Raw genomic sequence first — 57,511 nt, 5'->3', positions numbered from 1 at the left:
CTGGTGCGCTTTGGCGGACGCGGGTTTCAGGTGCGCTCGGTCAGCCTCGATGATATTGCCGGGGCGGTCGAAGTCCGGGGTGTACTTGAAGGTCTTGCCGCGCGTCAGGCCGCCGAGCGCGGACTATCTGAGCAGGCCCGCACGACCCTTGAGCAGTGCCTGATGGAGGGCGATCAACTGTTCGACAAGGGGTATGTGAGCATCGAGGATCTGGAGGTCTATCACGACCTCAACATGCGTTTTCATGAGGTGATCGTAGCAAGCAGCCACAACCCGGCGATAGCCGATGCCCTGGCGCGCAACGATCATCTGCCCTTCGCTTCGGTGACCGCGCTGGCGGTGGATCGCAACGATATGGTCCGGGAATACCGCCGCTTCAACTATGCCCACATGCAGCACCATTCGGTGTTCGATGCGATGGTCAATCGTCAGGGCGCCCGTGCCGAAGCGATCATGCGCGAACACGCCAATGCCACCCTGCGTTACGCCGAGATCTTCGGCTCGGCGGCAGCCGACGAGCGGATGAAGGTCATTCTCCGCTCGGAGTAAGTGCGGCCAATCAGATATCCAGCACCAGCAGCGGCGTCTTCGAGCGCGAGCAGCAAGGAGTGAACTGGTCGTTACAGGCCTGTTCATCCTCGGTGAGGAACAGGTCGCGATGTTCCGGCACGCCCTCCAGTACCCGAGTCAGGCAGGTGCCGCAAATACCTTGTTCGCAGGAAATGGCAATCTCGATGCCCTGGCTTTGCAATACCTGAACCACGCTCTTGTCGGCTGGCACCTCGAAGACCTGGCCGCTGCTGGCGACCTTGATCGAGAAACTGTCAGCGGCCTGCGAGTCGACGGGGGCTGCGGCGAAGTACTCGCGATGCAGGCATTGTTCCTGCCAGCCTTCGGCCCTGGCGGTATCCAGCACATGTTGCATGAAACCGCCGGGACCACACACGTACAAGTGGACGTCGCTCTGGGGCGTGGCCAGGACCCTGGCGGTATCCAGGGCCGTATCGGGCTCCTGATCGAAATGCAGAAACACACTATGGGCAAAGGGCGAGTTTTGCAGGCGTTCGACAAAGCCCGCGCGCTCCCGCGAGCGGGCACAGTAATGCAGCTCGAAATCCGCACCGCTGTGAGCCAGTTGCTCGGCCATGCACAGGATGGGAGTGATGCCGATACCGCCCGCAAACAGCAGGCTGCGCCGGGCTTCACTGGCCAATGGAAACAGGTTGCGCGGTTCGCTGATCTGCAGGCGCATGCCGACCTGGATCTGCTCATGCATGGCCCGCGAGCCGCCTCTAGATGTCGGGTCCTTGAGGACGCCGATCAGGTAGCGATGGCGTTCTTCAGGGTGATTGCACAAGGAGTATTGCCGGATCAAACCGCCGGGCAGGTGCACATCGATATGGGCGCCGGCGCTGAAGGCGGGCAGGGGATTGCCATCAGCACTGGCCAGCTCGTAACTGCAAATATCCAGGGCTTCGTCAGTGCGTGATTTCACCAGCACTTCGATCATGGCCTTGCCTCCTGCGAGGCGTTTTCCTGAGCAATCAGGCGTTCCAGAACGCGGCGTGACTGTACGCCGCCAGCGTCGATATTGAGTTTGAGCAAGTTGCGCTGGGGATGATCGAGCAGGTTCTGTTGCTGGCGTTCGAGCATCTCCAGATCTTCGCTGAAAATCTTCCCCTGGCCCTCGCGAATGCTTGCGGTAAGGGCTGCATCCTGCGGGTTGAAATTGCGCGCCATACCCCAGAAGTACCAGATCGACGTCTCGGTTTGCGGAGTGATGAAGTCGACGACGATGCTCGATGCCTTGAATTGCGGATCGGCGTTATAGCCGCCGTTGCCGGCATGGGCCACACCGACTTCGATCAATACATGGCTGGGCGGGGTGAAGCGGCAGATCTGCCAGCGGTCCACCGGTACATCGTCGGCCAGGTTGTTGCCGCGCAGGGCCATGCGCCAGAACGGCGGTGCCATGATGTTTTCCATGTGCCTGGCAGTTACCACTTCGTCGCCCTGGACGGTGGTCACCGGCGGCGCTTCATCAATTTCCTTCTGGCCGATGCTGGAGGCGTGAACATAGGTTTCGTGAGTCAGGTCCATCAGGTTGTCGATCATCAGGCGATAGTCGCACTGGATGTGGAACAGCCCGCCGCCGTAAGCCCATTCATCGCTGACCGCCCATTCCAGATGGTGGATCAGGGTTGCGTCGGCCAAGGCCTGATCGCCGGGCCAGACCCAGATGAATCCATAACGCTCGACCACGGCGAACGTCTTGTTGCAGGGAAAGCCGCGAACCCGTTGGCCGGGCATTTCCACTGTCTTGCCGTCGCAGCCCATTACCAGGCCGTGATAGCCGCATACCAGGTTGCCATTTTCCACATAGCCCAAGGACAGCGGTGCGCCGCGATGGGGGCAGAAGTCCTCGACGGCTGCCACCTTGCCTTCGTGTCCACGGTAAAAAACCATCTTTTCACCACAAATCTGACGGCCCAGTGGCTTGTCAGCGATCTCATCAGGTGTACAGGCGACATACCAGGTGTTCTTGGGGTACATGGAGATGCTCCAAGGAGGTTTTGTTATTAGTGGATCCATTAGAATTTGTTTTAGCGGTTTTCGTCAAATTAAATCGCTAATAAATAATTTAATGGATCCATTAACAGCCATTGCTCTCCTGGCTTGCACCGATCAGTAGCGGATCATTACCGATTTCAGCTCGGTGTAATCGTCGATGAAGGCGCTGCCGAACTCACGGCCGATACCCGAAGACTTGATGCCGCCGAATGGCACGGCCGGGTCGAGCATGGTGTGCATGTTGACCCACACCGTGCCGGCCTGAATGGCGGGCACCATACGCAAGGCCTTGCTCAGGTCATTGGTCCACAGGCTGGCGCTCAGGCCATAGGGCGTGTTGTTCATCAATTCCAGCAGCTCTTCCTCGGTGTCATAGGGCAGGAAGGTGGCGACAGGCCCGAAGGTTTCTTCGTTGAGCAGCGTGTCGTTCAGCGTGTTGGCGAGGATCACCGTCGGTTCGACATAACAGCCGGGGCGGTCGATCAGATTGCCGCCGTGAATGATCGTGTTGTTTTCCGCCCGCGCCTTGTCGAACAGCGCGCCGAGCTTGAGCTGATGTTGGCGGTTGGTAACCGGACCGAATTCGGTGCTCTCATCCAGAGGCGAACCGATGTTCAGCGCACTCAAGCGTTGTGACAGCTTGTTCATGACCGGTTCGATCTGCGAACGGTGGACGAAGAAGCGCTCGGCCGCGGCGCAGATTTGTCCGGAATGCAGGAAGCCGGCCTCGATGATGCCATTGACCGCCTTGTCCAGATCGACGTCGCGCAGGAATCCCGCAGAGTTCTTGCCACCCAGTTCCAGGGTCGCGCGCGTCAGCCCGGCATCCATGGCGCTACGCCCGACGGCGATGCCGGTAGGCACTGAACCGGTGAACGAAACCTTGTCGGTCCCCGGGTGTTCGATCAGCCCTTTGCCCACCTGGCCGCCACCGGTCAAGACGTTCAGCGCACCGGCAGGCAGCCCGGCCTCGATAGCCAGTTCGGCGATCCGCAGGATGGTCAGCGGCGTGAACTCGCTGGGTTTGATGATGATGCTGCAGCCGGTCACCAGCGCCGAGGCGAGTTTCCAGATGGCGATCATGGTGGAGAAATTCCACGGCACGATGCCCACTACCACGCCGACCGGTTCGCGCAGGGTGAACGCGGTGTACCGTTCGCCGGCAAAAGAGGGCAGCGACGGGGTGAGGGTCTGGCCGCTGATCTTGGTGGCCCAGCCGGCGTAATAGCGCAGGAAGTGTGCGGCCTGGTCGACTTCAAAAGCGCGTGAAATCTGGATGATCTTGCCCGACTGGCAGGTTTCGATTTGCGCCAGTTCTTCGCGGTTCTGTTCCAGCAGGTCGGCCAGTTTTAGCAGAACGTTGCCCCTGATCGCCGGTGCAACCTGGGACCAGTTTCTGAAGCCGCGCCTGGACGATTCCACTGCGGCGTCCAGATCGGCGGAATCGGCGTCCGCAACCTGAGCAATGACCTTGCCGGTGGCAGGGTTGATCACTTCCAGTGTCTGGCTGGAATGGCTCTGGACGTAGCCACCGTCGATAAACAATGCATGGCTTCTACTGAGGAAGGCTTCAACTTGAGGCAGCAGGGCAATATCGCTCATGGTTTTTTCCTGATCGTGAACAAGAGAAAAGCCCGAGGGTAATCAATGGTGGTTGTGTCGGCTTGACTGTGGCTGCCGGGTTGCATGTCTGTGGCTGCCAGATTGCTTGCAGGCTTTGCTCCGCGCTTGAGGCCTGGCTATGAAAAGTACAATCTTGGCTCTGGAAGGTGCATTTTTCAGCGTGATCGCTCGTCGCATACTGGCCCTGCATCCGGTGCAGCCTCTCGGTTCAACAGAGCCCCCGGACATCCAATAATAAGCAGGGCCGTCCATGAAAAAGCCAAACCCGCTCCTCGAAGATCTCAAGTCCATTCTGCCGACCATCGCTGCCAATGCCTTCCAGGCCGAGCAGGACCGCAAGGTGCCGGATGAGAACATTGCACTGCTCAAAGGCATCGGCATGCACCGAGCCTTCCAGCCGAAGAAATTCGGCGGCATGGAAATATCGCTGCCGCAGTTTGCCGACTGCATTGCCTTGCTCGCCGGCTCCTGTGCCAGCACGGCGTGGGCGATGAGCCTGCTGTGCACGCACAGCCATCAACTGGCACTGTTCCCGGCCAGACTGCAGCAGGAAGTCTGGGGTAATGATCCGGATGCCACGGCGAGCAGCAGCATCGCGCCGTTTGGCCGTACCGAAGAGACTGAAGGCGGTGTGCTGTTCAGCGGGGAAATGGGCTGGAGCAGCGGCTGCGATCATGCCGAATGGGCGATTGTCGGTTTCCGTCGCAAAAACGCTGAGGGCGGTCAGGACTATTGCTTCGCGGTACTGCCACGCAGCGACTATCAGATCCGTGATGACTGGTTCGCGGCGGGCATGAAGGGCAGTGGCACCAAGACCCTGATCATCGACAATGTACTGGTGCCTGAACACCGGATCCAGAAAGCCAGGGACATGATGGAAGGCAAGTCCGCAGGCTTCGGCCTGTATCCGGACAGCAAGATTTTCTACTCGCCGTATCGTCCTTATTTTGCCAGCGGTTTCTCCACTGTCAGCCTCGGGGTGGCGGAGAGAATGCTGGAGGTGTTCCGCGAAAAGACCAAAAACCGCGTGCGAGCGTATACCGGTGCAGCGGTCGGCGCGGCGACTCCGGCGTTGATGCGTCTGGCCGAGTCGACTCATCAGGTTGCTGCCGCCCGAGCGTTTCTTGAAAAGACCTGGCAGGAGCATGCCGAACACAGTGAGCAGCAGCGCTACCCAAGCCGCGAAACCCTGGCGTTCTGGCGTACCAATCAGGCGTACGCCACCAAGATGTGCATTCAGGCCGTGGACCGTCTGTTCGAGGCCGCCGGTGGCAACGCCTGGTTCGAGCACAACGAGATGCAGCGCCTGTTCCGCGACTCGCACATGACCGGTGCGCATGCCTACACCGACTACGACGTTTGTGCGCAGATCCTCGGTCGCGAGCTGATGGGCCTGGAACCCGATCCGAGCATGATCTGAGTCGCACCGTCACAAAGCCCCGATAACAACAATCAGGACTGCTCCTGCAGGCAGTCCGGGAGTCTTGCATGTCTGAGAACAGCGCTTGCGCAGCCACTGAAACGACCTTCGATCCACGGGCCTTTCGCCGGGCACTGGGCAATTTTGCCACCGGCGTCACGGTAGTAACCGCCACCGACAGTTCCGGGCGCAAGGTCGGCGTCACGGCCAACAGCTTTAATTCGGTGTCGCTTGACCCGCCGCTGGTGCTCTGGAGCATCGACAAGCGCTCCAGCAGTTACGAGGTGTTCGAGCAGGCCAGTCATTTTGCGGTCAATGTGCTGGCAGCGGATCAGATCGACCTGTCCAACAATTTCGCCCGCTCCAGGGATGATCGCTTCGCCGGGATCGAGTTCGAGACGGGCGAGGGCGGCTCACCGGTATTTGCCAATTGTTCGGCGCGTTTTCACTGTGAAAACCATCAGCAGGTGGACGGTGGCGATCACTGGATCATGATCGGCAAGGTCGTGGCCTTCGACGATTTCGGGCGCTCACCGCTGCTCTATCATCAGGGCGCCTATTCCATGGTCCTGCCGCACACCCGTATGACCCGACGCGACGAAAGTCAGCCGGGCAGCCATTTCCAGGGGCGTCTGAGCCACAACCTGTATTACCTGATGACCCAGGCGGTGCGTGCTTACCAATCCGCTTATCAGCCTCGGCAATTGTCCACCGGGCTGCGCACCAGCGAGGCGCGGATGTTGATGGTGCTGGAGAGTGACGCTGGCCTGAGCGTGAACGAACTGTTGCGGGAAGTGGCGATGCCGGTCCGGGAAATCGATGAGGCGGTGGCCAATCTCAAACGCAAGGGGCTGGTCGATGCCGATGACAGTCGGGTACGCCTGACCCCAGCCGGCATCGAACAGACCGAAGACTTGTGGACCATTGCCCGCGAGCAGCAGGACAAGGTATTCGCCGGTTTCAGCGAAGAGCAGGTCGAAACGTTCAAGACGGTATTGAAGCGACTGATCGAGGATTGCTGAGCGCCCAGCAATTGACCGTCTTCAGGAGCTGCCCGGGCAGCTCCTGAAAAACATTCAGAAAGGCACGGCCACGGTCAATTGACTGTAAACGTTGGTGCCGTTACCACCCACCTGATTGCCGCCCGTGTTTTCATCCTTGTCCGGCTTATACAGGCCCACCAGCGGTGTGATGATCAGGTGTTCGTTCACCGCCCACTCGGCATACAGATCCAGCTCACGACCATCGAGGTTCAGCGCGTCATTCCTGTGCAGGGTCTTGTAGTCGAAGAACAGCACGCCGACGGTCACCGGCTCCAGCGGCTTGAGCTTGAGCGCAACATGCTGGATCGCGCTGTTGCTGTTGAACGGGCCTGAATAGTTGCCGCTCACTTCTCCCTGGAACCAGGTGCCATAGCCACGGTTGACGCCATTGAACATCGAATCCCAGTCTTTCGAGTAGCGGCTGTAGCGATAGGTCAGGTCCGGTGACCAGGGCAGGTCGGCAAAGGTATAGCCTGCCTCGGTGTACCAGGCTTTTTGTGCGCCGGCGTCCTTGTCCTGCCAGGCATATTCAAAGGAAAAGTGGGCGTTCTCTATTCCTGCATTGCCCGCGCCCCGCAGGCTGTAGATGTTCATGCCCTGGCGTTGCTTCTGGAAGTCGCTGGCATACTGGTCGTCAACGTCAATGCCATGGATATAGGTCAGCCCCAGGGTTCCGGGCACTGCGGTGTATTCCAGCGTGCCGGCGGCCATTTCGGTACTGGCCTGGGCGCGGTTGTCCGACTTGATCCACATCAGGCTGCCGTGCACACCGTCCTTGCCGCCAAGACGCAGCACGGCCGTTTCGTCGAAGGCGTGGCGCGCGGCGAGATAGTAGGCGCCGCCGCGATTGAACTCACCGTCCGCTACGCCATTGCCCAGGTTCAGACCGTCATCGTTGATGATGAAACCATCGCCCAGAGTAATGATCTGGCGGCCGAACGATATATCCACGCCATCCTTGCCGAGTACCGGGAAAAGATCGCCGGAACGCCAGCCAGCGAAGGCTTCATCAAACTTTGTGGTGCGTTCCGTGCCGTCGGTAATGCCCGCGGCATCGCCATCGCCCCAGGTGCCGGAACTGACCAGATTGGCGGTGCCGTAGACACTACCCAGATCGCCCATGGTCTGATCGACGCTCAAGCCATATTTGATGAAGCCTTCGCGCCAGCTGGAACCACCGCTGGTGCCGTCGTAGTTCTTGCGACTGTTGAACATCCCGTAGACCGCAAGAAAGTTGCCGGTGACCCGAGTGTCGTTGTCGGCATACAGTTCATGGGCCTGGGCCGATGAGCCTGCGATCAACAACGCGATACCCAGGCCCACGGCCTCATACGGTGATCGTGTTTTCAGTGTGTGCTCCATGAATTTTCCCCGGTTTTTATTGGACAGCCCGATGGCTTGAGTGCGCATTAGGGCGATCAGCGCCGGAGGAAGTCTTTCATCTGCGTGCCAGGGAATTGATCCTGCCAGACACGCATCAAGCGCTGGCAGGCAGCAACAAGAGTGGCGGCAGACACAGGCAAGACGATGCGTATCTCTGGGGCGCAAAGTGATTCTGCATAGGGGCACCGTTTCGATCAGGGCCTTGCTGGTTCCTTGAGCAGCTCGCGGTATCCACACTAAAAATCCGCTTTCGAGTATCTGCACTATGTCGATCAATGACAGGCTCACTGAACATTTGAACCGGGGTACGGTTGGTTTTCCCACTGCGCTTGCCAGCACCATCGGCCTGATCATGGCCAGCCCGGTGATTCTCACTGCGACCATGGGGTTTGGCATCGGCGGTAGCGCCTTCGCGCTGGCCATGCTGATTGCGGTGGTGATGATGCTGGCCCAGGCGACAACCTTCGCTGAAGCCGCGTCGATCCTGCCGACTACCGGCTCGGTCTACGACTACATCAATTGTGGCATGGGCCGTTTTTTCGCGATCACTGGCACGTTGTCGGCCTATCTGATTGTCCATGTGTTTGCCGGCACAGCAGAAACCATTCTTTCCGGGGTCATGGCGCTGGTGAACTTCGAGCACCTGAACACCCTGGCCGAATCGGCTGGCGGCTCGTGGCTGCTTGGGGTGGGATTTGTCATCGTGTTCGGGGTTCTCAATATCTTCGGCGTCAGTGCGTTCGGCCGGGCCGAAATCATCCTGACCTTCGGGATGTGGACGACCCTGATGGTGTTCGGCGTACTGGGGCTGATCGCAGCACCGGCGGTAGAACTACAGGGCTGGTTCGGTGAGTCGCTGGTCGGCACCGACCTGATTACGATTCTGTCGCTGGTGGGCATGGCGATGTTCATGTTCGTCGGCTGTGAGTTCGTTACACCTCTGGCCCCGGATCTGCGCCAATCGGCGAAGGTCATGCCCAGGGCGATGATTCTGGGTTTGCTGGGCGTGATGACCTGCATGTTCATCTATGGCGCAGCAATGAAGCGCCAGGTGGAAAACGTCTTGTTGGACGCTGCCAGTGGTGTGCATCTGCTGGATACACCCATGGCGATTCCACGGTTTGCCGAGCAGGTCATGGGCGATATCGGTCCGATATGGCTGGGGATCGGTTTCCTGTTCGCCGGCGCGGCGACCATCAATACGCTGATGGCGGGAGTGCCGCGTATTCTCTATGGCATGGCAGTCGACGGCGCGTTGCCGAAGTTCTTCACGTATCTGCACCCGCGCTTCAAGACGCCGCTGCTGTGCATTCTGGTCGTGATGCTGATTCCCTGCCTGCATGCGCTGTATCTGGGCGGCAACGCCGACAACATCATTCCTCTGGTGCTGGCGGCCGTATGTGCCTGGAGTTTTTCCTATCTGCTGGTGACGCTGTCAGTGGTGATCCTGCGGATCCGTCGCCCCGACCTGCCGCGTGCCTATCGCTCGCCATTTTTCCCGCTGCCGCAGATTCTTTCCAGCGCCGGCATCCTGCTGGGCATGTGGTTCATCACGCCGCCCGGTATGAATCCGGCAGATATCTACATTCCTTTCGGCGTGATGCTCGGCTGCACCGCAGCCTATGCGCTGTTCTGGGCACTGGTGGTACAGAAAGTCCATCCATTCAAGCCAGCGTCGGTGGAGTCCGTGCTGACCAAGGAGTTTGCCAATGAGCCGGGTCACCTTCACAGCGCATCTGTCGAGCATGCTGCAAAAGCTGTCTGAGCTGTTCAGTGCCAGCCGCGCCCCGACCGGTTATCGACCGGGGGTGACCCTTGAGCACTTGCGCTGCAACCTGGGCCTGGCCAGTTTCGAGCAGACCGGGCCGATAACTGCCCGGCTGTCTGTGAACGATGACAGCCTGCAACTGGAGCTTGTCGAGCGCACCGAGTCTCAGTTGTTGATGCACCTGGTCATGACCGAGTTCGTGCTTTTTGTACCTGCTTCACGGCAGGGCACGGCACGTTTCGAGGTGCACCATGGCGGGACTTTTCGCCGCACCGGGATTCGCTGTCGGCAACGTCACGGAGACGCTGCACTGCTGGCCGCTTTGCAAGCCGGGTTGCAGACAGACAGCGTGCTGTATCAAGCGCTGATGCCGCTGGACTTCAAACGCTTGCGCATTGATCTGCAAGGACAGCAGTGGTGCGTACGGCTGGAGCATATGGGCGGTAGCGAGGTGGTCAACCGGATGCCGGCCTTTCGGCGTTACATTGCGTTGAGCCGCGATCAGCGTACCTGTCTGTTCGAGGCGTTGTCTGGATTGCAGCGGGTGCTGCGCATGCTCTGATCGGTGATTCTGGCATCATTAATGCTATCCACTTTGGCATCTACGTACTTGTTGCGCGCATATAGATAACATGTTAACTATTGCGCAACAAAAACAAAAAGCCAAGGTGGAGGCAACCATGAGCATTCAACAGAGTGTGCAAGACGGGCTGGAAAACTGGAGCCGGGATCTGCGCGCCGTTTGCGGCCACTTCGACACTGAACTGGCCTTCAATCGCTCGCTGTTCATCGGCAATGTTTCCAAGTTTTCCCGCGGTGGTTTGCCCCTGGCCAACCTGCGCACCAATGCCGGCGTGATCAAGCGCCCCGAAGCCAATGCCGACCACGATAACGACCAGCATTGCTTCCTCGTCAGCCAGCGCAGCGGCTATTGCCAGATCTCGCAGAACGGTCAGAGCATTCAACTGGCGCCGGGCGAGTTGCTGCTGATGGACTCGGTGGGCTCCATCGAAATCACCCCGTTCGGCCTTATCGAACATGCGTCGCTGTCCTTGTCCCGCGAAGAAGTGTGCAAGCAGTTTGGTGGTCATCCCAGGACTTTCGGCAAGATTTCCTCAAGCAAGGCCTGCGGCCGGATGCTGCATGTGCTGATGGACCAATTGTGCAAGGATGAGCTGGACGGCGAGGGCTTCCTTGGAGAAGGCCAGGCATTGCAGTGTGCATTCATATCGCTGCTCGGTTCGGCGTTTGAGCAGGACGGTGATGCGCGTGACGACAGCGCATCGTTGCAGGGCAGCAACCTGCGCAGTTATGTCCAGAAAGTCATTGATGAATCGCTGACCCAGCCCGGCCTGAGTCCGGTAGGGCTGGCCAATCGGCTGAATATCTCGGTGCGGCACTTGTACCGCTTGTTTGAAGAGCAGGACGACAGCGTCTGCCGCTACATTCAACGGGCACGCCTCAAACGTAGCGCCGATGACCTGACCAACCCGTTCTTGCGCAGCGAATCGATCACCTCGATTGCCTACAAATGGGGCTTCACTGATTCGGCGCATTTCAGCCGTTCGTTCAAGAAACAGTTCGAGCTGTCACCCAAGGATTTCCGTTCCAGCCATTTGCAGCAGGCGGTTGGCGCAGCTTGATTTCCATGCCCAAGCGGGGCCTGGAAAAGCCCCGCTTGGGCATGTGAAAAACGCCGTATCAAACCTCCGGCAAGGTCGAGCCACCGTCGACCACCAGCGTCTGGCCGGTGACATAAGCCGCCAGATCCGAGGCCAGAAACAGCATGGCCCCGGCAATATCCGCGGCCTTGCCAAGCCGTCCCAGTGGCACCCGACTGGCGATGTCCCTGTTCAACTGGTCGTCCCCCAGATTGCCCATCGCCGGTGTGGCGATCATGCCTGGCTCGACGCCATTGACCCGCACGTTGTAGCTGGCCAGCTCCAGTGCGGCATTGCGGATGAAGCCGTTGACTCCGGCCTTGGACGCCGCATAGTGGCTCAGTCCTGGATAGGCTACCCGCGGCCCGGTGACAGATGACGTCACCAGTACGCAGCCCTGGCCTTGGCGACGGAACATCGGCAGCGCTGCCTGAGTCAGCCAGAACAGCGCCGAAAGGTTGACCGCCAGGGTTCTGTCGAGAATCGAAGGGGTAATTTGCGCGAACGGCGTGAGAGGAAAGTAACCGGCGTTGTGCACCAGAATGTCCAGTCGTCCCAAGCGTTGTTCGAGCCCCTGAACCAGTGCAAACACCGCCGTGGATTCGGCCAGGTCAACGGCCACGGCTTCTACCTGACAGTCCTGCGCGGACAACTCGGCAGTCAGTGCCTGGGCCTTTTCCAGATCAAGGTCGGCGATTATCACGTGTGCGCCGCGTGATGCGAAGGCTTCGACGATCGCCCGGCCAATGCCTTGCGCCCCACCGGTGACCAGAGCGGTTTTGCCGCTGAAATCAAGATCAGACATGAGCCTGCTCCATGTGCACATAAGCCAGCGTCGGCACATCGACAATGCTCGAACCACCGTCGGCCACGATGGTGGCGCCGGTGATGATCGACGCATCGCTGGAGGCCAGGAAACGACAGACCTGGGCGATTTCCTCGGCGCTGGCGGGCCGCCGCAGCGGCACATCGGCGCTGACGCGGTCATAGGCTTGCTGCAGCGTCTCGCCATAGAACTCCATCAGCGGCTGCATTTCCTGATCGGCCATCGGCGTGCGAACCCAACCGGGGCATACGGCATTCACTCGCACGCCGCGTGGCCCGTAATCCCTGGCCAGCGAGCGATTCAGGCCGAGCAGCGCATGCTTGGCCGTGGTGTAGCCGCAGACTTCAGGCCCCGCCGCGAGTGACGCAATCGAGCCGATCAGGACAATATTGCCGGTATTTTCCAGTAGCAGCGGCAAACAGGCGCGGGCACTGTAGAAAGCGCTGTCCAGGTTGCTCCGCAATGCGGCCTCCCAGGTTTGCGGGCTGGTATCGGTGGCGCTGCCCAGGCCATGGCCGCCGGCACAGGCCAGCAATACATCGAGTCGGCCATAGCGTTGGCGAATCTGTGCCACGAACGTGTCCCAGGTGTCTGGACAGGCCGCATCGCCGACCAGAACCAGCCCGCCGGTTTCGCGGGCAACCTGTTCCAGTGGCTCGCGGCGGCGGCCGATCAGCACCAGATTTGCGCCTTCGGCGGCGTACAGTCGCGCGCAGGCGGCACCGATGCCAGTCCCGGCACCGGTGATTGCAATAGTGCGTGGCTCAGGCATCGGGATATTCCGTCTGGTTGAGAACCTGGCAGTAGGAACTGACCGGGAAGTTCGACAGCTCATCGAAAGACGACTGCGCATAACCGAAGATCTTGCCGTCGCTGCGGTGCTGCTGCAGATCGATCAGCACCACACCGAGGGTCGGAATGATCTTTTCGCGCCAGACGAACAGGTACAACTGGTCGGCAATCTTGTAGTAATGGCAGCGATCGGTATCGCATAAACCCTTTTCAACGCCCTCAAGGCACTGCCAGGAATAGAACTGCGAGTTGAGGTAGATGTGTTCGTAGACTTCACTCGGGCTGTAGCGATACAGGTTGCGCAGGCCGGTCAGCTCGCTGGTCGGTGCGTGCGGGCATTGTCCTTCCTGCCACGGACGATCAAGGCTGCCATGCAGGAACTCCACTTCGACCGAGGTCAGGTTCTTGCCGGCCAGTGCCCGGCTGTAAAGGCCTTCACGGGTCTGTTCCTGAGTCGGCATGCGGCCGATGACGGCGGTGAAAGACGCACTGGTGGTATCGAGCACCAGGCTGATCGACCAGGCCTGTCCGGCCTCGTGTTTGATGAAATCCACCAGATACAGGCCGGGGCGTACCGAGGTGGCCCGGTAGTTTGCCGTGCCTGTGGAGTGGCCATCGGCAGCGCTCCAGGACACGCTTTGTTGTTCGAAACGATGCTCGATCTTCCAGCCATTGGCGAAGTTCAATGTGAAGAACCTGCCGTTCAGGTCGGCCAGGCTTGGCAGGATGAATGCTTCGGGGGCGAAACCGTCGGCCAGGGCGCCAACAGTGATCCAGTCGGATGAGGTCGTCATTGCAATGCTCCGGTTGTATGAAATAACAACCTGAGCATGCGGGGCGCAGAGGTGCCTGCCTATCAACCGGATGGTTGAGTCGGGTCAGAGAAACAGCGTCCCGACCAGTTCCGTACGGCTGCTCACTCCGGTCTTGCGAAACAGGTTGATCAAGTGGGTCTTGACGGTTGGCAGACCGATATCCAGTTCCCTGGCCAGTTGCTTGTTGCTGGCGCCCTGGCGCAACAGCAAGGCGATCTGGCGCTCCTTGGACGTCAGGCCTGCCAGCGGATCTTCACATGACTGCATGTTGGCGACAGCCAGTTGCAGCAAGGTCTGCAAGGCCGCGAGCCGGGTCAGTTGGTCGCTGGTGAAGGCGCCTTGTTCGGCGGTGCGCAGCAGCGAGATGGCGGCCTGAGGCTGGCCGGCGCGGTGGGCAAGGATCTCCACCACGTCAACGACGCCATAGCGCTGCAGGAAATCCTGATAATGCTGGCTGTCCTGCCTCGGTTGCCGGGCCATGGCCAGGCCCAGAGGCACGACGCTGAGTCCGCTGGACATGCAGTTAAGCGGTCGCAGCGGGTCGAACTGGCGGTAGTTGTCCAGGTAATCGCGATGCATTTCACCGCTCATGCCGTACAACTGGAAATCACGCGCCTGCAGTTGGCGGTCGACACAGTAAAACGCAGCCTGGCTTACCGGGACAAGCTGAGTGAAAGCCTGCAGGCAATGGCCGGCGACTTCCCGGGCAGGGATTGCGTTCATGAGGGTTCACCTCGCCAAGGTGCTGCCGGTGGGTTCCGGCAGCCAACTGTATCAGGCGACAGCGAAATAGTGTTTGACGAAGCTTTCACTGACGATTTCCCAAAGCACTGGAGTGCCTTTGGTCACGAACCAGCTGTCACCTGCCTTGTAATGAGTGCGTTGGCCAGTGCTTTCGTCGGTCAGGATTACCTCGCCGGTGACTACTGTGGCTTGTTCGGCGAACGGATAGGTCATGCGGAACTTGCCTTTGGTCGTGCCGAAGTAGGCGCTACTGACCGGATCGGTTGGCGCGCCGAAGGTCATTTTGCCAAAGGCTTTGACTTCACCTTCGAGAATTTCCGAGCCAAGGTCGGCGACGGTGCCCCAGGCGTCGAGTTCTGACAGCTGGATATCTTTTTTGAGTGTGACGAGGGTCATGGCTGTTGCTCCTGATGAGTAAGAAGAAAAGATGAATGAGGTTTGCGAGGCGTCAACGACGCCCGTTCCAGTAACCCGAGGCCTGGTGCCAGGACTTGCCGGCCGTCAGTAACAGCGGACGAAGCAGGTCTTTGCCAATGATGGTCGGGCGCCTGATCGAACTGACCAGGTCATAGCGCGCCGAGCCTTCGCTCATGCCCTCGGCCAGCACCTTGCAGATGATGTGGCTTGGGGTTACGCCAAAGCCCGAGTAGCCCTGGACGAAGAAGGCGTTGCTGCGACCGGGCAGGGTGCCGATCTGCGGGAAAAGGTTCGGGCTGCAGGCCATCGGTCCGCCCCAGGCCAGATCGATTTTCACGTCCTTGAGGTACGGGAATATCTTCAGCATCAGGTTGCGGTTCCAGGCTTTCAGGTCCTGGGGTATATGCTCGACCAGCGGTGTGGCTGCGCCGAACAGCAAGCGGTTTTCGTTGGTGACGCGGTAATAGTCGATCACCGGACGAATGTCGCTATAGGCACCGCGGATCGGACTGATGCGCTGGATCAGCTCATCCGACAGTGGTTCGGTGACCATCTGGAAGGCGTAGGTGTTGATGGTCGAGCGGTGCAGTTCGGGTTCCAGTCTGTTGAGGAAACTGTCGCAGGCCCACAACAGCTTGCTGGCCTTGACCGAACCGCGTCCCGTCCGCACGGTAATCCGCTCGCCGTAGCTGACTTCCAGTGCCGGGCTGTTCTCGAAAATCCGCACGCCATGGCTGACCAGCGCCGTGGCTTCACCGAGCAGCAGGTTCAAGGAATGCACATGGCCGCCGCCCATGTGCAGCAAGGCGCTGCTGTATGCGTTGGAACCGATGATTTGCCTGACGTCCGAGCCGCCGAGAAAACGAATCTCGTGCTTGCTGTTGATCGACTTGAAGTCTTTTTCCCAGGCGCGCAGGGTCTTTTCCTGACGGGCGTTGAAACCCATGTAGCCATAGCCGTGGCAGAAGTCTGCATCGATGTTGTACTTGGCGATACGGTCCTTGATGATGTCCGCGCCCAGGTCGCTGATCTCGAAAACCTGGCGCAGGCCATCTTCACCCACGTCCTTCTTGATCTTCTCAAGGTCGTGACCGATACCGGCCATGATCTGCCCGCCATTGCGCCCGGTGCCACCGAAACCCAGATAGCGTGCCTCCAGCACGACGATATTGGTGATGCCTTTTTCGGCCAGTTCCAGCGCGGTATTGATGCCGGAGAAACCGCCGCCAATCACCACAACGTCAGCTTCCACATCCTGTTCCAGGGTCGGGAAAGCGAGATTGTATTTTTTGGTGGCCGTGTAATAGGTGGGCGTTTCGATATTGATCATGACGCAACCTGAAAAAGTGAAGGAATACGCTACGGCAGGGCTTCAAGAAGCTCTGTCCTGAATGATGCTTATTAAAGGGGCTGGCCGTCTGCAAGTCTTGATTCTCTGTGCCGGAGTTTTTGATTCAGCGCGCCAGTTGCGCAAGTCATAGCGTGTCCTGGCCGGGACAGTGGTAAAGTTTTGTTAAACTGTTAACTAACTCAACCGTGATCCCGAATCCAATGCTCAAACCCCGGCAATCCCTGACCTTGACTCTTCTGCAAGCCCGCGAAGCGGCGATGAGTTTCTTTCGTCCCTCGCTCAACCAGCACGGCCTGACTGAACAGCAATGGCGGGTCATCCGTATCCTCAGCCAGCATGGCGAGCTGGAGGTTTACCAATTGGCGGAACTCGCCTGCATTCTCAAGCCGAGCATGACCGGTGTGCTGGTGCGCATGGAGGTGGCCGGGTTGATCTGTCGGCGCAAGGCCGAGCAGGACCAGCGACGTGTGCTGGTAACCCTGGCAGAAAAGGGCGAGGCCTGTTTTGAATCCATGAGCCAATGCATGGAAGAGAACTATCAGCGCATACAAGAGCAACTGGGAGAGGAGAAGCTGAGGACCTTGCTCGGGCTGCTCGATGAGCTGAAGACCATCAAGCGCTGAGTGTCTCGATCGACTGTCGCGAGCGACTTGCCTCGCGACAGCGAATGGCGTGTGGTCAGTACACGCTGACGGAGCTGTTGGGTGGCGGGGCGTCCTTGAATCTGGCGGCGAGGGTTTGCAAGCCGCGCATCAGCACCGTGGTGTCGACACCGACGGCAACGAACGCGGCGCCCAGCTCGATATAGCGCCGGGCAAGTTTTTCGTCTGCGCTGAGAATGCCAGCGGCCTTGCCGGCCTTTTGAATCCGCACAATGGCGTCTTCGATGGCCGTCTGGACTTCGGGAGCGCCCGGATTGCCGCGATAGCCCATGGATGCACTCAAATCCGCCGGACCTATGAATACCCCGTCGACCCCTTCGACTGCGGCAATTGCATCCAGGTTGGCCAGGCCTTCGAGACTTTCGATCTGTACCAGCAGGCACATCTGTGCATCGGCCTGATCCAGGTAGCCGGGAATGCTGTTCCAGCGCGACGCACGGGCCAGGGCGCTACCGACTCCACGTTTTCCCTGTGGCGGATAGTGAATGGCGCGTACCAGTTCCTGTGCCTGCGCGGCACTTTCGACCATCGGCACCAGCAGCGTCTGGGCACCAATATCCAGTACCTGTTTGATCAGTGCGCTATCGCCGATCACCGGGCGGATAATCGCCTGGCTGGCGTAGGGCGCGACGGCTTGCAACTGGCTGAGCATGCCGCGCAAATCATTGGGCGCATGTTCACCGTCGATCAGCAGCCAGTCGAAGCCGGCATTTGCCGCCAGTTCCGCACAGTAGGCGTCGGCCAGTCCCAGCCAGAGGCCGATCTGTGCGTCGCCACTCTTCAGGCGCTGTTTGAACGTGTTGATGGGCATGTCCATGGAACAATCCTCCAGGAGTCAGACAAAGCGGCAGGAAATGGAACCCAGCATGTCGTAGTCGACATGAAAGGTATCGCCGGGGTTGGCCGCCACCGGGCGAGTAAAGGATCCGCCGAGAATGATTTGCCCCGCTTGCAGGGTGACGTCATAAGGCGCCAGTTTGTTCGCCAGCCAGGCGACACCCTTGGCCGGATGGTTCAGCACGGCGGCGGAGACGCCTGACTCTTCGATTACGCCGTTGCGGTAGAGCACGGCCGGCACCTTGCGCAGATCGATCTCGCCAGGCCGCACGGCGCGACCGCCCATGACCACGCCGGCATTGGCAGCGTTGTCGGAAATGGTGTCGAACACCTTGCGGGTGGCTTTGCTTTGCGGGTCGATCTGTTGAATCCGTGCGTCGATGATTTCCAGGGCCGGGATTACCCATTCAGTGGCGTCGAGCACGTCGAAAATCGTGCAGTTCGGGCCTTTGAGCGGCTTGCCGAGAATGAATGCCAGTTCCACTTCCACTCGCGGCACGATAAAGCGCTCGAACGGAATGTCGGTGCCTTCGTCGAAGAACATGTCGTCGAGCAGGGCGCCGTAATCCGGCTCGCTGATGTTCGAGGACACTTGCATGGCCCGCGAGGTCAGCCCGATCTTGTGCCCGACCAGCTTGCGTCCGTCCTTGATTTTCTGCGCGACCCAGGCGCGCTGGATGGCATAGGCGTCTTCGATGGTGATCGCCGGATGGTCGAGAGAGAATTGGCGCACCTGCTCTCTGGTGCGTTCTGCCCGGTCCAGTTGTGCGGCGGCTTGCAGGATGTGCTGTTGATCGAGCATGACGAAGATCTCTTACTGTGGATTGACGATGGCAGCGTGGGTACGCAGGACCAGAAAGGCGCCAAGGGCGATGAACAGCGCCAGCACATACAGGGCGAGGCTGGCGCTCTGGGTGGTGTCGCGCATCCAGCCGATCAGGTAGGGCGCGAGAAACGATGCGATGCTGCCGAACGAGCTGATCAGCGCGATGCCGGCGGCCTGGGTGCCGTTGGACAGAAAGGCCGGCGGCAGTTGCCAGAACATCGGCAATGCGGCGCTGGCGCCCATCCCGGCGACGATCAGGCCTGCCAGAACCGGCAGCGGATTGCCCGGTGCCATGCCCGCCACGGCGATACCGGCGGCAGCCATCAGCAGCGGAATGCACAAGTGCCAGCGGCGCTCACGGTGGCGGTCCGATGAGCGTCCGCAACCAATCATGAAGAAGCAGCCAGCCAGATAGGGCAAGGCACTGAGCAGGCCGACCTGGCTGTCGCGGTCGATGCCGGCGCCGTGAATCAGGGTCGGCATCCAGAACGCCAGGGTGTTGACCGCCAGCATCACCGCAAAATAGATTGCCACCAGCAGCCACACCTGCGGATTACGTACGATGCCGCCGAGCGAGGTGATGGATTTGCGTTGCTCTTCACTGCTCAACTGCACACGCAATTGTTGTTTCTGCGTCGGGTCGAGCCATTTCACGGTTTCAAAGCTGTCCGGCAGGTACTTGAGTACCACCAGGCCCAGAATGACCACCGGCGCTCCTTCGATCAGGAACATCCACTGCCAGCCGCGCATGCCGCCCAGCTCGTGGAAGTTTTCCAGAATCGCACCGGACAACGGTCCGCCGATGACGCCGGCCATGGGCACGGCAATGGCAAACAAGGCGGTGACCTGGGCCCGGCGCCGGGCCGGGTACCAGCGGTTGAGATATACCAGGATTCCCGGAAAGAAACCGGCTTCGGCCATGCCCAGCAGGAAGCGCAGGGTATAGAAACCGCTGGCGCTTTCGACCCAGAGCATGCCGGTGGAAAGCATGCCCCAGACCACCATCAGGCTGGCGATCCAGCGTCGTGGCCCGACCCGGTCCAGTGCCATATTGCTTGGAACACCGAACAGTGCGTAGGCGATGAAGAACAGTCCGGCACCCAGGCCGTATACCGTGTCGCTGAAGTGCAGGTCGGCACTCATCTGCATCTTGGCAAAGCCGATATTGATCCTGTCCAGATGAGCGAACAGGTAACAGATCAGCAGTAATGGCATCAGTCGCCAGGTCACGATGCCGTGAGTGCGATCGTGTTCGGCCTGTGAGGGACTGTCGGCGGTATTGGCTGTGCTCATATTGTTGTACTTTTTGTTTGAGTGGCCGTTGGCGGAAGGCTGATGTCGATCAGCCCGCCTGTTTGTTCAGGAACGCATGTACGTTGTTCTGCTTGAAATTGAGTTCGGGGTGCAGCTCGATCATCTCGAACGAAAGCGCCAGCAGGCGTTGCGACTGTAATTCGGCGAAGTGCCCGGTGATCACCATGAACAGCGTTTCGGCGACGGCCTGGCGGGTAGGCAGATCCCGTCCGTGACCGACTTTCAGGGTCATGTGGACGAAGGCGTAATCGTGCTTGCCGTCGGCCATGCGCCAGGTGTCCAGGCGTACCCCGCGGCTGCGAATGCCGCCCAGGGGAAACACGCCGCTGTCTCCCAGGACGGTGTGAACCTTTGCGAACAGCGCGGGCAAATCGGCTTGCTGTTCGATGTTGTCGGTGTACTCGGCGATGAAATGCGGCATATGCGCTCCCGGCCGCGAGCAGCCGAAGGCTGCCCGCGAACCCATGTCAGAGGGGGAAAATGGCGTTGATCTGGCCGGTGCCGGAGCTGCCGAACGGCGGCGTGAGGATCTCGGCAGGTTTGTCGTATTCAGGTCCGCCGAGCAGTCCGAGGAGCATGGCGGTGTCGTGCATCTTGCCTTCACCGAAGCAATGCTCGGCGTAGTCCGGGAGCATCGCGCAGAACTCCTTGAAGCGGCCTTGCTTCCACATCTCGACCACGTGCAGGTCCATTTGCTTGTCGAATTCACGGGTCCAGTTGTGGATGTTGGCTTCGGCCTGGCGGTCATCCGAGAAACGGTGGGACAGTGAGCCGGAAGCCAGCACCAGCACCTTGCGATCACTCTTCTCGATGGCCCGGCGCACGGCCGCGCCAAAGGCAAAGCTGTCTTCCAGACGGTGCCAGGCACACCAGGCTGCAATGGAAATCACGCTGAGCTTTTTCTCGTCCGGGACGCCCATGTGCATGTAGCGCATCGGCACCAGCGTGCCGTATTCCAGCTCCAGGCTCGGGATGTTGTGAGCCATGCTGCGGACCCCGGCAAGATTGGCTTCGGCCGCGATCAGTTCGCCCAGTTCCGGGCAGCCGGGGTATTCGTACTCCATGTTCTTGATGAAGTGCGGCAGTTCGTTACTGGTGTAAGTACCCTTGAAATGCTCGCCACAATTGACGTGGTAACCGCTGTTGACCAGCCAGTGCACGTCGAATACCACAGCGGTATCGGCACCGAGCTCAAAGGCGCGACGGCCGATTTCCTTGTGTCCGGCAATCGCTGCCTCGCGACAACCGTGATGTTTGCCGGGCATCTCGGACAGATACATCGAGGGGACGTGGCAGATCTTCGCGGCCAGAACGACTTCGCCCATTATGACTCTCCTGTAATTGTTGTTTGATCAAGTCTGCCTGAGGTTCAGATGCCCCAGCGCGGAATATGATGACTGCCCATGGAAATGCAGACGTTCTTGATTTCGGCGAAGACTTCAAAACTGTATTGGCCGCCTTCGCGCCCGGTGCCGGAACCTTTCACGCCACCAAACGGCTGACGCAGGTCTCGCACGTTCTGGCTGTTGATGAATACCATGCCGGCTTCGATGCCGTAGGCCAGGCGATGTGCCTTGCCGATATCCTGGGTCCAGATATAGGACGCCAGCCCGTATTCGGTATCGTTGGCGAGTTGCAGAGCCTCGGCTTCATCCTTGAACGGGATCAGGCACACCACCGGGCCGAAGATTTCCTCCTGGGCGATACGCATCTTGTTGTTCACGTCGGCAAATACTGTGGGCTGGATGAACTGCCCGCGGCTCAGGTGTTGCGGCAGGTTGGCAGGGCGTTCCAGGCCCCCGGCGAGGAGGGTGGCGCCTTCTTCGAGGCCGATCCTGATGTAGCCGGTGACCTTGTCGTAATGGGCCTGGGTGATCATCGAACCGACCTGGGTTTTCGGGTCTTGCGGGTCACCGACGATCAGGCGTTTGGCGCGAGCGGCAAACTCGGCGACAAACTGCGGGTAGACGCTTTCCTGAATGAAAATCCGGCTGCCGGCGGTGCAACGCTCGCCGTTGAGCGAGAAGATGGTGAACAGTGCCGCATCGAGTGCGCGCTCCAGGTCGGCGTCTTCAAAGATCAGCACCGGCGACTTGCCGCCTAGCTCCATGGAGTACTTTTTCAGGCCGGCGGTCTGCATGATTTTCTTGCCGGTGGCGGTGCCGCCGGTGAAGGAAATCGCGCGCACGTCGGGGTGGCGAACCAGTGCGTCACCCGCGCTGGCACCGTAGCCCTGGATGACGTTCAACACGCCTTCTGGAATACCGGCCTCGACCGCCAGACGCCCCAGTTCATTGGCCGTCAACGGTGACAGCTCGGACATTTTCAATACCGCAGTGTTGCCCAGTGCCAGGCAGGGCGCGGTCTTCCAGGTCGCGGTCATGAACGGTACGTTCCATGGCGATACCAGCGCACAGACACCCACCGGCTGGTAAAGGGTGTAGTTGAGCATCTGGTCGTCGACCGGATAGCTGTGGCCGTCCATGCGGGTGCAGACTTCAGCGAAGAAGTCGAAGTTGTGCGATGCGCGGGGAATCAATACATTTTTGGTCTGATGGATCGGCAGGCCCGTGTCCAGGGTTTCCAGTTCTGCCAGGCGCGGAACGTTCTGTTCGATCAGTTCGCCGAGCTTGCGCATCAGGCGGGCGCGCTCTTTGGCCGGGGTATTGGCCCACTTCGGAAAGGCTTCCCTGGCCGCATCCACGGCCTGGGCGACTTCTTCGGCACCGCCGCTGGCGACTTCGCCGATGGCTTCGCCGGTGGCCGGGTTGTAATTGACGAAGGTGTCTTTGCTTTCGACCTCGCGGCCATTGATCCAGTGTTTGATCATGTTGCTCAAGCCTCTTTACGCGCGGAGAAGAATTCCGCTTCGCTGACAATTCTGTTGACCAGGCGACCTACGCCTTCCACTTCCACAATCACCTCATCGCCTGGCACCACATCGGCCAGACCTTCCGGCGTGCCGGTGGCGATCATGTCGCCCGGCTGCAGCGTCATGAAGCTGGACAGGTATTCGATCAGATAAGGAATGTCGAAAATCATGTCTTTGGTGCTGCCTTCCTGACGCAGCTCACCGTTGATCCAGGTGCGCAGTTTCAGGTCGCTTGCATCCGGCACATCGGCGACGTCGATGATCCACGGGCCGACTGGGGTCGTGGCGTCACGGTTTTTTACCCGCAGGTTGGGCCGGTAATAATTTTCCAGGTAGTCACGGATCGCGTAGTCGTTGCACACCGTGTAGCCAGCCAGGTATTCCAGAGCGTTTTCACGTTTGACGTTGCGCGCCGGCTTGCCGATGACGGCTACCAGTTCGCACTCGTAATGCATGTAGGCGACGTTATCCGGACGCCATGTGGCCTGGTTATGGCCGGTGTAGGTGCCGGGGGACTTGATGAATGCCAGCGGTTCGGTGGGTGGTGTGAAAGCCAGTTCAGCGGCGTGGTCGGCATAGTTCAGGCCCAGGGCGAACATGTTGCCGGTGGCCGGTGGCAGCCATTGCACCAGGTCTTCGGCCAGCAGGCGGCCGTCGGCCAGACGCACGGCGTTCTGTTCTTCGACCTGGACGCGGTGGACTTCGCCTTCAAAGCGGATTCGGGCGTGTTTCATGGGAGCTCCTGTTACTCGGCCACGATGTGGTTGACGAGGCGGCCCAGGCCGCTGATTTCGACTTCGACGGTGTCGCCGGGCTGCACATCGACGCGGCCTTCCGGAGTACCGGTAATCAGCACGTCGCCCTCATGCAGGGTCATGAACTCACTGATTTCGGCGAGCAGTCGGGGAATATTGCGTACGAAGTTGGCCGTGGAGTTTTGCTGGCGCAATTCACCGTTGACGAACAGTTTCAGACTGAGCTGATGCGGATTGGCGATCTGATCGCGGGCCACCAGTTCCGGGCCGAGCGAGCAGAAGCCGTCGCGGCACTTGGCTTTTACAGCCGGGCGGTAATAGGTGTCTTCCGGCAGGCTGAATTCATTGACGATGGTGTAGCCCGCCACATGTTCCAGGGCGTTTTCGATGCTGACCCGGCTGGCGCTCTTACCGATCACCACGCCCAGTGCCGGGCCCGGTTGCAGGCGCTCTCCCTGCGGATGAACCACGGCGCCGTCATGGCTGTTACGAGTGTTGGGCGTCTTGATGAACAGCACCGGCTTGATCGGTGGCTTCTGGTAAGGCGCTTGCTCGAATTCGGCGATACGTTGGTTCAGCAACCCCTGATAGTTCAGCGCAACGCCGAACAGGGTGCCGCTCGCAACATCATGCAGGGCACGGCTCATGCTTTTCTCCTGGCAGGGACGGGGCAGGGACTGCTCCGTGGAATATTCGTTAATGTGTTAATGTTATAATTAATATGTTAACTATCGTCAAGCGTGGCAAAATCCTCGGTAGTAGCCAGTCGCCGCAAACCGGTGCAGGATGAAAAACGGTGTACGGCCAATACCCTGAACAGGAAAACAATAAGAGAACGCCGCGATGATCGATCGTCAGCCGATCCCCAATATCAACATCGGTCAGGTCTACGACCAGCGCTACAGCGACGCCGAAGTGCATTACGACAAGCTCGGCAACCTGGCGGAGTTCTTCGGCCGCAACATGCCGGTGCATCGACACGACCGGTTTTTCCAGGTGCATTACGTGAAGAGCGGTGCGGTGCGTGTTTATCTGGACGATCAGCAGTACCTCGAATCGGGACCGATGTTTTTTTTCACGCCACCCACGGTGGCCCATTCCTTTGTGACTGAAGCGGATGCAGACGGCCATGTGCTGACAGTGCGCCAGCAACTGGTCTGGCAATTGATTGATGCCGATCCGAGCCTGGCTCGCGGTTCGCAGTTACCGGCAGCCTGTGTCGCGCTGGCACGGCTGGACCCGCAATTTCACCCGGAGATTCGCAGGCTCGAATTTCTCTTCGAGGAACTGTGCAGCGAGATCAATGCCGATGGATCTGGACGCGGTTCGGCACTCGACAGCCTGACGCGGCTGATCATGGTCAGCCTGCTCAGGCTCTGCATCAATTCTGTGGACGCGCGCCCGGCACGCCACGAAGACCTGCGAATCTTCCATCGCTTCAACGAACTGATCGAAGCGCACTACCTGCAACACTGGCCGCTACCGCGTTACGCCGACGGGATCGGGGTCACCGAAGCGCGGCTCAACGATGTCTGTCGGCGGATTGCCGACCTGCCCTCGAAGAGGTTGATCCTTGAAAGAATGATGCAGGAGGCCAAGCGCCTGTTGCTGTTCACCGGAAGCTCGGCCAACGAGATCTGCTATCAGTTGGGTTTCAAGGATCCGGCCTATTTCAGTCGGTTCTTTCAACGTTATGCGCAGATGACGCCAGGAGAATATCGCCAGCGAAAATCGGGTCTGCGTTGAGGCACTGAACCTCTCTGGAAGCGTCGATTGTCTGTGGGGTGAGCATGGTCGTATCCGCTGCCCTGAAAAATGCCTTTTAAAGCGAAAAGATTGCACTTTTCATCCCGTCCAGCGGCTAAAGACTGCAAGCTGGTGCCGATACAGTTGTTAACCTTCCTCGGATACACATAATGTTCAATTCCCATTTGAAAAAAGCCAATAAGGCACTGGAACTTCGTCTCGCCATGCTGGAGCAGGCAGGCAAGGTTCTGGATCTGGAAACTGTTGCCGCTGTTCTGGATAGCCGAGGGAAGGTGCAATCCATTAACGCTCTGTTCGAGACCGAACTTGGCTATTCGCCAAGCGAGATCGTCGGGCGCAGTCTTTTTGAGTTCAGCCCGTCAGAGCTGGGCAATGACACCCATCAGAAGCGCGCGCTTGCAGCGATTCGGGAAGGAAAGCATTTCAGCGGGACGCTGCGGCTGAACCATAAACAGGGCAGCAGGGTCTGGCTCAGGACGATTGTCGTACCCCTGAAGAATGAAACCGGTGGTATCGAGCAGGTGACGCTGTATTCGAGCGTTTTGACCCGCACGATCGAAGCGTCGCGGGAAAACGAGGCGCTGGTCAATGCGCTGCATCGTTCTACAGCGGTGATCGATTTTACCCTTGAGGGGAATGTGATCGGCGCCAATGAAAACTTTCTCAAATCCATGGGCTATGAACTGGCCCAGATCAAGGGCAAGCATCACAGTATCTTTTGCCTGCCCGAAGAGTCCGGTTCAGACGCCTATAAGAGCTTCTGGGAACGACTGCGCCGGGGCGAGTTCATCGTTGACCGTTTCCGACGGGTCGACAAGTACGGTCGCGATGTATGGCTTGAGGCTTCGTATAACCCGATTACCGATGCGAATGGCAAACTTTACAAGATTGCCAAATTCGCCACCGTCATCACCGATCAGGTCGAACGTGAAAAAGCGGTGACCGATGCTTCGGATATGGCCTATCGGACTTCTGTCCAGACGGACAGCACGGCTCAGCAGGGGCGGGAAGTTATCAAGAGTACGGTCGAAGTGCTGGACCGGTTGACCCGGTCCATGCAGGAAGCCACTCAAGGCATCGAAGCGCTGGACTCTCAGAGCCAGGCTATCGGCACCATCGTAAAAACGATCAGCAGCATTGCCGAGCAGACGAACCTGCTCGCGCTCAACGCTGCCATCGAGGCGGCCCGCGCGGGTGAGCAGGGCCGTGGTTTTGCCGTAGTGGCCGATGAAGTGCGGCAACTGGCTTCCCGCACCAGCAAGGCAACCGAAGAAATCATCAATGTGGTGAAGGAAAACCAGAACCTGGCGTCGGGTGCTGTGGGCGTGATCGTGCGCAGTACCGAACAGGCCACTGAGGCGCTGACACTCGCCAACGATGCCGACCGGGTGATCCAGGAAATTCAGGAAGGGGCGAATTCTGTGGTGCGTGCGGTCAGCAGTTTTGTGAATCACAACGCCAACTGAAATCTGTTGAAGGACTGAAAACCCTGGACTCTCGCATTGGCATTGCAGGAGTCCAGGCCTGGTTCTACACCCGTACTGCAGTGTAGAGCGCCTTGATCAGATCCGACTGGGTGATGATGCCCACCAGATGGCGCTGCTCGTCGATGATGGGCACGTGCCGATGGCCATTCTCCGAAAACACCGGCACCAGGTCGGTCAGCAGCCGGTCGGCGCTGGCGACGCGCACCTTGCGGGTCATGATTTCGCCGACGATGCTCGCCGGTTGCTTGCTGCGCGCCTGACGCAACAGTGCCCGCAGATGCCAGCTCACGCCGTCGTGGGCGTCCAGGTCGATCTGCTTCATGAAGTCCGCGACGGTGACGATACCCATCAGATGGCGCTGTCGGTCAATCACCGGCAAAGCCTTGATCCTGTGCCGACGCATCAAGGCCCACGCTTCGCGCAGGCTCATTTCCTGGCGCGCGACAATCGGCGTGGTGCTCATCACATCTGCGCAACGGATCTCGCCCATCTTTCGCTGATAGGCGGAAGCCTCCGCACGTTCCAGCAGCGCATGCAGGTCATCGCGGCTGACATCCAGTACCTGATTGTAATGGGTCAGGGCGGCGTCCAGATCCGCGTCACTGAAACGGCTGGCGGACGAGTCGCTTTTCACCTGTTGCACATGCGGCCAGGGGCGGCGGGTCAGATTGTTGTAGATCACACCGGCCAGTACCAGCAGCAATGAGTCGAGCATCACCGGGTTCAGCGCGTACTCGAATCGATCACAGCCGGTCACGACCATCAACAGCGCCGCCGCGCCTCCTGGCGGGTGCAGGCAGCGGGTCGCCAGCATGGCGGCAATCGCCAGGCTGACCGCCAGCGCCGCGGCCAGTGTTGCATCGGGAATCCATTTGGCGCAGGCAATGCCCACCAGCGCGGCAATCGTATTGCCGCCCACCACCGACCAGGGCTGCGCCAGCGGGCTCGATGGCACCGCGAACACCAATACTGCGCTGGCGCCGATGGGCGCAATTATGGCCATGGCCAGAAGACCGGGCTGCATGGCGATTGCCCCTTGCAGCCAGAGAGCCGCCAACGCGGCGACCAACAGAATGCCCAGCGCCGCACCGACACTGGCGCGTAATTTCTCCCGGGCATCGATGGCATGCGCAGCCGGCCACAGCGAACGCAAACGCGCAGTCAGGGAAGGGTGTTCGGGTGGCGGGGATGCAGGCATGACTTACTCCTGCTCGAAAGGCACGCGAAACCGCTTGCCAGCCGACTTGAGTTCTTCGCGGTGCAGAAAAGCCAGTTGCGCCAGCACCTCATTGCCTTTACCGGTCAGACTGACTTGCACTTCACGTCGATCCGCGCTGCTGCGTTGCGTCTGCACCAGCCCCAGAACGTCACAGCGCTTGACCAGCGCCGCCGCACCATGAGGCACGATCTGCAAACGTTCCGCCAACTCTCCCACAGTCGCCCAGTCGCGCCCGCTGAACCCTTGAGTGTGCAACATGAGCAGATATTGCTGAGGCGTCACGCCACAGGCCTGCACGGCCTCTTCGGAAAAACGCAGAAAACGCCGCAACTGGTAGCGGAATTCGGAGAGGGTTTCAAAATCCTGCTTGGGTAGGGCATCAGCCATTGGGCGCGGCATCTCTTCGGTTGAGGGAAGGGCGGCGTTTATATCATGACGTGATGTATTTTGGCGATGCCGAGTATTTCGGTCCGGGACCATTCATCGCCTGTCAGGCACTCTGTCCCTATTACCTCCTCTGAACTGAAAGCGCAGATTTCCTGCGCTCCAGCACGGAGAGTGGTCATGGATATTGACGAAAATGCACCGGGCAATATTTCCCAGAGCCCGGCTACCCGGCCGACCGATAATGAAACCGGGGTTGAGCCGGATGCTGATCCAGCAGTGGATTCGATCAGGAACGATCAGAGCGATGACCCTGACTTGCCGGTAAATCCACCGGTAGACGAGGATGAAGAGCCATCGCCGGGCAGCAGCGCCTGAGTTCACATGGCTTCGGTAGACACCGTCTCGTTTGTCCCGGGCAAGCCTCCTCCCAAAGGCCATGTTCAATCTGTGGGAGGGGCCTTGGCCGTGACGGCGGTGTTACAGATATCGTGCCCGTTCAACTCCAGGCAATCCCCAGCAACACCCAGCCCGCGCCACTAATGGCTACTGCCAGACGCATCGCATACGGCAGCAACAATACGAGCGCCAGGCCAGCCACCGATATCAGTCCAAGCCAGCCCACCGGCGCCATTGCCCAGCCCCAGAACTGGACACTGGCGAACAGGCTGCCTGCCAACGCCAGCCAGCCGCTGATGCGTAACATCTGTCGCAACCTGGTCGAAGGCAGGCGTTGGGTGAGTTGTTTGTAGTGCCGCTCCAGTCCCAGGCACAAACTCAGCATGCCGCTGTAGGCCAGAAGCAGGCTGGTGATCAAGGCGATGCTCATTCAATTGGCCTGCGCGATGGTGGTTTTGGTGAGGCGTTGTTTGTGCGGTTGGCCGATTTTCCAGCAGGTCCAGCCCAGCAGGAGCCCGAGGATCACACTGGTTATTTCCAGCGCACCATGTTCGCCGCGACTCGGGGTTGTCAGTGCCAGCAGCGGCAGGCCAATGCAGAGCAGGGCGCTCAGGCCCAGTTGTTCGCGCCAGGCCGATAGCCACGGACGAGCAATGGCGTGGCCGAGGCTCAGTAGCCAGACCAGGAAGAACACCCGTACTTCCCAATTGCCGCGCTGGGCCAGTTCGGTCGGCAGCAGGCGGTTGGCCCACATGAAGGCGATGCAGGCCAGTGCCAAGCCCGCCACGACAGTGACATTGAGGCGTTCGGCGGCGTGGTACAGCAAGGCACCAATGGCTCCTTCGCTGTCGTGGCGGCGACGCCGTTTGACGGTGAACAGCACCAGGCCTGTGGCAATCATGGCGCAACTGGCCAGGCCGCAGATGAAGTACAGCCAGCGCATCGGGTAGCCGCCGAACTGGGCGAAGTGCAGGCCAGCCATGACTTTCTGGGTCAGCAGGCTTGGGCGGCTTTCGCCGGGTTGGCGCAGGACTTTGCCGGTCACGCCGTCGAACAGCATGCTCTGGCCCTTGGTCAGTTCAATGCGGTTGCCCAGCACGGGGCGGACTTCGATTCTTGCCGCGCTGCTGCCGGGGTCGCGGATGGAGAAACCGGCCAGTGGTCCCATCCGTTGTTCGGCCTCGGCCAGTACTGGGCCCAATGCCGTCAGTGGTGCGGCGGTGACAGGTGCTTTTGCTGTCGCGCCACGTTCACCCGGGCCTGCACGTTGCGCCTGCTGCTCGATTGGCGGTGCGCCACGCATCGCACGGCTCATCGCTTCGCGGTCGCCATCGAACAGCGCATCCAGTGCCGCTGGCATATAGATCATGTAGAAAATCACCAGTCCCGTGTAGGTGATCATCAGGTGAAACGGCAATACCAGTACGGCTGTCGCGTTATGGCCGTCCAGCCATGAGCGTTGTCCCTTGGCGGGGCGGAAAGTGAAGAACTCCTTGAAGAATTTCTTGTGGATGACGATGCCGCTGATCAACGCTGCAAGCATGGCCATGGCAGCCAGGCCTACGATCCAGATGCCGATATTGCGGGGCAGGTTGAGGGTGAAGTGAAACAGGAAAAAGAACCCGCCGCCGGCCGTGGCGCGCACGTCCAGCGGTTCGCCGTTGTACGGGTCCAGGTAAGTGCCGGCGCCGCGTCGCGGTTCTCCGGCGTAGGCAGTCAAGGCGGATGAGCGCTCATTGGGCAGGCCGATGTTCCAGGCGCTGGCATCGGGGTGATGGGCTTGCAGGTAGTCGACTGCCCGTTGCGTCAGTTGCGCCTGATCGAGTCTGTGCGCAGGGATTTCCGGACGCATCCAGCCATCGATTTCCTTGTCGAACATTGCCAGCGTACCGGTGAGGAAGATTGCAAACAGCAGCCAGCCAAAGATCAGGCCGCTCCAGGTGTGCATCCAGGACAGCGATTGGGTGATGGTCTTGGCTTTCATGCCAGTTGCTCCAGCAATTGCGGCCAGAAACCGATGACCGCCAGCGGCAATGCCAGTGTCAGCCCGGCCCAGACTCTCCAGGCGCTGCGACCTGTGAAGGCCCAGAGGATGACGAGGGTGTACACCGCAAAGGACAGCAGGGTAGCGATGATCAGGGCATCGACCTCGTCCAGTGGCAGCAGGCGAGCCAGTGCGGCAGTGAAGGCATAGGTGAACAGATAGCCGCCAGGCAGTGCGGCGACGATCCTGGAGACGGTGGACCAGGCAAGGGATCTTGTTTTCATCTGTGATACTCATCAGGCAGTTGCGGGCCGCCGCATGAATGGACGACCCGCGCTGCTGGCATGCGCCAGCCCGACCCGGCATTGCCGAAAGCTCAGGCCGTACGCTTGTCGCTTCAGAACGAAGTGGTTATGGACGCATAGATCGAGCGCCCCGGCTCGTTGTAAGTGCTTGCGCCAGCGCTGGTACCGGCACCTTCCCGATAGATCCGCTTGTCGAACAGGTTGTTGAGGCCGGCACCAACCGACAGGTTCCTGTTGATTTCGTAAGTCCCGCCAATTCCCCAGATATGGTACGGATCGAGGGTCTGCATCTCGTTTTCTGCGGTGACCGCGACACCGCGCAGCGGGTTGGTGACGCGCGGTTCCTGCTTGCCGTAGTAAGTGCCGGTCAGGCTCAGGGACAGCGCTTCGGTGGCCTGCCAGTCCAGCATGGTGTTGACCGTGTATTCAGGCACCACCGACAGCGGGTTACCGTCATCGTCTTCGTTGGACTGCATGTAGGTGAGGTTGGTGTTCCAGCTCAGGATGTCGCCGTTCTGGCCCAGCAGCGGAATGCCGACATTGCCTTCCCAACCCTTGACCACGGCATCTTCGGCATTGTCCCAGCGCAGGATGGCTTCGTTGCTTGCCGTCCTGCCGACCAGATCGTTGGACGAGACGATCTTGTTCTCGTAGTCGTTACGGAAATAGGTAAGGCCAGCGCTCCAGCCATCTCTGGCAAAACTGATACCCAGCTCCTTGTTGATGCTGATTTCCGGGTCGAGGTTTTCATTGCCCAGTACATAGCAACCGGTCGAGTTCAGGCTTGGCGCACAGCCATTGCCGTTACTGCGATACAGATAGTTCGGGTTGGACTGGTACAGGTTGGGTGCCTTGAAGGCTCGGGCTACACCGCCCTTGAGGGTGATGTCCTCAGTCAGCTTGTAGGAAGAGTTGAGGCTCGGGCTCCAGTTGGCGCCGAACTGGTCGTGATGGTCGAGACGCAGGCCGGGAGTCAGGAACCACTTTGGTGTCAGCTCGATATTGTCCTCAAGGAACAGGGCCATGATGGTTGCATCCATGTCGGTCGGACGCGAGCCGGCTGCCGAGTTCGGCAGTGTGCTGCCGATGGAGCGGTCCATGGTGCTGGGATCGTCCAGCTCCTGGCGATTCCATTCCGCGCCGACAGTCAGCGTCTGCGGGCGCAGGAACTCCAGAGGAATGTCCAGTTGCCCTTGCAGCAGGTAGCTGTCATAGGTGCTGGTGCTCTTGTCCGCATTGGCGCTGATATCGCCATCGACGCTGCCGGTCTGTCCTTCCAGCAGCCGGTTGTTTCGGGTTTTTTCGTACTGGGCCAGCAGGCGTGAAGTACCGAATGCCCAGTCACCGTGATGAGTGACCGAGAAATTCTGCCGGTACATGGTGTTGGTTTCCCGACCCAGCCAGTTATTGACGGTGCTGCCATCGATCAGGGCTTCAGTGCCGCCAGTGCCGACATCACCGGTGTAGATATTGCCCTGGCGGCTGTAGCCGGCTTCAAAGTCGATGGTCTGGTTGGCATCCAGCGCCCAGCTCAGCAGGCCATTGATGTCCTTGTTGCGCACACCTTCACGGCCGGCAGCCAGCGAGGCTCCGGAAGCGGTATCGGTGTGAGCCTGGTTGATATCTGCATCGTCCGCATCGGTCTTGTTGAGATTGCCGTAGACGCGGAAGGTCAGGGCGTCGGTCAGCGGGCCGGCGAGACTGAAGGTGGTGCGTTTGGTCATGCCTTCCGCATCGTCTTCAGGCAGGTTGGTGTAGGCGGTGACGGAACCGCTGAGTGCTTCGGTCGGGCGCTTGGTGATGATGTTCACTACACCGCCCATGGAGCCGGAGCCATAACGGGCCGCTGCCGGACCGCGCAGCACTTCGATGCTTTCGACTTCGTTGGCCGGCACCCAGTTGCTGTCGCCACGGGTATCGCGTTCGCCGGAACGGGTGTAGCGCACCGAGTTGCGCGAGGTGACGGGCTTGCCGTCGATCAGGATCAGGGTGTTTTCCGGGCCCATGCCGCGCAGGTCGATCTGCCGGTTGTTGCCGCGTGCACCGCTGGCGCTGTTGCCGGTCAGGTTGACGCCCGGCATCTTGCGCACGATGTCGGAGAGGTCATTGACGGGAGGGCGTTTCTTGATGTCATCGGCGCTGATCAGCGATACACCGGATGCCTGTTTCAGCTCTTGCTCGGCCGTGGCCACCACATGGGTATCGGCCAGTTGTACGGAGTCATCGGTGTTCTCGGTCCGGGCTGCCCCCGCCGTATCGGCCAGCACCATCGACGGGCAGGCGGCCAGCAAGGCCAGGCAAAGGTGGCTGAGTTTGAATCGCGGATGCATCTGCAACACTCCTGTGACATTCATGCATGGCATGCGGAGAGGAGCGTTGCGGTGGCAAATGAGCGCTACTCAGCCCTCTCCGGGGCCGGGATGGGTGCAGATGATATTTATTCTCATATGTGAGTAAATCTTTTTTACACTTTATACACTTCTCAGGCGCAGATGCAGGCGCAGGCCGGGCGTAGCGTTCTCGGCCCAGATTTGACCACCTTGCAATTCCACCACGCTGCGGGCGATTGAAAGCCCGAGGCCGAATCCTTCACCGCCCGGTCGCGCAGCATTGAGGCGAGTGAATGGCTGGAAAATGTGCTCCAGCTTGTCGGGGTCGATGCCAGGCCCCTGATCTTCGAGACACAGGTGCCAGCAAGACCCTTCGCGGCAGCCAGTCAGGCGCACAATGCCATGCTCGGGGGAGTGGCGAATGGCGTTGCGCAGGAGGTTTTCCAGAACCTGCGCCAGGCCATTGAGGTTGCCATGCACGTAGCAATCGGCAGGCAAGTCGCAGGGCAGTCGCTCGGCGGGCCAGTTGGTTTCAAAGCAGACATCTTCACACAGCAGGTTCCACAGCTCGCGCATTTCCACGGTTTCCAGTGGCAGTGCAGGGCGCTCGGTATCCAGCCAGACCAGTTCCAGGGTGTCGCTGATCAGCTTTTCCATGATCCGCACTTCGCGCTCCTGACGCTGACGCATGGCATCGATATCCAGCTCGCGCTCGCCAGCGGCATGCAGGCGACTCAGCGGGGTGCGCAGTTCATGGGACAGCGTGCGTAACAGGTTACGCTGGAAGACCACGGTGTTTTCCAGGCGCCCGGCCATGTGATTGAAGGCACGGGCCAGTTCACCCAGTTCGTCGCGGCGCTGCGCTACCTTGGGTTCAACTCGTGCGGTCAGGTCGCCGGTGCTCAAGATGTTTGCCTGGCGATGCAGGGTCACGATGGGTGAGATCAGGATGCGATAGAGCAGGACGGCCAGGAGCAGCGCCAGGCTGGCGGGAAGAACTTTTTGCAGCAACAGGTCCCATAGATCATTGTTCTGGCGAGGATGAAAACGGCCGGGCAATTCCAGTACCAGGCGTGCTTCGATGTCTGTGAATGGCACATAGAAGGTTGGCAGGCTGCCGGGGCGGCCGACCATGCCATCCAGCTTGCGGACAAAGCTCAACCTGTCCCGGTCACTTTCCGTAAATGGTTGAGACGACAGCGAATTCTGCTGCTGGTCCACGACCACGGCCCAGACCTTTTCCCGACTGTGCAACTCATGAAGAACCTCGTCGACCCCGCTGGCGCCGCGTTGCTGCCAGGCCGCTTCGGCGCGTCGTGCATAGTCGGCAAGGCTGCTCTTGGCCGGCTCCGACAAGCGTTCGGTCGCCTCATTGAGTCTTCGGTTGAGACTGGTCTGCAGGCTGGCCATCAACAGGCAGAGCAGGGCCAGCCCGCCAATGAGCTTCCAGAGCAGCGAATGGCGATGAGGCAGCTTCATGGCGTCAACCGGGTCAGCACGTAACCCATGCCACGCACGGTTTCCAGGCGCTTGTCGTTATAGCCGATGGCCTGCAGTTTGCGGCGAATGCGGCTGACATGCATGTCCAGGCTGCGATCGTGCTGCGAGTACGCCCGATGCATGGCTTGCTGGTAGAGGAACGCCTTGCCCAGCACTTCGCCGATATGCCGGACCAGGGTTTCCAGAATCCGGTATTCGGTCGTGCTCAGGTCTGCCCATTGCTCGTTCAGGCAAACATCGGCGCGCTGCTCGTCGAAGCTCAATTGTGATTCGTCGCTGCCAATCCTGTTCTGCGCTTCATGTTCGTACGCTACGCGGCGCAGGATGGCGTCGATGCGCACATCCATCTCCTGCATGCTGAACGGCTTGGGCAGGTAATCATCCGCGCCCTGGCTGAACCCGACGATCCGGTCCTGTTCGGCGCCGAGTGCCGACATCAGGATTACCGGCAGGCGTTGCCGTTGACGCAGCCGGGCGAGAATTTCCAGGCCGCTGCTGTCGGGCAGCATGATGTCCATCAGGATCAGGTCGAAGGTTTCCGAGCGCACCAGTTCCAGGACTTCCTCACCGTCATGGCGCAGGGTAACCGTGAAACCGCGTTCGCTGAGATGGCTCTGCAGGTGAGCTGCCAGCAGTGGATCATCCTCGATGGCCAGAATGTGGGCGTGGGCGCCAGCGGGGCGATGGGCTTGCATGAGAAATACCTGCGGATGAGAACGGTTCCTTGTTCGGTATTCTGACCAATGTCGGTGAAGATTCCCATCTGCACCTTCCATATTCCGTCTGCCACAAACCGATTGTTACGGTATTGGTAATGGTCATTTTCATTTTTCGCGAGTGACAATCTGCCGCAGGCAGAGGGTTTTTTGTTATCGTTACCATTATTAACCGTTTAGTTAATAATTTTTGGCTAGCATCAACAACGATGCCCAGACCCTGAAAGCCCTTCAGTGGACTCTGTCCCAGAGCCGCTTGAAAGACTTCTTTTCTATCAAGCGTTCATGCCTCAGCAGGATCATGCAACATGACTAATTCTCAAGCTTCGGCATCCGTCAGTCGCTGGCCCATCTGGGTTGTCGCCTTTGGGGTGCTGCTATTTGGATTGCTTTTCGCCGCAGGTGGCGGCTATCTCGTGACTCTTGGCGGAAGTTGGTATTTCCTGCTCGCCGGCCTTGGCTTGCTCGCCTCTGGCGTGCTGCTCTTCAAGCAGCGTCTGGCGGGTGCCTGGCTGTTCGCCGCGACGATGCTGCTTACGGTGATCTGGGCGCTGGCCGATGCCGGGCTGAATTTCTGGCCGCTGATTTCGCGACTGTTCGCTCTGGGTGTCTTGAGCCTGTTGGTGGCGCTGGTTTACCCGAGCTTGCGCAAGACCAATGGCCTGGCGGCGGGACGTAGTGGCTACGCCTTGGGTGGCGTGCTGGCAGTTGCCATTATTGCCGGTGCTGCAGGAATGTTCGTGCCTCACGCTTCCGTTGCGCCCGATGGCAATGGTCCGGGGCTGACCCGTGTCGATCCGGCCAAGGCGCAGAAAGACTGGCAGCATTACGGTAACGATGAAGGTGGCAGCCGCTTCGCTGCGCTGGACCAGATCAATCGCAGCAACGTCTCCAGGCTGGTACCCGCGTGGACCTACAACACTGGCGACATCGCGATCAGTAACGGCAATGGTGCCGAGGATCAAAGCACGCCGTTGCAGATTGGCGACAAGGTCTTCATCTGCACGCCGCACAACAACATCATCGCGCTGGATGCCGACACCGGTAAAAAGCTGTGGAAGAACGAGATCAACGCTCAGGCGGCGGTCTGGCAGCGTTGCCGTGGTCTGGCCTACTTTGATGCGACGGCAGCCGTTGCCCAGCCAACAGATGGCAGCACGCCAGCCAAGGCGGTTGCGGTAGCGGCTGGCGCCAACTGCCAGCGTCGCCTGCTGACCAACACCATCGATGCGCGCCTGATTGCCGTCGATGCCGATACCGGTGAGTTCTGCCAGGGTTTCGGCAATAACGGCCAGGTCGATCTGAAAGCCGGTCTGGGCAATGTCCCCGATGCCTATTACCAGTTGTCTTCCGCGCCGCTTATGGCCGGCACCACCGTGGTGGTCGGCGGTCGGGTTGCCGACAACGTTCAGGCCGACATGCCGGGCGGTGTGATCCGTGGTTTCGACGTGGTGAGCGGCGAGATGCGCTGGGCATTCGATCCGGGTAACCCGCAAGACCGCAATGCGCCGGTGGCGGGCAGCACTTATGTGCGTAGTACGCCCAACAGCTGGGCGCCGATGTCTTATGACCCGGCGATGAATACCGTATTTCTGCCGATGGGCAGTTCATCCACCGACATCTACGGTGTCGAACGTACGGTGCTGGATCACAAGTACGGCGCTTCGGTGCTGGCGCTGAACGCGACCACCGGCGAAGAGAAGTGGGTTTACCAGACCGTCCACAACGACCTGTGGGACTTTGACCTGCCGATGCAACCCAGCCTGATCGACTTCACCAAGGCCGATGGCAACAAGGTGCCTGCGCTGGTGATCGGCACCAAGGCCGGTCAGATTTTCGTACTTGACCGCGCTACTGGCCAGCCGCTGACCAAGGTTGAAGATATTCCGGTCAAGCCGTCCAATATCCCCAACGAGCCTTACTCGAAGACCGAACCGTTGTCGGTCGGCATGCCACAGATCGGCGCGCCGCACCTGACCGAATCGGATATGTGGGGCGCGACGCCGTTCGATCAGATGCTGTGCCGCATCTCGTTCAGGAAAATGCGTTACGAAGGCCTGTACACCGCGCCCGGCACCGATGTTTCGCTGAGCTTTCCCGGTTCGCTGGGTGGCATGAACTGGGGCGGTATTTCCACTGATCCGGTGCACGGTTTCATCTTCGTCAACGACATGCGCCTGGGGCTGTGGATCCAGATGGTTCCGCAGGAGAAGGACGCCAAAGCTTCTTCCGGCGGTGAAGCGCTGAACACCGGCATGGGTGCAGTGCCGCTCAAGGGCACGCCGTATGCGGTGAACAAGAACCGCTTCCTGTCGGTCGCCGGTATTCCGTGCCAGGCACCGCCTTTCGGCACCTTGACCGCCATCGACATGAAGACCCGGAAGGTTGCCTGGCAAGTACCGGTGGGCACCGTCGAAGACACCGGTCCCATGGGCATCAAGATGAACCTGCCACTGCCGATCGGCATGCCGACGCTGGGCGGTACGCTGTCAACCCAGGGTGGCCTGGTGTTCATCGCCGGTACTCAGGACTACTACCTGCGCGCTTTCAACTCCGCCAACGGCGAGGAAGCCTGGAAAGCCCGCCTGCCGGTGGGCAGCCAGGGTGGCCCGATGACTTATGTCTCGCCAAAGACCGGCAAGCAGTACATCGTCATCACGGCCGGTGGTGCACGTCAGTCGCCGGATCGTGGCGATTATGTGATCGCCTACGCGCTGCCTGACAGCAAGTAGACCCGCCGCCAGAGAAACCCGCTGTCACCCTTTACGGGGGGCCGCGGGTTTTTTGTTGACTGTCATATTTGTCATCTAGCTCTGTGTCATGGAGTCGTCTAGGCTAGTGCTGCTGGCGCAAGTCAACCGGTATGGATAGCGGTAACTTGATTGTCGGTAACAAGCACTGCCGTGAGAGCGGAGCCCGGTACGCAACCGTGGGCTCTGTATATGCCATAGACATCATCTGTCGCGGTTCGGGTTTGAGGCCTGGCCGGGCAGCAGGATGCAGAAGACCAAGAGGTAGCAGTACATGTCAACCGAATCGAAATGTCCGTTCAACCATGCGGCTGGCGGTGGTACAACGAACCGTGACTGGTGGCCTGAGCAACTGAATCTGAAGATCCTGCACCAGCATTCGTCCCTGTCCGATCCCATGGGCGAAGCCTTCGATTATGCCGAGGCGTTCAAGAGCCTCGATCTGGATGCAGTGAAAAAAGACCTGCATGCCCTGATGACTGATTCGCAAGACTGGTGGCCGGCTGACTTCGGTCATTACGGTCCGCTGTTCGTGCGCATGGCCTGGCACAGTGCCGGGACTTATCGTACCGCCGATGGCCGTGGTGGCGCCGGTGCGGGTCAGCAGCGCTTTGCGCCGCTCAACAGCTGGCCGGACAACGTCAGCCTGGACAAGGCGCGGCGTCTGATCTGGCCGATCAAACAGAAGTACGGCCGCAAGATTTCCTGGGCTGACCTGATCATCCTCACCGGCAACGTTGCGCTGGAGTCCATGGGCTTCAAGACCTTCGGCTTCTCCGGTGGTCGTCCGGACGTCTGGGAACCCGAGGAAGATGTGTACTGGGGTGCCGAGAAGACCTGGCTGGGCGGCGACACGCGCTATGGCAAGGACGCGCAGCCGCCGGGCGAAGGCGTGCTGGTAGCCGAACCTGAACTGCATGGCAGTGAAGAAAAGCGTACCGACAGCCAGGGCCGCAATCTGGAGAACCCGCTGGCGGCAGTGCAGATGGGTCTGATCTACGTGAACCCGGAAGGTCCGGAAGGTAACCCGGACCCGGTCGAGTCGGCCAAGGACATTCGCGAAACATTCGGCCGCATGGCCATGAACGATGAAGAAACCGTGGCCTTGATCGCTGGCGGTCACGCTTTCGGCAAGACTCACGGTGCCGGTCCAGCCAGCAACGTGGGCGCCGAGCCTGAGGCGGCTGGCCTGGAAGAGCAGGGCTTTGGCTGGAAAAACAGCTTTGGTACCGGCAAGGGCGGCGACACCATCACCAGCGGCCTTGAAGTGACCTGGACCTCGACACCGACCCGGTGGAGCAACGAGTATCTGGAGAACATGTTCCGCTTCGACTGGGAACTGACCAAAAGCCCGGCCGGCGCCCATCAGTGGACACCGAAGAACGGTGGCGGCGCAGGTACCGTGCCCGATGCCCACGACGCTTCCAGGCGCCATGCGCCGAGCATGCTGACTTCCGACCTGGCGCTGCGTTTCGACCCGATCTATGAACCGATTTCCCGGCGTTTCCTCGCTAACCCGGATCAACTGGCCGATGCCTTCGCCCGCGCCTGGTTCAAGCTGACCCACCGCGACATGGGCCCGCTGGCCCGTTATCTGGGGCCGGAAATGCCGGCTGAAGAACTGCTCTGGCAAGATCCGTTGCCTGCGCTCGATCATGCCCTGGTCGATGATGGCGACATTGCATCGCTCAAGAGCAAGATCCTTGCTTCAGGCCTGTCGGTTTCGGAACTGGTTTCCACTGCCTGGGCATCGGCCTCGACCTTCCGTGGTTCCGACAAGCGCGGTGGCGCCAATGGTGCGCGTATCCGTCTGGCACCGCAGAAAGACTGGCCGGTAAACCAGCCCGAGCAACTGGCGAAAGTGCTGAAAGCCCTCGAAGGCATTCAGGCCGGTTTCAACGGTGCGCAGTCGGGCGGCAAGAAGGTTTCCCTGGCCGACCTGATTGTGCTGGCAGGCAGTGCGGGCATCGAAAAAGCCGCCAGCAACGCCGGGCATAGCGTCACGGTGCCTTTCACTCCGGGTCGTACCGATGCTTCACAAGAGCAGACAGACGTCGAATCCTTCGCGTTCCTCGAACCGATTGCCGATGGCTTCCGTAATTACCTCAAAGGCAATTACAAGGTGTCCGCCGAGGCGCTGCTGGTAGACAAGGCGCAACTGCTGACCCTGAGCGCGCCGGAAATGACCGTACTGCTGGCAGGCCTGCGGGTATTGAACATCAATGCCGACAAGAGCCAGCATGGCGTGTTTACCCAGCGGCCAGAAGCATTGAGCAATGACTTCTTCGTCAACCTGCTCGATATGGGCACCGCCTGGAACGCGGCTTCAGGGAGCAACGACAGCTTCCAGGGCCGTGATCGCAAGACCGGTCAGGTGAAATGGACCGGTACTCGCGTCGACCTGGTATTCGGTTCACACGCTCAACTGCGGGCGGTGTCCGAGGTCTATGCCAGTGCTGATGCGCAGGAGAAGTTTGTCAGCGACTTCGTTGCGGTCTGGACCAAGGTGATGAACCTGGATCGTTTCGACGTGACGGTTTAAACCGGTCTTGTGAGAAACAGCCTGAGGCGGCGTGAGCCGCTTCAGGTCAGTTCATTTTCCGTCAGGGCTGCGGTTCGCCGGCGCAGGTCGGTTTGATCGACACTTCATCCATGGCTTCGCGCAGCATACGTTGCACTTCGACAGCATTGTTTGCAGCGTAAACCCGGCCTCCGGTGTTTTCGGCAATGCAGTCGGACAGCGCGCTATCACTGATATTCACCACGTTCACCCGCAGCCTTGGCTGTTGACGGGCGATACGTGCCGACACTTCGCAAGCGTTCTGCTCACAGCCATCCTCTCCGTCGACAAACATCACCACCACAGCATCCTTGAAGCGTCCATCGACCTTGCTGGCAGCCTGTTCAAGGCTGGCGGCCAACGGCGTGCCCGAGTCCGCCTGGAGCTGGTTGACCCCGGCAATCAATTGCGGCCGGGCATCGCGCCCGAATAGACCCTGATCAATCGTATGGGTACAGCCCTGGAAGGTAATGAGGCGAATATCGATGTCCGGGTGCAGTTGATCGATCATGCTCGCAAATGATTGCTTGGCCACCGCCAACCGAGTCGGTTCGGCCATCAGGCGAGCCTTTCTCGGATTGTTGTCCGGCAAGTTCGCGCCGCCCTTGAGGAGCCATTCTTCATCTTCGGCCGTTGCATTGATATTGATGTTCATCGAGCCAGAGGTGTCCAGCACCACCACGAAATCCGGTTTGGCAGCACCTGCGGTGCATGCGTAACTTTCTATCGGGGTAGGGTAAAGCAGATTCCACAAGCCACCGCGCCAGGACCAGAGCAGCCACAACAACAGGAGCAGCAAAGGCAGCAACAGCAACCACAGGGGAATACGCAGCCACCAGTGTCGTGACTGTATCAGGGAGGCTGCTGCAGGCGTCGAAGCGGGGACCGAGGCGGGCGGGGCGACGGGCGCTGACTTGGGCTGCAGGCCCCAGCGGACGACGACTGGCTCATCGTTCAGGCTGTAGAGGTTGTTCAGGTCTGGAGCGCCAATCAGCGTTTCCAGAGCCTGGGACTCCTCGGATTTGCCACGCGCCCGCAGCTCATCCACCAACCGCTGGATAGCCAGCTGGCGCTGTTGGTAGCGAGCCAGTAACGCCTGCTGTGCGGTGGCGTCGAGGTTGTGATAGGGCAGCGGCTGGCCTCCAAGCTCCGACCACCACTGCAAGGCGTCCTGAGTTCCCGTGCGCGGAATGGCGTAAAGGCTGGCAACGCTGGGCGGGAAGTGACGGTGGAGCAGTTCGACTTTGCTTTCCAGGCTGCGCAGCAGCTCTGCAGAAGGAGATGTAGCGTCGCGTGTGATGCGTTGCATGGCGCGGGTCCAGAACAGGACGAGGCCCCGCAGGGCCTCAAGAAAGGGTCATTCGTAGCCGAGGCTGAGTTGCAGCCTTGATACCTTTTGCTGCAGGGTCTTGAGTTCCTGTTTGCGGGCTTCGATCACCGCCGGATCGGTGCTGGCGGTGAGCTTTTTCTGGGCAGCCATCTGTTTTTCCAGATCGGCGATCTGTTGCTGGACCTGGGCCTTGTTGGCGTGGCGGGTCTTCAGTTGGCCCAGCAACTTGCTCATGGAGGTGTTCAGCACCGCCTGCTGGCGCTGCTGCTCGGCGAGGCTTTTGCTGGTGGCTTGCTGCTGGGCAACCAGGTTGTCGTAGACCTGATGAAAAGCGGCATTCTCGTTGCGTGCGGCCACCAGTGCCTGCTCACGCTGACGGATCTGGTCGCTGTAACCGCCTGAGTGGTCGCAATTCATCTTGGCGATCAGGCTGGCTTCGGTATTGTTTGAGTCACAGCTACCCGGTTGGGTGGCGCAACCACCCAACAGCAGCAGACCCGAGCTGACCAGCAGTGCTCGAATGATCATGTCTACCTCAACCCAGAGTGATTGCTGAACGCTGGCTGTAAAGGCCGTCGACTTCTTTTTGCAGGGACGCGACCTTGGTGTTCATCTTGGCGATCTCACCGTCGATTTCAGTGACTTGCTTGCCGCCACCATTGGTACGTTCCAACTGTGCGGTCTTCTGGTATTCGGTCACTTTGGTGCGCATGCCATCCAGGTCCTTGCGCATTTGCACCAGGTTACTGTCGACACTGGCGATTTCCTGCTGGGCCTTGGCCTTGTCCAGCGTCTTGCTCTGAATGGATTTCTGGATGCCGGCGATGCGCTCCTTGTCGTCGCTGATCACCTGCTGCAGGGTCGCGGTGCGTACGGCGACTTTTTCGGTGTCGGCCTTCACTTCGTCATTCATCATTTGCAGACGTTGTGCGGTGTCGGAGTACTTGCTGCGGCGATAGTCATAGTAATAGTTGGCGCCCATGGCCACGCCGCAGGCGGCGATACCGGCGACGACCATGCATTTGACCTTGTCGTTGGGGCTCGCTACTGCGCAGGCCAGAATGCCCACGCCGGCAGCCCCGGCACAGGCTGTCAGGCCGGAGGTGGAGAAGAACTTGGCATCGGCGCTCTGAGTCAGGCGCGGGTCTGGAGCCGTGCCGGTTTCGCCGAGCAGGTTACTACCGGTGTGGGCGCAACCACCCAGAACCAGGCTGATGGAAAGAAACAGACCGAGCATGGCCTTGGGTAAATAATCACATACATGTTTCATGCTGCTGCTCCTGATGATGAACGTTGTTTCCAGTTACTGATTGACGGCCTTGCAGCGGCCAAGCCAGGCATCGGTGTCGATTTTCTGGGTTTTTAGAAAGGCCTGCTGATTGACCCAGTGGGTCTGCAGATAAGGCTTGAGCTCTTTGAGTTGTTCGTTGCGGGCAACGATTTCGCCCATGACCGGCACTTGTCTGGCCAGCAGTGGTTCGCCATAAAGCGTGGCGGAATCCACCAGGCTGCTGGCGTAGTAGCGGCTGAGTTTGTGCAGGCGATCCTTCTGCTCGTCGAGCTTGCCCTTGCGCATCGGGCAACTGCTGTCTTGCTCGTTGGCCGAGCAGTTGAGGTCGTAGTTCTTCTGCAGGAAGTCCAGGTATTTGCCGTCATCGAGCATTTTGGTGCACAGGAATGCACCCAGATTGAGGCTGGCGCGGATTGCCTGGTCGCGGGTTTCTTCCTGCTGCTGGTTACTGGCGCGCAACTGGTTTTCCAGCGTCTTGAGCTGTTCTTTCAAACTTTCGTCGGCGACACCGGAAGCCAGTGTGCCAAGCGCCTGCACGGCACTTTTGTCGTTGCCCGCAGCAGAACTTTCGTCGCTGCCTGTGCCGAGCTTTTTCCAGCTGCTCTCGATACTGCTGACCCGCTCGCGGGACGTCAGGGTGCTGGATACCACGGCCAGGCGCAGACCGGTGGTCTTGCTGGTGGCTGCGGCCTTGCTGTCGTAGTAATTGCGCTCCTTGCGCAAGGCACTGCGCAACTCACCCTGAGCGGTGCGATAGTCGCCTCCGCGCACCACATAGCCGCCAGCCTGACCGTGTTGGCGGTCGAGCTTGTTGAGGCGGAACGGCTCGAACATCATTTCATCGACGTTGCCGAGCATATCGTGCAGCCCAAGAGGGTTGGGCTTGAGCAGTCCTGCCAATTGCAGTTGACCGTTGGACGACTGCGCACCGGCGAACCATTCATAGGCGTTCAGCCCGTCCGGCATCGGATAGCGCAGGTCACGGAACTCTGCGGTGCTGACGTTCAGCCCGCCACGTGCGGCAAACTCCCATTCCACTTCGGTCGGCAAGCGCATGAAACCGGCCACGCCGTCTTCCCTGGGCAGCTTGTCGGCGGCATTCTGGCGTAGCCACAGGTTGTATTTGTCGGCGGCTTCCATGGCCTGCATCCAGCTTAGCGATACCACTGGCAGCCGTTGTTTGTTGGAGGGCGTCGGGCATTCGGCCTGCGTCAGGGCGCGATACTGCAGGTCGGTCATCTCGTATTTGGCCAACAGGTAGTAGCGCGACTTGGCGGCTTTCTCGGCGGTGAAGCTGCCAGCAATGAAAGCCGGATGGGTCTGTTCCACATAGCCCCATTCACTGTTGTCGCCGCCGATATTGATCGGGTAGTCGTCCAGCGGGCCTGCCAGCGGAATGAATACCTTGCGAAATACCATGGCGCCGTCGCAGGGCATGGGCAGAACCACGTCCTCCGCGTCAGGCATCGGGTTGTAGAGTTTTTCCTCCCAGGCAGCCGAAGCCTTGAGGCTGGCCAGGGCCAGTGGCACAAACAGCAGGTGGCGCCAGTGTCTAGAGTTCACGCAGACTCTCCGCAGGTTGGATTCTGATGGCACGGGTGGCTCCGACCAGCGCGACCAGCGCCGCGACCGCAAGGGCGAGCGCCAGCGCTGCAAGGCCATGCCAGAAGGTGATGTGGCATACGAAATTACCGGTGATACGCTGGCCACCGAGTAGCTGATTGAAGGTCTGACTGCCGACAAGGTAGAAGCACAGGCCGCCGATATAGCCGGTCAAGGCCAGCACTACGGCCTGCAAGACTACATAGCCGGCAACCGCCGGGCCGGTGAAGCCCAATAGCCGCAACAAGGCCAGGCTGCGGCGCTTGCGGTCGATGTTGGCGAGAAAGGCTCCCACCAGCGAAGCCACACAACCCAGCAAGGCCGCAGCGGCGATAACCCCGAAAATCACGCCGAGCACGTGATTGATCGCTTTGACGTTCTCGATATCGGCCAGTCGACTGCCGGTTTCGATGTGTTGCGCGTTCAGCCAGCGCTCAAGCGGCGCGACACTGTCGATGTCCTTTGCATACAGGCGGGCGCGGGCATAGCGGGGCACCAGTTGATCGGTTGGCTGGCCGCTTGTCGCGCCGAGAGTACTGACGGCATAACCATCGCGGAAGCGTTCCAGTTGCAGCAGCAGATCGGGATGAATGAACGCCGCTGGACGTGAAAAGCTGGTTGCGGGCAGGATCGCGCTCAGGGTCAGGACTGTTTCGCCTCTTTCGGATGCTCCGTCCAGACGTCGTTGTACTCTCAGGCGCAGCGTATCGCCGATGGTCAGTGCAAGGCGTTCGGCAGCGGCCGAGCTGAGAATCACCTGGCCGGGTGCAAGGGCGCTGGCAGGCATGTTCAACAGCGGATCGGCTTCACGTGTCGGAATGGTTTCGGCGTTTTCGACAAAGCGCCCCTGACTGCCGATCAGGTCTGCCTGGGTGTTGAGTGAGCGAGTCAGGCCGATGGCAAAGCCGGTTTCGGGCCGTTGCTGCAGTTCGCTCAACCATTGCTCGTTATAGTTGCCACTGCTCAGGAGTTTGATTTCCAGATTGCGCGGGTCACGCAGCAGTTCATCCTGCAACTGGCTGACCACGCCATGCTTGAGTCCGAATAACAGCAGTAGCGGAGCGATCACGGCCACCAGCGAGGCGGCAATGCACAAGGATACCTTGCGGTCGTGCCAGAGATCGGCCAAGGCCAGGCTTGCCAGCAGGCCAAGGCGCTCAAAGGGCCGCTTCAAAGCGCGTCTCCCCAGGCAGATTGACGGCACTCAGGCGCGGCAGGCCGAAACTGTCCACCAGAGCCCAGTCGTGGGATACCACCAGTGCGCTGAGGCCCAGTTTGTCGACCAGGCCCAGCAACAACTCAAACAGCTGTCGCGCATTGTGCGGATCCAGAGCGGCGGTGGGTTCGTCGGCCAGCAGGAGCTGCGGCTGGTGGGCGATGGCGCGAACGCAGGCAACCCGTTGCCGCTCACCGATGGACAATTCCTGAGGCAGCTTGTCCAGCAACGGCTGCAGATGCAGAGCGGCAATGGCCCGCTCCACATGATCGCTCTTGAGGCTCAAACCCAGCAGACGCCTGGGCAGGCTGATGTTGTCGCGTACCTTGAGAAACGGCAGCAGTCCGCCGCTTTGCAGGATAAAACCCAGCGAGCTAGCCCGCACGTCGGCCAGCGCCGCCTGGTCGTCGGCAGCCAGCAAGGCGGCGACGTCTTGGGTGCCCAGGCGATAGTGCTCAAGCGCTTCGGGAGCCAGCAGCAGGCCGAGCGTTTCCAGCAATGTGCTCTTGCCGCAACCGCTTTCGCCGGTAATGGCCAGCACCGAACCGCGTGCCAGAGTCAACTCGGGCAGATGGACCCGGTGGGCCTGTACGCCGTTCCCTCGCTGTATTTTCAGTCCCTTGATTTGCAGCATCTCAGGGCATCATTTCCAGCGGCACCGGGTAGACGTTTTCACGCGCATCGCTGCCTTCGGCCAGTGATACCCAGCGATCGACATCGGCGTTGTACACCTGGTAATGGCGTAGCTTGGTCGACAGCGTGCGGATGAATTTCTCCTGTGCCAGGCCGTCCCAGCTTTTCCAGGTTTCCTCATCCAGATTCAGCACTTCGCTGTGGTAGGGCAGGTCTTCCAGATATTCCCCCAGCACACCGAGTTCAGAGAGCTTGGCCGTACCGTTCTGCTTGAGCTGGTTGGGATCGGTGCCCATGGTGGCGGCAACCGAGCGCAGGCGGTCGAACATTTCGCTGGGAGAGATCAGGCCTTCGTTGGCGGCATCCAGGATTTTCTTCAGTACGTCGCTGAGATCGCTGAGCTGCGCCTTGGTCAGCAGCACCCGGACGTCGGTAGTCGGGACGTTCTGCTTGATCGGATCGCGGTCGGCGATCCATGCCTGAAATACCGGAGGCGCCTGGCTGCCAGTCTTCTCGCCCAGATAGGCCAGGCGCATGGCATGGCCGATCAGGGCCGCATCGTCGATCATCTTCTGCTCGGCGGGGGAAGCCTTGGCGTTCATGGCGCTGCCAATCGCATCTTCACCCATGTAAGCGGCTTTCACCTGCTGGGTAATGGCGCTGGCCAGAGTATCGACCTTGCTGCCAAAGGTATTCACATCCCCGGCATCCACCGGGTAGTACAGCGAGGTGTTGGTGCCGGAGTACGTGGACAGCGCCTGATATTGCGCTTCGGCCTTGGCGTGATCCTTGGCTCCGGCAGCGGTCTTCAGGTGCAGGGTGTAGATCGCCACGCCCGGGTTACTGGCTTCGATGCGCACCTGCTCGGCATTCAGTCCGGTCTTGGACAGCTTGTCGTCGCCTTCCAGAGCGCCAGCATCGGTAATCAGGACTACATAGCGAGCGCCGTAAGGGCTCCAGTCGACCTGATCGATTGCCTGCATGACCCCGGCATACGAGTCTTCGTCGAAGCTTTTGCTCGAGACTTTCGCCTGCTTGAGATCGGCGGCCTTGGCCAGGAAGTCGTCGCCGTCCTTGACGGTGTTGGGATCGGCATACATCTTGGTCACGTATTCCAGGCCCGGCACCGCCTGGGTACTGGAACGAAACGCCACCAGACCGAACTTCACCTGACGACCGAGGTTTTCCTTGGCGATCTGTGCGTAGACCTTGCTGATGGCCTCGCGGGTACGCTCGATGTACGGGTCCATGGAAATGGTCGAATCGATCACGAACACCACCGCCGCACTGAATTCCTTGAGCTGGCTGGTGGCGTCTGCGACGGCCTGGCCTTGACCCTGGGCAGTCGAGGTCTGACCGGCTTGTCCGGCTGTCGCTGGATCAGCCTTGCTCACCGAGGCAACATTGAGGATGCGGGTACGAAAACCCGCCTCGGTCATGACTTCCTCGCCGCTGAGTACCGGCAGCAGGTAAAACTGCTTTTGCATGTCGATGAAATATTCCGGCTCCTGGGCCAGTACTCCCGGTGCCAGGGTGTTCTGCTTGAGCTTGGCACGCAGCGGGGCCACATGGCTCACCGGATCCGGTGCGTCGAGAATGCCTTCAAGTGTCTTGCGCTCCTTGAAAAACATCAGTCGGTCGCGGTTGGCCGGGTTGGTGAAGGCCAGGGTCAATTGCATCTTCCAGTCCACGGTACAGGCTGCCGGCAACCAGCCGGAAGTCTTGCCGAAGCTGTCTGGCCCGACCTTGAGCCACTCTGCATTGCCAGCACTGGCATGTTCATAGACATAGAAACGACTGAACGCCGGTTGCTCCGCCCCGGCAGGTGCACCGGCAGCAGGGCTCAAATGGCATCCCGGTGTGGTGAGCACTCGCTGGAACAGGGTTTTCTTGCCGTCCTGCAGCAGCGGTTTGTCTGCGGCCAGAGCGTAGCCTGTGCTCAGGCACAGGCAGGCGGCGAGGGACAGCGATACATGGCGCAGGGTCACGGCTTGAGCTCCTTCAGACGCTGCGCCGCTTCGGCGTTGTCAGCCTGATAGCTGAGAATGGTTTCATACCAGTAGACCGCGGTAGCGTTGTCGGCGGTGGTGAAGCAGGCGCTGGGTTGCAGGTACTTGGGGTCATATTCGCGGGCATAGGCCTGGGCGACTTCGACATTGCCAGCCTGGGCGCGGTTGGCGTACAGCCGCTGAGCTACACCGCACTGCTTGTTGGCCTTGGCCAGCTCGATGACCTTGAGCAGCGCGGCGCTGTCCGGTGATTGCTTGATACAACCCTGGACGAAGTTCAGTTCAGTCTCGCTGCTCAGGGCTTCAACGCTGCAGGGCGCTGCGCTCACGGGCGCAGCGGGGGCAGCGACAGGCGCTGCTGGAACCGGTGCTGCAACAGGTTCCGGGGCTTTTGGCTGCTTTAGCCAGAACCACAGACCTGCCGCGATAGCCAGCAACAGCACAATGCCGAGCAGCAGCAGCCCCGTGCGGCTTTTGGCTGCTGCTGGTTGTGCCGGTGGAGCTTGCTCGACGACAGGTTCTGGCTGCGGCTCAGGTTCAGCGGGTGGCGCTTCGACAGGTTCGATAAGCGGCTCGGGTGCCGCTGGAGGTGGCGTCAGGCTGACCGTGCTTTCTGCGGCCCCAGCGCCCGTCGAACTGCCCGCCAGGGATGAGTTCAGCCCGGCAGCAAGGCGCATGGGGTTCTCATCTTCGGCGCTGCCGTCCGGGCTGCGCAGGCGGAAATTGAACATGCCGGTGGCCGAACTCAACAGCAGTGGATCGACGATTTCCGGCCCTACCTGATAGCTGATCGAGTCGCCATCAGCATCTTCCACGAAATGCTGGGCGAACCAGCAGGGTGCATTACCCCATTGCCGGTCGTGTTGCAGGTAGTGGTCATCCTGATTGCGCTGGATGGCGAACTCCAGATTGCCAGCATCATGTTCCCAGCCACGGACCTGAAGAAAGGCGTGCCCGGGAACGGGCGTGGCCAGTGGAGAAAGCTTGATCGTGATGGACATGAATTATCTCGCTTTGAAGGCCTGGATGACGCGGCCCAGGGCCTCGTTCTGCTCGGGCGTGATTTCTTTGCCCTTGCGATGGCCCACGTTGTTCTGGGTGTGGATGGCAATGCCGGAAATCCAGTCGTTGGCAAAAATCACGCTCTGGTCGTCGGCTTGCGGAGCCAGCAGCGGGAAGCGCCCTGGCATTTCCTGCTGGTAGAAAGAGAACAGCGGCTGTTTGGCACCCAGCAGGCCTGTCGGCCGCTGACTGGCAGGCTCTGCGGTATGACCGAACCAGGCTGCGAAGTCATTGAGCAGCAATTGCGCGGTCAGCACCTGGCGCTGAACCAGACTTTCCCGGCGCACACCGCTCTGGGCGCGCTTGAGCAGGGCCTGGCTGAGTTGCAATGGCAGGTCCAGGCGTTCTGCGCAGACCACCAGTTCCTTGACCAGCAAGGCAATCGCTTCGGCGGGCAGCTCCAGCATGTCCAACAAGTGTTGGCGACGGCTGAGGCCGCGCAAATGTGTTGCCCACAGGTTGAACGCCGCCCGGGCAAAACGGTGCTCATGGCTCTGGTATTGCGGAACTGCCACGGCTACAGGTGGCGCATCCGCAACTGGAGCGACGGCCTCGCCGAAAATGTCATATTCCACTTCCGGTTCCTGGCTGGCCGGTGCCGCTTCGGTGGCTTCCGTTGCCGGGCTGTCGAAGTCGCCGTTCAGGTACAGATCGCGCAGTTGCTCTTCCGGTACTGCCATATAGGCGAGCAATTCCCCCAGCACGTGCTTACCGTTCTTGGTGGTCGCGAAAGGGCGGACGATCAGGTTGGCGATGGCTTTTTTCTTGGCCCGTTCGTCTTCGCCACCGGCTTCGTAATACTCCTCCAGCAGTGGCAGCAACTGCACCATCAAGTCGTCCAGTTGCTGCCTGATACGGCCCAGCTTGAAGTCGATATTGGCTACCGGCGTGAAAGCCGAACTGAAACGGTTCATGCCACCATCGTTGAGCTGCATCATCGCCTGCCAGGCATCCTGCGGCTCGGCGACATGGCGCTTGACCAGTTCGCTATTGCTGAACGCCTGTTTCAAGGCTTCCAGGGCCGGCTCTGACTGCTTGTTGAGGTTGTCCTCTTGACCATTTTCATTCAGATCGATGAAGTTGGTCTTGAAGCGTGGCTTGCGCACCAGATAGGTATTCTTGAACGGCGTGCTGCCCCACTGTTTCATCCAGTCTTCGTTGCCGAAGCGTTCGATCATGGTCAGCTTGAGCATGTTGTCGCAGGATTCCGGGAACTGCACGATCTCGCCGTTGAGCGCGCCGCCGATGAAGCCGTCGCACATGGTCAGCGCCCAGATCAACCCGTTGCGACCGTCCCGCTCTTGTGCACTGCTGCCCTGGGTCTTGTCGATCCAGCTTTTGAGTACCGGGCCTACGCTGACCACTTCGCTCTGCTTGAAGCTGCTGGTACACATGACCAGCGCATTCATTTCCTGCTCATCGGTGTAGCGCTCGAACAGGTAGGCGACCTTGCCGCGCAGCAACAACTTGGCAACCGGATTATTGGTCGCGCCATTGCTGTCCACTTCGCTGGCTTCGTCGATGCTCATCAGCTTCTGGCGACTGCGATAGCCAGGGAAATCCAGCAGGTCGACGCTGTTGACGATAGCGTTGGCCGGTTCATTGTCGAGACGGAAAATCAGCTCGTTGGTGAGGGCTGCCAGTTCGGCTCTGCCGACCGATACTGGCGCGTGCAGGTTGCCTTCACTGGCCGGGCGCACTTCCAGTGCGCTATCGGCGCTACCACCCAGGCGGCTGAGAATGTCCACGTTGATGATGCTGTTGGTCTGCACCATCTGCCCGTCACGCTGGCTGACCAGTGCAGTCAGGGGCGCGAAGACCGTTTCGGCGAGGCCGAGGCGGTGCAGGGCGGTCGCCAGTTGTTCGTAGGTCTCGGTCATCTTGCCGATGCCGCCCCACAGCAGGGAGAACAATTGAGCGCGTTCACGGACCGACAGTCGCGGTGCCAGCTTGACCACCCGCGGCCAGTAGCGTGCATTCAGTGGACGTACGGCGTTGGGATAGTTGTGCTCGAGGTAATCCCACAGCAAGACCACATCATCACTGTTGACGCCTGGAGTCGCGGCAGACGCCGAGTGCTCTTCAAAGCGTTGCAGTTGGGCGTCGATCTGTGCATTGGTGATCTGGCTGTTCAGGCGCTGATGGTCGAAGTCCTCGAACCAGGCGTTGGCCAGGATAATGGCGATCTCGACCTCACGGAACAGGCGCAACTCCACCGGAAACTGTGGGTCCTGGCTGGGCTCGGCACGGCGCGTGAAACGTGTCACCAGCCCCGTGGCTTCCTTGCCGCCTCCCACCGGGTTGACGTGCTTGATGAAGTCCAGCGGCTGAGTGCCGAACTGGGTCAGCAACTGGCCTTTATCGTCGGCGGCCAGCGCTGAAATCAGGTAGCTCTTGCCCGCCTGGGACAAGCCGAAGAAACCAATGCCCATGGGCGTTTTGGAAACCCGGCCGAGGCTGCGGGCCAGATTGCGGGCGCGGTACAGGTCACGGCTGAGGATGTCGGCCTTGTTCGCCACTTCCTCGACTTTTTCGGCGACTTCGGCCACCCAGTCCAGGGCCAGGCCGGCGCCTTTGTGCACGGATGTCCACGCATAGGCGAGTTGAATCTGTTCGGTGGTCAGAGTAGTCATTTCGGACTCACGCTCCCGCTGTCGAGCCAATAGTTGGAGGCACCGCCTTCAGCACTCAACATGGTGTAGAGCTGCAGCCTCACGTCCTTGCGGTCGAAGGATTGATCCTGGACGTTGCTTTCGATGTTGTCGTCGATCACCAGTGTCTCGGCGATGATGTCGGCGTCGCTACGGTCTGCGTCGGCGCTTTCAACGCGAAAACGCAACAGCAGGCAGGCTTCCTTGCCGTCGGTCGTCGGTTTGCCGACCAGTTTGCGAGTGCCACGCTCGGTGAGTTCGATCAGGTACAGCGGCGCCGCTACCCAGCGCTCGGCGTTCAGTTGGCGATAACCCAGGCGGGTCTTGCCCAGCACCCGCAGTTGTGGTCCGTCGAGCTGGGGTTCGTGCAATTGCAGGAACTCGTTGCCCTGGGCATCACTCTTGATCACGTCCCGGTACAGCATGTCGTGATCGATGACGAGGTTGTTCTCATCCAGTTTGCCGATATGACGCATGGTCGAGTACGGCTTGAGACGGCCAACGCTGAAGTAGAAGTTCGACACCTTGCGCTGCTCGCTGAGCAGACACAGCATGGCGCCAACGGCCGCCGTGCTCTTGGGGTCGTCGATCTGGCCATTGCGGTGGAAGGGGTACCAGCCACCGGTGCGATAACCGTTCATGGGCACGATGCGTCCCGGCGGCAATGGCACCTTGCGGCGGATGTAAGCCTGCACTCCCGGCAGCCGCGATGGGCGGCCGGTCAGTAGCAATGCGTCGCAAGGGTACTGGAATACCACCTCGCACAGCGCATCGAGAATCTTGATCAGGTTGATCTGGCCTTTGAGGAAGGCCTGATGAATGGCTGGCAAGTCGATGCGTAACATCACCTGACCGATATCGAAACCATCGCGACCACCGTCGATGCGGCGTACGCCACCGGCCACGTATTCGCGGATGCGTTCGCTGATCGCGTCTTTTTCCAGAAGCTCGGTGAAGCTGTAGTCATGCACCGGGCTTGGCAGTTCCGGGTCGTATGTCTCGTAATCCTTGAGCAGGCGCAGGCCCAGGGGCACGAAGACTTGCAGGTTCAGTTGCTGGCGCAGGATGGCGTCCTGGGCACTGGTGCTTTCATCGCCGCACAGGCGCGAAAGCAGAGAGCGCGGAGATATCACGCCAAAGTCTTTCAGTGCCTGCTCCAGCGGAGGTATTACGAAGCGCTGAATGATATCCAGCAGAATGTCATCCCCGGCAACCTTGAAGCTGTCGCGGAATCGCTGTTCGGGAATGATCGAAACGTTACTGCCGCTCGCCTGTTCGGCACCGCGCTCCAGTGCGTAATCGGTGATTACCAGATCCGTGGTGCCGCCGCCGATGTCGATGCTGGCCAGCGTGATTTGCTCACGGTCGATCTTGTCGGGACGTGCCAGGGTGTCGAAGAACTCTTGCGCATGGCCGGCAAAGTTTTCGCGGATTTCGGTGTACAGGTAAACCAACTGGCCGCAGGTGGCTTCATCCCATTCCACTTTTACCCGTGGCAAGGGCACACGTGGTGCCGGGACAGGCGAGTTCATGCCCTTGGCCTTGCTCGGGTCGAGGTCGCCGTCGTGCCAGCCCATGCATTTCCAGACCAGCGCCAAGGCTTGCAGCAAGCGGTCATTGAGCAGGCTGCGCTCGACTTGCGGCATGCCTGGCGGCACGGTGAGGGAAATGCTGGGCGTGTGGCCCATGCGGGTACGCTGGGCCGGGCTGTTCATTTGCGACAAGGCCTGGGTCAATACCTCGGCGAGCATGAAGGTCATCAACGAGCTGCGCGAATATTGCGGGGAGAAGGCCGGGAGGCGATCGTCCTCGTTCTTGAGCTTGTAGAATGCCTGGCCGAGCTTGGTGATCTTGTGCGAGAAGGGTGCGGCAGTGGCCTTGGGTTCACTGTCGGTCTGCACGTAGGAATTGTTGAAGCGCCAGCCGTGCGTATAGGCGTTTTCATCCCATAGATAACGCTTGGGGCTGGACAGGCCGGTAGAACCTTCAGTGCCACGGCGCCGCGCGGACAAACGCCCGGCCTCGACACCGACGCGGGCGATGGTCGGCCACTGGAACGCATCATGGCGCCCGCTCTGTACCGAGAAATTTTCCTTGCCGAAAGCAGCCTGGGAAAACTCCACCCGACTTTCAAACGGCTGGTTGTAAACCCGTTCCGGGCGTACGAGATCACGGATCTGCAGGATGTAGTTGTGCTTCATCCCGTCGCCGGACTGGCCGTGATTCTCGATCAGGATGCCACAGGTGCGCGAGTTGCCGACGTCCAGTACCAGATCCACCGGAATTGGCGGATCGATGGAGTCGACGCCATTGGCGGTGAGCTTGACTTCCGGCACTTCGATGCGTGCAGGCTCACTGGTGCGTTGCTCTGGAATCGGCCGGGCCATGAGGCTCAGCAGGTTCAGGTAATGACCAATGTGGCGCTGCTCAAGCAGTTCTTCGTCGAGATCTTCGCTGGGGCGGTGCTTGTTGCCTTCGCGATAGATTTCCGTAAGCCAGTCCTGAACCCACTTCTGGTCCAGAAACCAGCGGCTCTGGCGAGCATGGCAAGCCAGGCGGAAAGACGAACCGGCATTGATATCGTCCCGGGTTGGGGCCAGGTACTGCATGCCGGCGGCCGATGCCATTGCACGGGTGTCGAATGCCAGTGTCAGGCGATGGGTATTGCCGTCTACATCGGCCTGTTCCAGTTCGACCAGACGTACTCTGGCCCAGTTGGTCGGGCCTTCGTCGTAACGCTCTGGCGGCAGGAAGCGAAAGAAGGGTACGGGCAGCCACAATCCATCCAGCAGCCTGAGGCTGGTCTGCATGCTCAAGGTCAGGTCTTCGTCGTCGACTTCGCTGACCAGACGTTCCTGGGCCTGTGACTGCGCCAGTCGCTCGCCAGACTGGCTGGCTGTGCCCACTGGCCCGAAATGGAAATACTGTTTGCTTTCCTGATTCTGCAGCAGGCGTGCGATCAGTGTGTTACCCATCCTGGCAAAGCGCCCGGCGGGCTCGTTACGCAGATCAAGTTTGACGGCGAAGTCCATGAACTGGAGCCCGCTGTCATTGATCAAGTGGACGGTTTCTTCAAATTGCGTAAGTTCTGGCAGCATGGGTACAGCCTTTATTCGCGCCGCATGGACATGGGAAATTGGGTGTTGCCGTAATTGCCCTGGCAATCGGCGATGCTTTGGGCTCCTGGCTTGCAGGACACCTGGGGCATGTCGTAGCGGCTGCCGTCGGTGCAGTTGGCTTGATCCTGGCTATTGATGCCCAGATTGCCGCCATTCATCGCAGCATTGACCGGGCCGGTGCAGGACACGCCATCAGGACGGCGGATGGTGACGTTGCCATTGCCCTTCTCGAAGGCATATTCAAGGCGCAATGGCTTGGAAGTTTTGGCATCCATGATGCCGGCTCCCGCGCGGTAATTACCGTTGAGGAACTCTGCCGGACCTTCGGCGCTGCCCGGGGGAATATTCAAGGGCTCGCCAGGAGTACCGGTTTGCGGTGTCTGGGTATTGGCTGTCGGCTGCTCTGCCGGCAGTTCAGGAGGCGCTGGCGGTGTAGGTTCGGTCGCAACCGGTTCGTTGGCGGGCGCTTGGGCCTCTGGTGCTGCTGGAGGTGTCGCCGGGACGGGCTGTTCGGTCGGTACTTGCGGCTGCTGGTCAGCGACTGCAGATCCTTCGGTGACGGGCAGTGTCGTATCGCTGGCGATGACACTGTCCACAGGCGGATTGTCCAGACGGATGTCAGGAGTTGCCGTAGACATGTCGATGGCAGGAGGTGTCAGATTGACGACAGGCAGCGTAGCGCCCGGGACGCAACCGCGCAGCAGACCGAACAGTAGCAGCGCGAGCAACAACAGCAGCAACGGCCACAGCCACCAGAAACGGCGCCACCAGGGGCGGACCAGAATATCCGGCGTAGCGACCGGCGGCACGGCGGCAGGGCTCGCAGCGGGTGTCGGCGTCAGCAAAGGCTCAGGGCGCGCTGGTCGTGGGGTCAGGAAGTACAACGGATCACGATGACGATCGCCTTCGTGTTGCACGAAGCCCCAGAAGCTCAATACCGGCTGGTTGTAGTGTTCGGTTTGGCCATCGGCATTTGTGCGACTGGTCTGGACCAGATACAGATAACTTTCGGATGGTGCATGGGGCACCAGGCCCAGCAGCTTGCCAAAGATGATCTGGTCGCTCTGGCCGCCTTTGTTGCCAGCTTGCACCAGCGCCTGACTCATGTCGGCGATGGCGTCCTTGAAACGGATCAGTTGAATCCTGGCGTCTTCGCGTTCGTCTTCGCTCGCCGAGCTCCAGGGCACTACATCGCCGGGAACCGGACTGTACCAGTCGATGACGCTGCCTTGCTCGTTGCTTTTTGGCACGGCAAGGAATCTGACAAGTGCGGGATCTTTGCGGGTGAGGGCGGCTATCAACTGCAGGGCGGCTTTGTAGACGGGTTGCCCGGTTTCGCCCACGGCGATGAATTCGTCACTTTTACCCGTACGAAGCAGCGCACCGTGCATGCAAACATTCCCTTGAAAATTCAATCCGTTGGCTAAGCATGACGCTGCCTGAGGCGGCACAGTAATGGCAAAATGATGCTTTCGTCAATTTTTATACAAACAAGTTCCTGAGCTGGTCTAATGACC

The 57,511-nt window shown here is 59.9% G+C and carries 49 protein-coding genes and 1 pseudogene (1 of these 50 cut by a window edge); 13 read left to right on the top strand and 37 right to left on the bottom strand.

Annotation, left to right across the window (positions count from 1 at the left end; translation table 11 throughout):
- Positions 1–549, top strand: partial view of a GntR family transcriptional regulator gene (locus ALQ04_RS18535; protein WP_122317200.1) — the 3' portion only. The gene continues 165 nt to the left of window position 1, outside the view; the window shows 549 of its 714 coding nt (coding positions 166–714); its start codon lies beyond the left edge, outside the window; it ends in the stop codon at positions 547–549.
- Between the two features lie 10 nt (positions 550–559).
- On the opposite strand, the gene ALQ04_RS18530 is transcribed toward ALQ04_RS18535, so the two are convergent.
- The 3 genes from ALQ04_RS18530 to ALQ04_RS18520 form a co-directional block, all read right to left on the bottom strand.
- The gene (locus ALQ04_RS18530; RefSeq protein WP_122317199.1) at positions 560–1,510 is read right to left on the bottom strand and encodes a PDR/VanB family oxidoreductase; all 951 of its coding nucleotides are present in this window, start codon (positions 1,508–1,510) and stop codon (positions 560–562) included.
- Complete coding sequence (locus tag ALQ04_RS18525; protein ID WP_122317198.1) at positions 1,507–2,553, bottom strand: aromatic ring-hydroxylating dioxygenase subunit alpha; 1,047 nt, start codon at positions 2,551–2,553, stop codon at positions 1,507–1,509. The genes ALQ04_RS18530 and ALQ04_RS18525 overlap by 4 nt, the downstream gene beginning before the upstream one ends.
- 132 nt (positions 2,554–2,685) lie before the next feature.
- Positions 2,686–4,173 carry an aldehyde dehydrogenase family protein gene (locus ALQ04_RS18520; RefSeq protein ID WP_122317197.1) on the bottom strand — a complete coding sequence of 496 codons (1,488 nt, stop codon included), beginning with the start codon at positions 4,171–4,173 and terminating at the stop codon, positions 2,686–2,688.
- Positions 4,174–4,444: 271 nt separating this feature from the next.
- Between ALQ04_RS18520 and ALQ04_RS18515 the strand changes: the two genes are divergently transcribed.
- Positions 4,445–5,614 carry a p-hydroxyphenylacetate 3-hydroxylase oxygenase component gene (locus ALQ04_RS18515; protein WP_122317196.1) on the top strand — a complete coding sequence of 390 codons (1,170 nt, stop codon included), beginning with the start codon at positions 4,445–4,447 and terminating at the stop codon, positions 5,612–5,614.
- Between the two features lie 68 nt (positions 5,615–5,682).
- On the top strand, positions 5,683–6,636 hold the full coding sequence (locus ALQ04_RS18510) for a p-hydroxyphenylacetate 3-hydroxylase reductase component (protein ID WP_122317195.1): 954 nt from the start codon (positions 5,683–5,685) through the stop codon (positions 6,634–6,636).
- A 54-nt stretch (positions 6,637–6,690) separates the two neighbouring features.
- Here ALQ04_RS18510 and ALQ04_RS18505 read toward each other — a convergent pair whose 3' ends face one another.
- The gene (locus tag ALQ04_RS18505; protein ID WP_122317211.1) at positions 6,691–8,019 is read right to left on the bottom strand and encodes an alginate export family protein; all 1,329 of its coding nucleotides are present in this window, start codon (positions 8,017–8,019) and stop codon (positions 6,691–6,693) included.
- A 286-nt stretch (positions 8,020–8,305) separates the two neighbouring features.
- Here ALQ04_RS18505 and ALQ04_RS18500 point away from each other — a divergent pair, with 286 nt between their 5' ends.
- The 3 genes from ALQ04_RS18500 (at position 8,306) to feaR (ending at position 11,451) form a co-directional block, all read left to right on the top strand.
- Entirely contained in the window at positions 8,306–9,805 is a 1,500-nt protein-coding gene (locus ALQ04_RS18500; protein WP_122317194.1) for an APC family permease, read from the top strand.
- The gene (locus ALQ04_RS18495; RefSeq protein ID WP_122317193.1) at positions 9,786–10,370 is read left to right on the top strand and encodes a DUF3156 family protein; all 585 of its coding nucleotides are present in this window, start codon (positions 9,786–9,788) and stop codon (positions 10,368–10,370) included. Before ALQ04_RS18500 ends, ALQ04_RS18495 begins: the two co-directional genes overlap by 20 nt.
- Before the next feature lie 118 nt (positions 10,371–10,488).
- On the top strand, positions 10,489–11,451 hold the full coding sequence (feaR, locus tag ALQ04_RS18490; RefSeq protein ID WP_122317192.1) for a transcriptional regulator FeaR: 963 nt from the start codon (positions 10,489–10,491) through the stop codon (positions 11,449–11,451).
- A 58-nt stretch (positions 11,452–11,509) separates the two neighbouring features.
- On the opposite strand, the gene ALQ04_RS18485 is transcribed toward feaR, so the two are convergent.
- The 6 genes from ALQ04_RS18485 to ALQ04_RS18460 form a co-directional block, all read right to left on the bottom strand.
- The gene (locus tag ALQ04_RS18485; RefSeq protein WP_122317191.1) at positions 11,510–12,274 is read right to left on the bottom strand and encodes an SDR family oxidoreductase; all 765 of its coding nucleotides are present in this window, start codon (positions 12,272–12,274) and stop codon (positions 11,510–11,512) included.
- On the bottom strand, positions 12,267–13,067 hold the full coding sequence (locus tag ALQ04_RS18480) for an SDR family NAD(P)-dependent oxidoreductase (RefSeq protein ID WP_122317190.1): 801 nt from the start codon (positions 13,065–13,067) through the stop codon (positions 12,267–12,269). The genes ALQ04_RS18485 and ALQ04_RS18480 overlap by 8 nt, the downstream gene beginning before the upstream one ends.
- Entirely contained in the window at positions 13,060–13,881 is an 822-nt protein-coding gene (locus ALQ04_RS18475) for a molybdenum cofactor biosynthesis F family protein (protein ID WP_122317189.1), read from the bottom strand. Before ALQ04_RS18475 ends, ALQ04_RS18480 begins: the two co-directional genes overlap by 8 nt.
- Before the next feature lie 84 nt (positions 13,882–13,965).
- Positions 13,966–14,625 (bottom strand): LuxR C-terminal-related transcriptional regulator, encoded by a 660-nt coding sequence (locus tag ALQ04_RS18470; RefSeq protein WP_122317188.1) that lies wholly within the window; start codon positions 14,623–14,625, stop codon positions 13,966–13,968.
- Positions 14,626–14,676: 51 nt separating this feature from the next.
- On the bottom strand, positions 14,677–15,042 hold the full coding sequence (locus tag ALQ04_RS18465) for a cupin domain-containing protein (RefSeq protein WP_122317187.1): 366 nt from the start codon (positions 15,040–15,042) through the stop codon (positions 14,677–14,679).
- A gap of 52 nt (positions 15,043–15,094) precedes the next feature.
- Positions 15,095–16,393, bottom strand: a complete 1,299-nt coding sequence (locus ALQ04_RS18460; RefSeq protein ID WP_122317186.1) for an FAD-binding oxidoreductase — start codon at positions 16,391–16,393, stop codon at positions 15,095–15,097.
- A gap of 221 nt (positions 16,394–16,614) precedes the next feature.
- Between ALQ04_RS18460 and hpaR the strand changes: the two genes are divergently transcribed.
- Positions 16,615–17,037, top strand: coding sequence for a homoprotocatechuate degradation operon regulator HpaR (gene hpaR / locus ALQ04_RS18455; RefSeq protein ID WP_122317185.1), 423 nt, complete (start codon positions 16,615–16,617; stop codon positions 17,035–17,037).
- Positions 17,038–17,092: 55 nt separating this feature from the next.
- On the opposite strand, the gene hpaI is transcribed toward hpaR, so the two are convergent.
- Genes hpaI through ALQ04_RS18415 form a run of 8 tightly spaced genes read right to left on the bottom strand, consistent with a single transcriptional unit; the run spans position 17,093 to position 24,327 of the window.
- Positions 17,093–17,893, bottom strand: a complete 801-nt coding sequence (hpaI, locus tag ALQ04_RS18450) for a 4-hydroxy-2-oxoheptanedioate aldolase (RefSeq protein WP_122317184.1) — start codon at positions 17,891–17,893, stop codon at positions 17,093–17,095.
- 18 nt (positions 17,894–17,911) lie between these two features.
- On the bottom strand, positions 17,912–18,715 hold the full coding sequence (gene hpaH / locus ALQ04_RS18445) for a 2-oxo-hept-4-ene-1,7-dioate hydratase (protein WP_122317183.1): 804 nt from the start codon (positions 18,713–18,715) through the stop codon (positions 17,912–17,914).
- Positions 18,716–18,727: 12 nt separating this feature from the next.
- The gene (locus ALQ04_RS18440; protein ID WP_122317182.1) at positions 18,728–20,032 is read right to left on the bottom strand and encodes an MFS transporter; all 1,305 of its coding nucleotides are present in this window, start codon (positions 20,030–20,032) and stop codon (positions 18,728–18,730) included.
- A 49-nt stretch (positions 20,033–20,081) separates the two neighbouring features.
- The gene (locus tag ALQ04_RS18435) at positions 20,082–20,474 is read right to left on the bottom strand and encodes a 5-carboxymethyl-2-hydroxymuconate isomerase (RefSeq protein ID WP_122317181.1); all 393 of its coding nucleotides are present in this window, start codon (positions 20,472–20,474) and stop codon (positions 20,082–20,084) included.
- 46 nt (positions 20,475–20,520) lie between these two features.
- Positions 20,521–21,378 (bottom strand): 3,4-dihydroxyphenylacetate 2,3-dioxygenase, encoded by an 858-nt coding sequence (gene hpaD, locus ALQ04_RS18430; RefSeq protein ID WP_122317180.1) that lies wholly within the window; start codon positions 21,376–21,378, stop codon positions 20,521–20,523.
- Positions 21,379–21,422: 44 nt separating this feature from the next.
- Positions 21,423–22,883, bottom strand: a complete 1,461-nt coding sequence (hpaE, locus tag ALQ04_RS18425) for a 5-carboxymethyl-2-hydroxymuconate semialdehyde dehydrogenase (protein ID WP_122317179.1) — start codon at positions 22,881–22,883, stop codon at positions 21,423–21,425.
- A 5-nt stretch (positions 22,884–22,888) separates the two neighbouring features.
- Positions 22,889–23,659: a fumarylacetoacetate hydrolase family protein gene (locus tag ALQ04_RS18420; protein WP_122317178.1), complete on the bottom strand. Its 771-nt coding sequence runs from the start codon at positions 23,657–23,659 to the stop codon at positions 22,889–22,891.
- Positions 23,660–23,670: 11 nt separating this feature from the next.
- Positions 23,671–24,327: a fumarylacetoacetate hydrolase family protein gene (locus ALQ04_RS18415; RefSeq protein WP_122317177.1), complete on the bottom strand. Its 657-nt coding sequence runs from the start codon at positions 24,325–24,327 to the stop codon at positions 23,671–23,673.
- Positions 24,328–24,523: 196 nt separating this feature from the next.
- Here ALQ04_RS18415 and hpaA point away from each other — a divergent pair, with 196 nt between their 5' ends.
- The 3 genes and pseudogenes from hpaA (at position 24,524) to ALQ04_RS27710 (ending at position 26,913) form a co-directional block, all read left to right on the top strand.
- Complete coding sequence (hpaA, locus tag ALQ04_RS18410) at positions 24,524–25,426, top strand: 4-hydroxyphenylacetate catabolism regulatory protein HpaA (protein WP_122317176.1); 903 nt, start codon at positions 24,524–24,526, stop codon at positions 25,424–25,426.
- Positions 25,427–25,596: 170 nt separating this feature from the next.
- Positions 25,597–26,373: pseudogene (locus ALQ04_RS27715) on the top strand (PAS domain-containing protein); the annotation flags it as partial.
- A gap of 30 nt (positions 26,374–26,403) precedes the next feature.
- Positions 26,404–26,913 (top strand): methyl-accepting chemotaxis protein, encoded by a 510-nt coding sequence (locus ALQ04_RS27710; RefSeq protein WP_409077275.1) that lies wholly within the window; start codon positions 26,404–26,406, stop codon positions 26,911–26,913.
- Positions 26,914–26,977: 64 nt separating this feature from the next.
- Here the strand turns inward: ALQ04_RS27710 and ALQ04_RS18400 are convergent, their stop codons facing one another.
- Together ALQ04_RS18400 and ALQ04_RS18395 are read right to left on the bottom strand one after the other, a co-directional pair.
- A complete protein-coding gene (locus ALQ04_RS18400) occupies positions 26,978–28,132 on the bottom strand; it encodes an HPP family protein (protein WP_122317174.1) in 1,155 nt (384 codons plus the stop codon).
- Positions 28,133–28,135: 3 nt separating this feature from the next.
- Positions 28,136–28,540: a MarR family winged helix-turn-helix transcriptional regulator gene (locus tag ALQ04_RS18395; RefSeq protein WP_122317210.1), complete on the bottom strand. Its 405-nt coding sequence runs from the start codon at positions 28,538–28,540 to the stop codon at positions 28,136–28,138.
- A 177-nt stretch (positions 28,541–28,717) separates the two neighbouring features.
- On the opposite strand from ALQ04_RS18395, the gene ALQ04_RS18390 reads away from it, so the two are divergent.
- A complete protein-coding gene (locus ALQ04_RS18390) occupies positions 28,718–28,915 on the top strand; it encodes a hypothetical protein (RefSeq protein WP_122317173.1) in 198 nt (65 codons plus the stop codon).
- Between the two features lie 121 nt (positions 28,916–29,036).
- Here ALQ04_RS18390 and ALQ04_RS18385 read toward each other — a convergent pair whose 3' ends face one another.
- From ALQ04_RS18385 to ALQ04_RS18360, 6 genes are all read right to left on the bottom strand, one after another.
- The gene (locus ALQ04_RS18385; protein ID WP_122317172.1) at positions 29,037–29,366 is read right to left on the bottom strand and encodes a DUF3325 domain-containing protein; all 330 of its coding nucleotides are present in this window, start codon (positions 29,364–29,366) and stop codon (positions 29,037–29,039) included.
- Entirely contained in the window at positions 29,367–30,920 is a 1,554-nt protein-coding gene (locus ALQ04_RS18380) for a PepSY domain-containing protein (RefSeq protein WP_122317171.1), read from the bottom strand.
- Positions 30,917–31,204 carry an iron transporter gene (locus tag ALQ04_RS18375; RefSeq protein WP_122317170.1) on the bottom strand — a complete coding sequence of 96 codons (288 nt, stop codon included), beginning with the start codon at positions 31,202–31,204 and terminating at the stop codon, positions 30,917–30,919. Before ALQ04_RS18375 ends, ALQ04_RS18380 begins: the two co-directional genes overlap by 4 nt.
- 113 nt (positions 31,205–31,317) lie before the next feature.
- Positions 31,318–33,555 (bottom strand): FepA family TonB-dependent siderophore receptor, encoded by a 2,238-nt coding sequence (locus tag ALQ04_RS18370; protein WP_122317169.1) that lies wholly within the window; start codon positions 33,553–33,555, stop codon positions 31,318–31,320.
- Positions 33,556–33,696: 141 nt separating this feature from the next.
- Positions 33,697–35,034, bottom strand: a complete 1,338-nt coding sequence (locus tag ALQ04_RS18365; protein WP_122317168.1) for a sensor histidine kinase — start codon at positions 35,032–35,034, stop codon at positions 33,697–33,699.
- A complete protein-coding gene (locus tag ALQ04_RS18360) occupies positions 35,031–35,750 on the bottom strand; it encodes a response regulator transcription factor (protein ID WP_122317167.1) in 720 nt (239 codons plus the stop codon). Before ALQ04_RS18360 ends, ALQ04_RS18365 begins: the two co-directional genes overlap by 4 nt.
- Before the next feature lie 329 nt (positions 35,751–36,079).
- Here ALQ04_RS18360 and ALQ04_RS18355 point away from each other — a divergent pair, with 329 nt between their 5' ends.
- Positions 36,080–38,503, top strand: coding sequence for a glucose/quinate/shikimate family membrane-bound PQQ-dependent dehydrogenase (locus ALQ04_RS18355; protein WP_122317166.1), 2,424 nt, complete (start codon positions 36,080–36,082; stop codon positions 38,501–38,503).
- Between the two features lie 292 nt (positions 38,504–38,795).
- Complete coding sequence (katG, locus tag ALQ04_RS18350; RefSeq protein WP_122317165.1) at positions 38,796–41,063, top strand: catalase/peroxidase HPI; 2,268 nt, start codon at positions 38,796–38,798, stop codon at positions 41,061–41,063.
- Between the two features lie 61 nt (positions 41,064–41,124).
- Here the strand turns inward: katG and ALQ04_RS18345 are convergent, their stop codons facing one another.
- From ALQ04_RS18345 to ALQ04_RS18295, 11 genes are all read right to left on the bottom strand, one after another.
- Positions 41,125–42,390, bottom strand: coding sequence for a VWA domain-containing protein (locus ALQ04_RS18345; RefSeq protein ID WP_122317164.1), 1,266 nt, complete (start codon positions 42,388–42,390; stop codon positions 41,125–41,127).
- A gap of 48 nt (positions 42,391–42,438) precedes the next feature.
- Positions 42,439–42,939 (bottom strand): hypothetical protein, encoded by a 501-nt coding sequence (locus ALQ04_RS18340; protein ID WP_122317163.1) that lies wholly within the window; start codon positions 42,937–42,939, stop codon positions 42,439–42,441.
- Between the two features lie 7 nt (positions 42,940–42,946).
- Positions 42,947–43,681, bottom strand: a complete 735-nt coding sequence (locus tag ALQ04_RS18335; RefSeq protein ID WP_122317162.1) for a hypothetical protein — start codon at positions 43,679–43,681, stop codon at positions 42,947–42,949.
- Positions 43,682–43,714: 33 nt separating this feature from the next.
- Complete coding sequence (locus ALQ04_RS18330) at positions 43,715–45,169, bottom strand: formylglycine-generating enzyme family protein (protein WP_409077274.1); 1,455 nt, start codon at positions 45,167–45,169, stop codon at positions 43,715–43,717.
- Positions 45,170–45,254: 85 nt separating this feature from the next.
- The gene (locus ALQ04_RS18325) at positions 45,255–46,478 is read right to left on the bottom strand and encodes an FtsX-like permease family protein (protein WP_122317161.1); all 1,224 of its coding nucleotides are present in this window, start codon (positions 46,476–46,478) and stop codon (positions 45,255–45,257) included.
- Positions 46,462–47,154, bottom strand: a complete 693-nt coding sequence (locus ALQ04_RS18320; RefSeq protein WP_122317160.1) for an ATP-binding cassette domain-containing protein — start codon at positions 47,152–47,154, stop codon at positions 46,462–46,464. Before ALQ04_RS18320 ends, ALQ04_RS18325 begins: the two co-directional genes overlap by 17 nt.
- A gap of 1 nt (position 47,155) precedes the next feature.
- Positions 47,156–49,141 carry a vWA domain-containing protein gene (locus ALQ04_RS18315; RefSeq protein WP_122317159.1) on the bottom strand — a complete coding sequence of 662 codons (1,986 nt, stop codon included), beginning with the start codon at positions 49,139–49,141 and terminating at the stop codon, positions 47,156–47,158.
- The gene (locus ALQ04_RS18310) at positions 49,138–50,163 is read right to left on the bottom strand and encodes a hypothetical protein (protein WP_122317158.1); all 1,026 of its coding nucleotides are present in this window, start codon (positions 50,161–50,163) and stop codon (positions 49,138–49,140) included. Before ALQ04_RS18310 ends, ALQ04_RS18315 begins: the two co-directional genes overlap by 4 nt.
- Positions 50,164–50,166: 3 nt before the next feature.
- Positions 50,167–52,857 carry a putative virulence factor gene (locus ALQ04_RS18305; protein ID WP_122317157.1) on the bottom strand — a complete coding sequence of 897 codons (2,691 nt, stop codon included), beginning with the start codon at positions 52,855–52,857 and terminating at the stop codon, positions 50,167–50,169.
- Positions 52,854–55,973: a virulence factor SrfB gene (locus tag ALQ04_RS18300; RefSeq protein ID WP_122317156.1), complete on the bottom strand. Its 3,120-nt coding sequence runs from the start codon at positions 55,971–55,973 to the stop codon at positions 52,854–52,856. The genes ALQ04_RS18305 and ALQ04_RS18300 overlap by 4 nt, the downstream gene beginning before the upstream one ends.
- Positions 55,974–55,984: 11 nt before the next feature.
- Positions 55,985–57,385, bottom strand: a complete 1,401-nt coding sequence (locus ALQ04_RS18295; protein WP_122317155.1) for an SrfA family protein — start codon at positions 57,383–57,385, stop codon at positions 55,985–55,987.
- Between the last annotated feature and the right edge of the window lie 126 nt (positions 57,386–57,511).

The organism is Pseudomonas cichorii (genome assembly GCF_003700275.1).
GTDB lineage: Bacteria > Pseudomonadota > Gammaproteobacteria > Pseudomonadales > Pseudomonadaceae > Aquipseudomonas > Aquipseudomonas cichorii_B.
Note: the sequence above shows the minus strand (reverse complement) of the source record. Positions and strands in the feature narration are given on the sequence as shown.

Coding starts and splice junctions, on each gene's coding strand:
- ALQ04_RS18440 (WP_122317182.1), bottom strand. CDS start 20,032: ATGAGCACAGCCAATACCGCCGACAGTCCCTCACAGGCCGAACACGAT.
- ALQ04_RS18395 (WP_122317210.1), bottom strand. CDS start 28,540: ATGGCTGATGCCCTACCCAAGCAGGATTTTGAAACCCTCTCCGAATTC.
- ALQ04_RS18370 (WP_122317169.1), bottom strand. CDS start 33,555: ATGCATCCGCGATTCAAACTCAGCCACCTTTGCCTGGCCTTGCTGGCC.
- hpaA (WP_122317176.1), top strand. CDS start 24,524: ATGATCGATCGTCAGCCGATCCCCAATATCAACATCGGTCAGGTCTAC.
- ALQ04_RS18330 (WP_409077274.1), bottom strand. CDS start 45,169: ATGCCTGACGCGGAGGACGTGGTTCTGCCCATGCCCTGCGACGGCGCC.
- ALQ04_RS18515 (WP_122317196.1), top strand. CDS start 4,445: ATGAAAAAGCCAAACCCGCTCCTCGAAGATCTCAAGTCCATTCTGCCG.
- feaR (WP_122317192.1), top strand. CDS start 10,489: ATGAGCATTCAACAGAGTGTGCAAGACGGGCTGGAAAACTGGAGCCGG.
- ALQ04_RS18505 (WP_122317211.1), bottom strand. CDS start 8,019: ATGGAGCACACACTGAAAACACGATCACCGTATGAGGCCGTGGGCCTG.
- ALQ04_RS18420 (WP_122317178.1), bottom strand. CDS start 23,659: ATGAAACACGCCCGAATCCGCTTTGAAGGCGAAGTCCACCGCGTCCAG.
- ALQ04_RS18385 (WP_122317172.1), bottom strand. CDS start 29,366: ATGAGCATCGCCTTGATCACCAGCCTGCTTCTGGCCTACAGCGGCATG.
- ALQ04_RS18320 (WP_122317160.1), bottom strand. CDS start 47,154: ATGCTGCAAATCAAGGGACTGAAAATACAGCGAGGGAACGGCGTACAG.
- ALQ04_RS18375 (WP_122317170.1), bottom strand. CDS start 31,204: ATGAAAACAAGATCCCTTGCCTGGTCCACCGTCTCCAGGATCGTCGCC.
- ALQ04_RS18435 (WP_122317181.1), bottom strand. CDS start 20,474: ATGCCGCATTTCATCGCCGAGTACACCGACAACATCGAACAGCAAGCC.
- ALQ04_RS18300 (WP_122317156.1), bottom strand. CDS start 55,973: ATGCTGCCAGAACTTACGCAATTTGAAGAAACCGTCCACTTGATCAAT.
- ALQ04_RS18295 (WP_122317155.1), bottom strand. CDS start 57,385: ATGCACGGTGCGCTGCTTCGTACGGGTAAAAGTGACGAATTCATCGCC.
- hpaE (WP_122317179.1), bottom strand. CDS start 22,883: ATGATCAAACACTGGATCAATGGCCGCGAGGTCGAAAGCAAAGACACC.
- hpaD (WP_122317180.1), bottom strand. CDS start 21,378: ATGGGCGAAGTCGTTCTGGCCGCGAAGATCTGCCACGTCCCCTCGATG.
- ALQ04_RS18360 (WP_122317167.1), bottom strand. CDS start 35,750: ATGCAAGCCCATCGCCCCGCTGGCGCCCACGCCCACATTCTGGCCATC.
- ALQ04_RS18365 (WP_122317168.1), bottom strand. CDS start 35,034: ATGAAGCTGCCTCATCGCCATTCGCTGCTCTGGAAGCTCATTGGCGGG.
- hpaH (WP_122317183.1), bottom strand. CDS start 18,715: ATGCTCGATCAACAGCACATCCTGCAAGCCGCCGCACAACTGGACCGG.
- ALQ04_RS18525 (WP_122317198.1), bottom strand. CDS start 2,553: ATGTACCCCAAGAACACCTGGTATGTCGCCTGTACACCTGATGAGATC.
- ALQ04_RS27710 (WP_409077275.1), top strand. CDS start 26,404: ATGGCCTATCGGACTTCTGTCCAGACGGACAGCACGGCTCAGCAGGGG.
- ALQ04_RS18390 (WP_122317173.1), top strand. CDS start 28,718: ATGGATATTGACGAAAATGCACCGGGCAATATTTCCCAGAGCCCGGCT.
- ALQ04_RS18485 (WP_122317191.1), bottom strand. CDS start 12,274: ATGTCTGATCTTGATTTCAGCGGCAAAACCGCTCTGGTCACCGGTGGG.
- ALQ04_RS18520 (WP_122317197.1), bottom strand. CDS start 4,173: ATGAGCGATATTGCCCTGCTGCCTCAAGTTGAAGCCTTCCTCAGTAGA.
- ALQ04_RS18530 (WP_122317199.1), bottom strand. CDS start 1,510: ATGATCGAAGTGCTGGTGAAATCACGCACTGACGAAGCCCTGGATATT.
- ALQ04_RS18415 (WP_122317177.1), bottom strand. CDS start 24,327: ATGAGCCGTGCCCTGCATGATGTTGCGAGCGGCACCCTGTTCGGCGTT.
- ALQ04_RS18475 (WP_122317189.1), bottom strand. CDS start 13,881: ATGACGACCTCATCCGACTGGATCACTGTTGGCGCCCTGGCCGACGGT.
- ALQ04_RS18305 (WP_122317157.1), bottom strand. CDS start 52,857: ATGACTACTCTGACCACCGAACAGATTCAACTCGCCTATGCGTGGACA.
- hpaR (WP_122317185.1), top strand. CDS start 16,615: ATGCTCAAACCCCGGCAATCCCTGACCTTGACTCTTCTGCAAGCCCGC.
- hpaI (WP_122317184.1), bottom strand. CDS start 17,893: ATGGACATGCCCATCAACACGTTCAAACAGCGCCTGAAGAGTGGCGAC.
- ALQ04_RS18340 (WP_122317163.1), bottom strand. CDS start 42,939: ATGATCATTCGAGCACTGCTGGTCAGCTCGGGTCTGCTGCTGTTGGGT.
- ALQ04_RS18380 (WP_122317171.1), bottom strand. CDS start 30,920: ATGAAAGCCAAGACCATCACCCAATCGCTGTCCTGGATGCACACCTGG.
- ALQ04_RS18310 (WP_122317158.1), bottom strand. CDS start 50,163: ATGTCCATCACGATCAAGCTTTCTCCACTGGCCACGCCCGTTCCCGGG.
- ALQ04_RS18460 (WP_122317186.1), bottom strand. CDS start 16,393: ATGATCAATATCGAAACGCCCACCTATTACACGGCCACCAAAAAATAC.
- ALQ04_RS18345 (WP_122317164.1), bottom strand. CDS start 42,390: ATGCAACGCATCACACGCGACGCTACATCTCCTTCTGCAGAGCTGCTG.
- ALQ04_RS18400 (WP_122317174.1), bottom strand. CDS start 28,132: ATGCCTGCATCCCCGCCACCCGAACACCCTTCCCTGACTGCGCGTTTG.
- ALQ04_RS18510 (WP_122317195.1), top strand. CDS start 5,683: ATGTCTGAGAACAGCGCTTGCGCAGCCACTGAAACGACCTTCGATCCA.
- ALQ04_RS18335 (WP_122317162.1), bottom strand. CDS start 43,681: ATGAAACATGTATGTGATTATTTACCCAAGGCCATGCTCGGTCTGTTT.
- ALQ04_RS18500 (WP_122317194.1), top strand. CDS start 8,306: ATGTCGATCAATGACAGGCTCACTGAACATTTGAACCGGGGTACGGTT.
- katG (WP_122317165.1), top strand. CDS start 38,796: ATGTCAACCGAATCGAAATGTCCGTTCAACCATGCGGCTGGCGGTGGT.
- ALQ04_RS18470 (WP_122317188.1), bottom strand. CDS start 14,625: ATGAACGCAATCCCTGCCCGGGAAGTCGCCGGCCATTGCCTGCAGGCT.
- ALQ04_RS18465 (WP_122317187.1), bottom strand. CDS start 15,042: ATGACCCTCGTCACACTCAAAAAAGATATCCAGCTGTCAGAACTCGAC.
- ALQ04_RS18495 (WP_122317193.1), top strand. CDS start 9,786: ATGCTGCAAAAGCTGTCTGAGCTGTTCAGTGCCAGCCGCGCCCCGACC.
- ALQ04_RS18480 (WP_122317190.1), bottom strand. CDS start 13,067: ATGCCTGAGCCACGCACTATTGCAATCACCGGTGCCGGGACTGGCATC.
- ALQ04_RS18355 (WP_122317166.1), top strand. CDS start 36,080: ATGACTAATTCTCAAGCTTCGGCATCCGTCAGTCGCTGGCCCATCTGG.